This window comes from Aequorivita sp. 609 (genome assembly GCF_014212065.1).
Lineage (GTDB): Bacteria > Bacteroidota > Bacteroidia > Flavobacteriales > Flavobacteriaceae > Aequorivita > Aequorivita sinensis.
The window spans coordinates 57,672-105,879 of the sequence record NZ_JACJVM010000033.1 but is presented as its reverse complement, the minus strand read 5'-3'; the positions used below and the strand labels follow the sequence as shown (position 1 = coordinate 105,879).

Here is a 48,208-nt window from a genome sequence, read left to right as displayed (position 1 = left end):
AATCATTCAATGCAAAGATAAAAGCATTTAGGGCACAATTTAGAGGAGTGAAAAACGTAGAATTCTTTCTGTATAGATTAACAACAATTTTTGCATAAACACAACAATTGTTCTTGATCCGAATTCTTTCTGTATAGATTAACAACAATTTTTGCATAAACACAACAATTGTTCTTGATCCCTGAAGTGCCCGCACATAGAGTTGTAAACAGAAAAGGACTGTTAACAGGGAAACACCACTTTAAAGGTACTAATTTAATGCAACAACTTCTGGAAAGTGAAGGCGTTGTAGTGGTTGATAATCAAATTCAAGATTTTGATGAAATTTTCTGGGATCCAGGGAAGGAGTTGTAGTTTCTTCTTGTATAGATTAACAACGGTTTTTGCATAAACACAACAATTGTTCTTGATCCTTTTTTTTTGTTAAAAACGCATCAAAATTGTGCTAAAACAAAAAAAGCCTCTCCGTGTGGAAAAGCTTCTCATCGGTCTATTTCTAAACCACAAGCCACCTTAAAGTGACTCAACACAACTTCTTGTTGCGGTCTGGACGAGACTCGAACTCGCGACCCCCTGCGTGACAGGCAGGTATTCTAACCAACTGAACTACCAGACCAATTTTTTCAATCTTCCTTTCGGGAGACCCTAACAACAGTTAGGCATTGTGAAAAATTGTTACCAATACATTTTGGAACTTGTTCCTTGCTGTATTAAGCGGTGGCAAATATACTACTCCAATTCGTTTTCACAAACTATTTTTTGAAAAAAATTAAAAAAATATTTCTTTTAATTGCAATTCGCTAGTTTTCAGTGAGTATCAAACGGTATAAATTTCACAAAAACCATACTGCTACCGATAGTAGACGATACTTTATTATCCAAACTTCTGCCGTTCTACCAAATAAGTGGTCAAAATCTTATTAAAGCTCTCGTTGGTATCTGCTAAAACGTACTTTATACGGTATTGTGCACAACGCAATTCTAGTTCTTTAAAATAATTTTGAACAGCTTCTTCGTATTGCTCTTTTATGTTTTCGGCGTAAAGGTTTACATATTCGCTAGTCTCAACATCTACAAAACGTTTAGGGCGATTGGAAAAATCGAAATTTACTTCCCGCTTCTTATCGAAAGTATGGAATAAAATTACTTCGTGTTTGTTGTATTTTAAATGTTGAAGTGCTTCAAATAGTTTTTCTTCTTCGGTGCCATTTTGAAACATATCGGTAAATAGAAAGACTAAAGAACGTCTCTTGAGCTTTTCAGCAATTAAATGCAGATGCTCATAGGTTTTGGTCTGTGCTTTCTCTTTAGGTGAAAGCAAGGCTTCATTTAGCTTTTGAAGCAACATTTGATGATGGCGCTCGCTTCCTTTTTCCGATGCGTAAAATTCGTATTCATCACTATAAATACTTAACCCAACGGCATCACGTTGGCGTTTCATTAAATTCATAATTGCTGCTGAAGCTAAAACAGAAAATGCAATTTTGTTTAATGAGTTGATGTTAAACTGCTTGAGTTTTGGGTAGTGCATCGAGCTGCTATTGTCTACAATTAAGTGACATCGCAAATTTGTTTCCTCCTCGTAGCGTTTGGTATAGAGTTTATCCGTTTTGGCAAATAACTTCCAATCTATATGCTTAGTACTTTCACCATTATTGTAAATTTTATGCTCTGCGAATTCTGCAGAAAATCCGTGAAACGGACTCTTATGAAGTCCAGAAATAAAGCCTTCTACCACTTGTTTTGCAAGTAGCTCGAGGTTTTTAAAACCTACAATCTCATTTATTTCTTTTTCTATATCCATATTGTCAATCAGAGCAAAGTTGAATAGGTATTTAATTTACTGAATCTGCGCGTAAAAACAGTTTTATAATAATAGGTGATTTTGTAATTACTTAGTAATAGCTATTAATTAATAATCTTTATGACACAAGGTTTGCTCGTATCATAAAGATTATAAAAAAGGACTTATTTTAAAGCTTGTATTTTATTTTTTCTTCAAAATATAAAAATCAGCTAATTCACCTTCTGCCATCTCTCCGTTAGCGTTAAGCATTGTAATTTGGTTTTCGCCTACTTTATATTGTGAAGTTTCTTCACCATTTTTTAGAATTACTTTTAATCCTGCTTCATCCCAAGAGAAAGTACCGTTATTTTTAAATTCTTCGGTGTTTTCTGGGCCTTTAAGGTAGGTTTGAGAGATTGTGTAGGTATTGTCTTCTTTTAGTTCAATAACTGTTTTAATGCCTTCGCAGTCTGCACATGGAAGCGTTCCTTCGTAAACACCAGACCAGTCTAGTGAGTTTTGAGAATTGTGCTCGTCCACAACATCCGAAACTACTTCATCCATAGTTTCTGCATTTATTACTTGTTTTTTCTCTTCATTTTTACAACCAACTAATGTTATCATGGCTATACCAAAAACGAATAATGTCTTTTTCATGTTTGTTTTTTTATATGATTTATATTTCCAATCTATTTTCAAGTTTTATACCGAAAATGTATTTAAAGAATTATTTTAAAATTCCATCTACTATCCCGTAAGCTACTGATTCTTCAGCGTCCATCCAATGATCACGGTTGAAGTCTTTCATTACTTTTTCAAAATCTTGTCCGCAATTATCTGCTAGAATTCTAGCGCTTATTTCTTTTGTTTTTAAAATTTCTTGAGCAGTAATTTCAATATCGCTTGCAACTCCACGAGCTCCACCGCTGGGCTGGTGAATCATAACTCTAGCGTGTGGCTGAATAAATCGCTTGCCTTTTTCACCTGCAGATAGTAAAATACTACCCATTGAAGCTGCTAATCCTGTACAAATTGTTGAAACGGGGCTTTTAATTTCCTTCAGCATATCATAGATAGAAAAACCTGAAGTTACATAGCCTCCTGGGCTATTGATATAAAACTTAATTTCGTCGTGGTTTAAGGCGTCTAAGTACAATAACCTATCTACAACGTGTTTGGCACTTTTGTCGTCCACCATTCCCCAAAGGAATACTTTGCGTTCCTCCAATAGTTTGTTTTCAATTTTATCCTGTACTTTATCTGTTTTTTTCATATTTATTGCTCTGTCCCCTCGAGCGCAGTCGAGAGGTTTTTGATACTTGTTATTTTTTAATGAGGTCTCGACTGCGCTCGACCAGACATTCTACTAATATAAAAAAAGGCTTAGCGATATGCCAAGCCTTTTAGTGATTTATTTTTTTGCTTAATGATTACAAAAGTGAATCAATCGCTTCTGCATAAACATTTTTAGGAGCAACGCCTACTTGACGTCCTACTACTTCACCATTTTGGAATACCAAAACAGTTGGGATGTTTCTTACACCGTATTTTGCAGCAAACTCTTGGTTTGCATCTACGTCAACTTTTCCTACAACAGCTTTCCCGTCATATTCTTTGCTTATTTCCTCAATGATTGGTCCTACCATTCGGCAAGGTCCACACCAGGCTGCCCAAAAGTCAACCAATACAGGCTTATCGCTTTTTAAAACTGTTTCTTCGAATGTTGCGTCTGTTATTTCTAATGCCATAATCTTAATTTTTAATGAATTTCAAAAATAGTTATTTTTTTCGCTATAAAACACTTCTTAATATATGTTTAGGAAATGCAAGTATTGTTTATTTCTATTGTTGTTTTGTACTCAGACGTCAGCCTACGAAAAACCTAACAGATTCTTTTTCTAATTGAGCTTATAATGAACTTGCTCTCTGTCAAGTTCGTCTAACAACTCTTTAGAGATGTTGATTTTATGTGTTCTACTTGGCATTTCAAGAAGAATCTTCTCGTCTTTTTCAAAAACCACAAAATACAACTGCTTCTCGCCCTTATGGGTTTTTACTAAATCTTTAAGTTTATCAATGCGGCCATCTTTAACATCGGTTAATGGAAGGGTAAGGGTTAGTTTTTTACCTTGTGTTTCCATTATATCGTGTAACAGTTGAAAACTATTGTACTGAAGACGAGGCTCTCCTTTTTTGCCTGTTTCGCGGTTGGTCCAACCTTCTTTTACAAAAACGCGTCCATAAATAAAGCTATTGGGAACCAAAAAGTGACGCCACTTTAAGTAATCTTCTCCAAAAATCTTGAATTCGTAACTGTCGTCATAATCTTCAACAGTAAAAATAGCCCATCCTTTCCCGGCCTTAGATTCTCTGTGTTGCACATCGCTAACCACACCGCCAAAAGTCATTTCTTTATTTAAGAAATTGTCGAGATTATTGAAATCCGATACCTTGCAATTGGTAAAACTGTTCATTTCTATTTTGAAATCGTCTAATGGATGACCAGAAATGTATACCCCTACCACTTCGCGTTCTTGTTTTAATTTTTTCATAGTACCCCATTCTTCACAAGGTGGTACTTCGGGCTCTGGAATTTGAACTTCACTTGCATCTCCAAACAAGCTTACTTGCGATGAGTTCTGTGTTTCTTGGTATTTAGCGGCATATCGCAATACTTTCTCAATAAACATTGTTCCGTCACCCGAATCGTGTAAATATTGAGCTCGATGTGTATCAAAACTGTCAAAACCACCCGCTAGGGCTAAGTTTTCAAAAGCTTTTTTATTTGCAGCGCGAAGATCTATGCGCTTCGCCAAGTCGAAAACAGATTTGTATTTACCGTCTTTCCTGTTTTCTACAATTGTAGCTACTGCACTTCCCCCAACACCTTTAATGGCACCCATCCCAAAACGGATAGCGCCTTGATCGTTTACCGTAAATTTGTGAAAAGATTCGTTTACATCTGGCCCCAATACTTTCATGCCCATTCGCTTGCATTCGTCCATAAAGAAGGTGACTTGCTTTATGTCGTTCATATTGTTTGAAAGCACGGCAGCCATATATTCAGCAGGGTAGTGGGCTTTTAAGTATGCCGTTTGGTAAGCAATCCAAGCATAGCAAGTAGAGTGCGATTTGTTAAACGCATAACTCGCAAAGGCCTCCCAGTCTTTCCAGATTTTTTCAAGTTTCTCTGCATCGTGACCTTTTTCAGAAGCTTGTGCAATAAACTGCGGCTTCATTTTGTCTAGTACTGCTTTCTGCTTTTTACCCATCGCTTTACGTAAAACGTCGGCTTCACCTTTTGTAAAGCCAGCAAGTTTTTGGGACAGCAACATCACCTGCTCTTGGTAAACAGTAATTCCGTAAGTTTCCTTTAAATACTCCTCCATTGCAGGTAGATCGTATTCAATTTCCTCTTCCCCGTGTTTTCTTTTAATGAAGCTAGGAATGTAGTCCATAGGTCCTGGACGATACAAAGCGTTCATTGCAATTAAATCTGCAAAAACTGTAGGCTTTAATTCCTTCATATATTTCTGCATCCCTGCAGATTCATACTGGAATATCCCTACGGTTTCACCTCTTTGGAAAAGTTCGTAGGTTTTTTCGTCGTCGAGAGGAAAACTATCAGGGTCTAAATCTATATTGTGCCTATGCTTGACAATCTTTACGGTGTCTTTTATAAGGGTAAGTGTTTTTAATCCTAAGAAGTCCATCTTCAACAATCCAGCGCTTTCTACTACGGAGTTGTCAAATTGGGTAACGTATAAATCACTGTCTTTTGCCGTGGAAACGGGGACGAAGTTTGTAATATCACTTGGAGTAATAATTACGCCACAAGCGTGAATTCCGGTGTTTCTAACAGATCCTTCAAGAATTTTTGCTTGATTTATTGTTTGCGCTTCCAAATCACTTCCTTCGGAAAGGTTTAAAAGTTCATTCACCTTTGGAAGATCGTCACTTCTAAAGCGAGCTTTTAACTCTGCAGGACTTAAGCCGAAAATTTTGTTCAGCTTAGTCATATTAGGGATAAGTTTTGAAATCCTATCAGCATCATTTAATGGTAAATCAAGCACTCGCGCGGTATCGCGGATGGATGATTTTGCCGCCATTGTACCATAGGTGATAATTTGAGCTACTTGGTTACTTCCGTATTTATTAATTACGTAATCCATAACCTTGCTTCGGCCTTCATCATCAAAGTCAATATCGATATCGGGCATACTTACACGATCTGGATTCAAGAAGCGCTCAAAAAGTAAATCGTATTCTATTGGGCAGATATTTGTAATTCCTAAACAATAGGCAACTGCACTACCTGCAGCCGAACCACGGCCTGGACCAACCGAAACCCCCATTTTTCGGGCTTCAGCAATAAAGTCTTGAACAATCAAGAAGTAACCCGGATAGCCTGTATTGGCGATAACTTCAAGTTCGAAATCTAAACGTTGTCTAATTTCTTTTATTCGGTCTGAGGCATCCTCAGGAAGTTCCTTGTCTGTTAGTTCCTCTAGCGTTACCTCAGATAATTCTGGATAACGTCTTTTTGCGCCTAAATAGGTTAAGTGGCGGAGGTATGCATTTTCCCCTCTTTTACCACCATCAGCATCTTCAGCAGATAAAAATTCATCAGGAATTCCGAAATTAGGAAGAAGTACATCTCGGTGTAATGAGAAAGGTTCAATTTTTGAAACTACTTCCTCGATATTTAAAATTGCTTCAGGAAGATCCTTGAAAAGCGCTTTCATTTCTTCAGAATCTTTGAAGTAATATTCTTGATTCGGTAAACCGTAACGATAACCACGACCTCTACCAATTGGAGTAGCTTGTTTTTCGCCATCTTTTACACACAATAAAATATCGTGTGCATTGGCGTCTTCTTTTTTAATATAATAGGTGTTGTTGCAGGCTACAATTTTCACATTGTTTCTTCTTGCCATAGCAATCAAAACATCGTTTACGCGTCTTTCATCTTCTTGGTCGTGACGCATAACTTCAACGTAAAGATCGTCGCCAAACTGTTCTTTCCACCAAAGCAGTGCTTCTTCAGCTTGAGCTTCTCCAATATTTAAAATCTTGCCAGGGACTTCACCGTAAAGACTTCCCGTTAAAACAATAATGTCTTCTTTGTATTTTTCAATAATTTTCTTGTCGATTCTCGGTACGTAGTAAAATCCTTCAGTATAGGCTATAGAAGCCATTTTTGCTAAATTGTGATAGCCTGTTTTGTTTTTTGCAAGCATTACAATTTGATAGCCATTGTCTTTATGCGATTTGTTTAAGTGGTCTTCACAAACAAAGAATTCGCAGCCCACAATTCCTTTTAATGCCTTGTGTTTATTTTCTTCTGTTAGGTTTTTGTTGTAATTGTTAACCGATTGCACAAAATGAAACGCTCCCATCATATTCCCCGTGTCTGTAAGGGCTACTGCAGGCATGTTATTTTCTACTGCGGCATTCACTAAATCTTGAGTGCTAGAAGTAGATTGAAGAATTGAAAATTGTGAATGGTTATGAAGATGCACAAATGGCACATCTTCTAAAGTGGCAATGTTTTCTTTTATTTCTTCTGAAGAAATTTCTTCAGTTTCTGATAAAGCTTGTATTTGCTCCCGAATTTTTTGTGAAGCTTTTTGAAGATTAATATGTTTTAATCCTATAAGCTCGATTGTTTGAGGGTTTTCTTTTGAAAATTTCTCAAAATAATCTGGTTGAACATCAAGTTCTTCAGCTGTAAAAACTTGTCGACGCACCAATTCGAAAAAGCAACGTGTTGTTGCCTCCACATCGGCAGTTGCGTTGTGCGCTTCAGAAAAAGGTGTGTTAAATAAAAACTCGTGAAGCTCGGTTAATGTAGGTAGTTTAAACTTTCCACCACGTCCACCAGGAATCTGACAAAGTTGAGCTGTAGTTTCGGTACAAGTATCTAAAACTGGGAGGGTGGTCAATGGGGTGTCAATCCCTAAGCGGTAGAATTCCGCTCCCATAATATTTACATCAAACCCAACATTCTGACCAACGACAAATTTTGTTTTTGAAAGTGCAATGTTGAATTTCTCAGCTACTTCCTCTAAAGCTACACCTTCGGCTTCCGCTAATTCGGTAGAAATTCCGTGAATTTTTTCTGCGTCGAATGGAATGTTGAAACCCTCAGGTTTCACCAAAAAATCTTGGTGCTCAATTACATTTCCCATGGCATCGTGGAGCTGCCAAGCAATCTGTATACAACGTGGCCAATTATCGGTGTCGCTTATTGGAGCATTAAAGCGTTTAGGTAAGCCAGTGGTTTCTGTATCGAATATTAAATACATTGAAATTGAGTGTTTTAGATTGACGAAATTAAATTTTGAATGTATTGCCTTTTGCGAAGTCGAAGGATGGAATTCAAAAAAGTAAAAATAGAAAAATCAACCGCTATTGTGAAATAAAAGTCTAACGAATTGTTCACAAAAGAAAACCGTTCGAGGAAATTTCCTCGAACGGTTTCAATCTTTCTTTTTCAAAAATATTATTAAGCAATAATAGATTCAAAATTCTTAGCATTTTGCCATGCAGTATCGATGGTGTCACGCTGGTTGGTCAAAATTTTCTGCGTTGTAGGTGGTAACGTAGTGTCTTTAATTACTTCGTTGTACTCTTCAATGGCAGCTTTTTCACCTTTTTGAACTTCGCCTAAAATTGTTTTCTCGTTATTTGAAGAAAAGGCAGTTTCAATATCCATCCAAGTTCTGTGTAATGCTCCGGTTGTACTTCCACTTTTTTCAGGAGTTTCACCGTAGTTTTTAATTTCGCTCTTTAATTCGTGACCAAAATTATAACGTTTTTGAGCTTGTTCGTTAAAGAATTGCTTCAGTTTTGTGTTGTCCACTTTTTCTGCAGCTTTTTTATAACCCTTTTCGGCATCATAGTTCTTCTCTAACAATTCATTTAATTTATTCGACATCTTTTCAGTAAACTTCATCATCATTCATTTTAAATTATACAGTCATTTTATTTCTGAATTCCTAATAAAGACAACTGCTCAACTTCATTGGGATATACCCCAATATACCATGAATAAAGGTGATAAAAGAATTTTTAACCTAAGCTTAGTATCATTTAAGAAGGTTTAACGTAATAAGAGTCTTTAAGAGGTTTATTTGTATGTAATGTTAAATTTCCCCTCAGTAATAAGTGTGTTATCAGTGTTAAAACTAAACGTGCCCTTCATGGTTTTTTCTGAAGTATTATGTTCGCTTAAGGTTACTACACCTTCTCTTGTTGTCTTAGAGCCATCAGCATTTGTGTAAATTGCTTGTACTGTGGAATTAGGTAAGGCGTAATTTCCAGTTGATACGTCCGGTTTAAAGTTTAAAGTGATTTTTGAATTCACGTTGTTTGCTGAAATTGATATTCTATGAGTAGTTTTTCTAGCCGAAACTATAAATGGAAGGAATTCATTATCATTAATCTTAGCGGAAAAAGTTCCTGCGTTAACGGGATCAAGTTCGGTGCTATTGTTATAAGGTATATCGAACAATGTACCGTTAGAAACGTAAATTGTATCTATGCCTGGGAGAATAGCGTTAAAGTGAAATATACCCGAAATAGTTTTGTTTACTTCATTTACTTCAGATATAGTTATCATTCCCTCACCATCTGGCAAGGTAGTGTAAACACTTCCACCTGGACCTTCATACATAGCAAAGTTGGAAGAACCTTCACCAATTGTATAGCTGTTTTCTGCTAAACTTGATAGTTTAATCGTCATACCTTCATTTTGAGAAGAACCCAAAATGGTTAATGTGCCATCGTCGTTTACTGAAGCGCGAGCATCTGCAGCCATGTAAAGATTATTATCAATATTGGCTTGCAAAGCAGAATCTGTTACTTTAGTATCTTCACAAGAAATGATAAAGAAAGCTGAAAGTAGGACAAGTAGGATTTTTTTCATTGGTGATGTTGTTATGAAGTGAATTAGACAAATGTAAAAGAAAAACTTTAATTGATTGAATTTCAAAAAGAAAATATATTATCTTTGCCGTCCTTAATTATAACCGGGGTCGTGAACCCCAAAAAATAATTTTTAAAATGTCAGTAAAAATAAGACTACAAAGACGCGGAAAGAAAGGGAAACCTTATTTCTGGATTATTGCGGCAGACGGCCGTAGCAAAAGAGATGGTAAATACCTAGAAAAAATAGGTTCTTACAATCCAACAACCAACCCAGCACAGATTGACCTTAATGTGGACCTAGCTGTAAAATGGCTTCAAAACGGAGCTCAACCTACAGATACGGCTCGTGCTATTCTTTCTTACAAAGGGGCTTTAATGAAAAATCACCTTGCTGGTGGTGTTCGTAAAGGTGCTTTAACTGAAGAGCAAGCTGAAGCTAAATTCAACGAGTGGTTGGAATCTAAAAGAGAGTCTATCGACAAGAAAAAAGCAACTCTTACTGAAGCTCAAGAAAAAGCGAAAGCTGAAAAACTTGCTGCTGAAAAGGCTGTTAGTGATAAGCGTGCTGCTGAAGCTGCCGCTGCTGCTGCTCCTGAAGAAGAGGCTACTGAAGAGGCTGAAGCAACTGCTGAAACTGAAACAGAAGACAACAAAGAAGCTTAATTTTTATAACGATGCAAAAGGAGGATTGCTTCTACTTGGGCAAAATCGTTAAGAAATACAGCTTTAAAGGTGAGTTACTCGTAAAATTAGATACGGACGAACCTGAACTCTTTACCGAAATGGAATCGGTTTTTGTGGAACAACGCAAAAACCTGATTCCATTTTTTATTGAAGAAAGTTCACTGCACAAAAGCGAATTATTGCGTGTGCGTTTTGAAGATGTTACTAACGAAGAGGAAGCCAACGCTTTAATTGGTGCTCATCTATACCTGCCTTTGGAATTTTTACCAGAGTTAACAGGAAATAAATTCTACTACCACGAGATTATCGGTTTCACCGCAGAAGATGAGTCTTTTGGGAAAATCGGTGAAATTACTGGAGTAAACGATACAACTTCGCAGGCATTATTTGAAATAGACCGCGAAGGAACAGAGATATTAATTCCTATGATCGATCATTTTATAAAAAATGTAGATCGAGAAAATAAAACTATCCTGCTAGATGTTCCTGAAGGACTAATTGAAATGTATTTATAATTCTGAATTCAGAATTAAAAATTCAGAATTAAATGAACAAGCCTTTTCAATTCAAACAATTTACAATAGAGCAAGATCGATGTGCCATGCAAATAGGTACAGACGGAGTTTTGCTTGGAGCTTGGGTTTCAATTGAAAACAATCCATTTTCAATTTTAGATATTGGTGCAGGTACAGGAGTTATAGCTTTGCAGCTTGCACAGCGTTCTGATGCCGAAATGATTGATGCTCTAGAAGTAGACGACAACGCCTACGAACAATGCGTTGATAATTTTGAAAATTCACCTTGGGGCGATAGACTATTCTGCTACCACGCTTCCTTAGGAGAGTTTATAGAGGAAATAGAAGATAAATACGATCTTATTATTTCCAACCCGCCATTTTATTCTGAAGATTATAAAACATCCGACGAATCGCGTGACCTTGCACGATTCAACGATTCACTTCCATTTGATGACTTAATTTTTAGTGCTTCACAATTACTTTCAGAAGAAGGGATTTTTGCTGTTGTTATTCCCCGAAAAGAGGAAGAAGGTTTTTTAAAGATGGCAGAACAAGAGAATCTTTTCGCAAAGCGAATTTGTCGAGTAAAAGGAAATGAAACTTCTCAAGAAAAAAGGAGTTTGATAGAGTTTTCTTTTGAAAAATCGACACCGAAAATTGAAAATCTTACCATAGAAACTTCACGACACAAGTATACTGAAGAATACATTAGCTTAGTTAATGAATTTTACCTGAAAATGTAGGTCTATATGGTTCTGATTTCTAAATTTGTATTCCTTTAAATTTATAAATACATGAAACCAGATTTATTCGAAGCTCCAGATTATTACAATCTAGACGAATTACTTTCAGATGAACATAAACTAGTGCGTCAAGCTGCTCGCGAGTGGGTTAAGCGTGATGTATCTCCAATTATAGAGGAATACGCTCAAAAAGCAGAGTTTCCTAAACAAATTATCGGTGGACTTGCCGAAATTGGGGCTTTTGGGCCTTATATACCCGTAGAGTACGGTGGTGCCGGACTAGACCAAATTTCTTATGGATTAATAATGCAAGAAATAGAACGCGGCGATAGTGGTGTTCGTAGTACAGCATCTGTACAATCTTCATTAGTTATGTATCCAATATACAAATATGGTACTGAAGAACAACGTAAAAAATACTTGCCAAAACTTGCATCAGGTGAGTGGATGGGATGTTTTGGTTTAACTGAACCAGATCACGGAAGTAATCCAGGTGGAATGACTACCAACTTTAAAGATATGGGTGACCACTATCTTTTAAATGGTGCAAAAATGTGGATTAGTAACGCTCCATTTGCTCAGGTTGCAGTTGTTTGGGCTAAAAACGAAGAAGGTCGTATTCACGGTTTAATCGTTGAGCGTGGAATGGAAGGTTTTTCTACTCCAGAAACACACAATAAATGGTCGCTTCGTGCTTCAGCAACAGGTGAGCTTATTTTTGATAATGTAAAAGTTCCAAAAGAAAATTTACTTCCAAACAAATCAGGATTAGGTGCGCCACTTGGCTGTCTTGATTCTGCGCGTTACGGTATTGCTTGGGGTGCAATTGGAGCTGCAATGGATTGTTATGACACTGCATTGCGTTATTCAAAAGAAAGAATGCAATTTGGGAAGCCAATTGGGCAATTCCAACTTCAGCAGAAAAAACTTGCCGAAATGATTACCGAAATTACAAAAGCACAATTATTAGCTTGGAGAGTAGGGGTAATGCGTGATGCTGGAACAGCAACAAGTGCACAAATTTCTATGGCAAAGCGTAATAATGTGGATATGGCTATCAATATCGCTCGCGAAGCTAGACAGATGCTTGGGGGAATGGGTATTACTGGTGAATACAGTATAATGCGTCACTCAATGAACCTTGAAAGTGTAATTACTTACGAAGGAACCCACGATATTCATTTATTGATTACAGGTCTAGACATTACAGGCTTAAATGCTTTTAAATAGATGAGAAATATTGCCTTTGGAATTTTAATTTTTTTTGGAATTCAAGCATTTGCTCAAAAGAAACCCTTTGAAAATGTAAGTTTAGATGCTTTTTTAACTGAAACTCAATACTTCAGTGATAACCCTAAAATGTTGGAGTTTGTTTGGTGGCTTCCTAGAGAGTTTTGGGGTGTTTCATATGCTCAAGATTCAACGGTTAGTGAAGAAGACTATAAGGAGTTGCTTAAAATGTTTCAAAATTTTGAACTATTCGCCGTTACACAGGGTGAAATAGGACATTTTGGTGGAGTTACATACTATTCTAGGGAAGATGTTATTGATAATCTGACTATTCATTATAGAGGTGAGAATTTAATGGTTGCTTCAGAAGAAGAAATCTCGTCAGATTTTTCAAATTTTATAATGATTATGCAACCAATGATTGCCAACATGTTGGGGCAAATGGGAAGTAATATTCATTTTATACTATTTAAAAGTATACGAGGAAACGAAGTTCTACCTATAAATCCTTTAGATAGTAAAAATTTGGAAATTACACTTTCTGAGTTTAACAAAACAATTGAGTTACCATTAAGTAGCTTATTGTTAGAGAAAAGATGTCCAAATGACGATAAACTCTATTCAGGTAAATGGAATTATTGTCCGATACATGGGGAAAATTTAATTTTAAACTAATGGTAAATTTATTAAAAAGCTTTCCAAATTTTGGGAAGCTTTTTTATTTTACACACCTTTCACATACTAATTGTATCTTTAAAAAAACATTTACAGTATGTCGTCAAAATCTCGAATGTACCGTGCCTATAACACCGCCCGACGGGTTACATTCAATGATGATTCAAAATTTATAATTTTTAGTGATTGCCATCGCGGCGATAATAGTTTTGCCGATGAGTTTGCAAACAACCGAAATATCTACTTTCACGCACTTCAAAATTATTACAAAAACGGATTTACTTATTGCGAGTTAGGTGATGGGGATGAACTTTGGGAAAATATTTCTTTTAAAGATATTTTCGAAGCACATCAAAACGTGTATGAATTAATGAAGCTTTTCTATAATGAAGGGAGGCTTTATAGGCTGTTTGGAAACCACGATATGGTTTATCAAAATGAAAGTTATGTAGAGAAAAACCTCTTTACCTATTTTGATAAAATTACGGGAAAAGACGCTCCATTATTCCCTGGTATTAAATTTACAGAAGGCTTAATTCTAGAACACGAAACTACCAAACAAGAGATTTTTATGGTTCACGGGCATCAAACCGATTGGATGAACTATGTGGGTTGGAAAATCAATAGGTTTATGGTTCGAGTGCTATGGCGGCAACTTCAAGTTTTTGGAATAGGTGATCCTACTAGTCCTGCAAAAAACTATAAAGAATTAATTAAAGTAGAAAGACGCACCAAACGATGGATCGTAGAGAATAAAAACATCTTTACAATTATGGGGCATACCCATAGGCCGCGCTTTCCAGAGCCTGGAGATATAGCACTATTTAACGATGGAAGTTGTGTTCATCCTCGAAGTATAACAGGCTTAGAGATAGAAAATGGCGAAATTTCACTTATCAAATGGCAAATTTCAACCACAGCCGATGGCACCTTAAAAGTTAAGAAGTTACTGCTAGAAGGACCTCAAAAACTTATTGACTATAAAACAGAATAGCTGGTTAAGCCTCAGGAGCTAATTCTATTTCTAAACCGTCGAGCTCTTCATTGATAAATATCTGACATCCAAGACGGCTATTATCTTTCACGTTAAAGGCCTCTGCAAGCATAAGGTCTTCATCATAACTCATTTCTGGTAGTTCGTGATCGCTCATTACGTAGCACTGGCAAGACGCACACATTGCCATTCCTCCACAAACACCAATTGTCCCTTCAGGAGCTAGCTCGTACGAACGAACTACTTCCATAACATTCATATTCATATCGGTAGGAGCATCAACTACGTGAGTTGTTCCTTCGCGGTCTGTTATTTTAATTTTAATGTCTTTCATAAAGATAAATCAGACTTATCTGCTTAGAATAATAAAACTGCACAGATAAAAATTTTGAAGATTAGTCGAATGCTTTAATTACGGCTTTTGGAGCTTCTTTCTTACTGCCATCAAAACCTTGTACTCCACCAACTGTAGTGTACTTCATTACATAGCGCTTATCTGGAAAAATTCTTTGGTAAGCACTTTGACACATTAGTGTTGCTTCGTGAAAACCACAAAGTATTAATTTCAGTTTTCCAGGGTAAGTATTGATATCGCCAATAGCGTAAACGCCAGGGATATTGGTTTGATAGTCTAAAGAATTATCAACTTTAATTGCGTTCTTTTCAATTTCGAGTCCCCAATCTGAAAGCGGTCCTAATTTAGGTGCTAATCCGAAAAGAGGAATAAAATGGTCGCATTCTCTGTTGAAAACCTCATCACCGCGTTTAATTACAACTTCTTCAAGTTTGTCATTTCCAACTAAGCCTACTACTTCAGCTGGGGTGATTAATTCTATTTTTCCGATGTTTTTTAGTTCTTGAACTTTCTCAACACTGTCTAAAGCTCCTCTGAATTCATTTCTTCTATGAATTAAGGTTACGCTTTTTGCAACATTTGTTAGGAAAATACTCCAATCTAAAGCAGAGTCACCTCCTCCTGAAATAACCACATTTTTATCGCGGTATAATTCAGGGTTACGAATGATGTACTCTACACCTTTATCTTCGAAATCTGCAAGATTAGAAATAGCCGGTTTTCGTGGCTCAAAACTTCCTAACCCTCCTGCAATTGCAACTATAGGAGCGTGGTGTTTTGTGCCTTTATTAGTAGTAACTATAAAAGTGCCATCGTCTAACTTTTCAAGTTTATCAGCTCTTTCTCCAAGAGTAAAGCCGGGTTGAAAAGGTTCAATTTGTTTCATTAGATTATCCACTAAATCTCCTGCTAAGACTTCTGGAAATCCAGGAATGTCGTAGATAGGTTTTTTAGGATATATCTCAGCACACTGCCCACCTGGTTGTGGAAGTGCATCTATAAGGTGACATTTCAGTTTAAGTAATCCTGCTTCAAATACGGTAAAAAGGCCAGTAGGTCCTGCGCCAATTATAAGAATATCAGTTTTTATCATGAAAGAGGTGCTCTTAAATTTTGTTTCAAAATTAGTTCGGAAAAAATGTTTAATAAATGACTATTGTCAATCTTAAGATATGTTTATGACTTTCTCAATTTGAGGCGCATATTTTTTGATTGTCATTTCTACGCCACTTTTTAAGGTCATTTGGTTAACCGAACACCCTACGCAAGCACCCAGTAATTGGACTTTTACCACCTTATCATCTTCAATCGAAATCAGTGATATATCACCACCGTCGTTTTGCAAAAATGGTCGAATCTCGTCCAATGCCTCTTGTACTTTTGTAGTTAATTCTTGCGTTGTCATATTATTTTTTTACGGCGCTGCAACCTGCCATTGTTGTAATCTTTATAGCTTCAGTAGGAGGAAGGTTTTCGTTTCTGCGAACTGTTTCCTCTACTACATTACGAGTTATTGCTTCAAATGCTTCTTCTATTGGTGTAGCCGATTGTAGTGCTGCTGGTCTTCCAACATCTCCTGCTTCACGAATACTTTGAACCAATGGAACTTCACCTAAGAAAGGAACATTTAAATCTTCAGCAAGATGTTTAGCACCTTCTTTTCCAAATATATAGTATTTATTGTTTGGAAGTTCGGCTGGTGTAAAATATGCCATGTTTTCAACTATACCCAATACTGGTACGTCGATATTTTCTTGTCTAAACATGGCAACACCTTTACGAGCATCTGCTAATGCTACGTTTTGAGGTGTACTTACCACAACAGCACCTGTGATAGGTAGCGATTGCATAATACTTAAATGAATATCACCAGTTCCTGGAGGTAGGTCTAATAACATAAAGTCTAATTCACCCCAATCGGCATCAAAAATAAGCTGATTTAATGCTTTGGCAGCCATTGGTCCACGCCAAATTACTGCTTGATCTGGTTGCGTGAAAAAGCCAATAGAAAGAATTTTTATTCCGTAATTTTCAACGGGCTTCATTTTACTTTTACCCTCAACATTTACAGATAGTGGTTTTTCCATTGCCACGTCAAACATAATTGGAATAGAAGGCCCGTAAATATCAGCATCTAGAATACCTACTTTGAATCCCATTTTTGAAAGAGTAACAGCTAGATTTGCAGTTACAGTAGATTTACCTACTCCTCCTTTTCCGGAGGCTACAGCAACAATATTTTGGATTCCCTTAATAGGTTTCCCCTTAATAAGATTAGGGTTTTGAGGTTTCTGAGGTGCTTCAACCTTTATGTTAACTTGTACTTTAGCATTAGCATCCACTTTTTCGTGAATGGTTTTAATTACATCTGCTTCTGCACGTTTCTTTATATGTAAAGCCGGCGTAGTTAGTTTTAAATCTACTACAACTTCGTCGGCAAACGTTACTACATTCTGAACAGCTCCGCTATCCACCATATTTTTTCCTTCGCCAGAAACTGTTATTGTCTCTAAAGCTTTAAGGATGTTTTGTTTTGAAATGCTCATAATTATTTGGAGATATTTAGATTCATTCTAAAGTGCAAATATACTCTTTATGATTTGTATTTTAAAGAGATACTCTTTCATTTTCGGTTTATTGACTTTCTACGGTTTCAAGTGAAAAATTTATTTTGAATTATAGAGATATTTGAAGTCAATAGTTTTTTTATTACCCCTTTATATAACTTGTCAAATTAAAGCCGAATATGTAAATTGTAGTTCCCCAAGATTATAGAAATTCACTTACACACATTAACAAAACAAATATTCTAATGTATCGATTGTTACTTGTTTTTCTTTTGGCTTTACTGGTTTCCTGTTCAACTGATACTGATTATAAAAATAGATCGCGTGCCACAGGTTGGAAAATGATAGGTGGAAAAGGAGTCTTTTCTAAGAATTATAAGGGAAAAATAAATGTGCAAGAAACAGGTCCAGGCCTAGTTTTTATTGAAGGAGGTACTTTTACAATGGGGCGAGTACAAGACGATCCAATGGGCGATTGGAATAATACACCCACTCAACATCACGTGATGTCTTTCTACATGGACGAAACCGAAGTTACCAACTTAATGTATTTAGAATATTTGGATTGGACAAAGCGTGTTTTCCCTCCGAGTATCGAACTTTATAAAAATATCTACCCTAGCGCTGTTCCCGATACTATGGTATGGCGAAATCCACTTGGTTTTAATGAAGATATGGTTTACAACTATCTGCGTCATCCAGCTTATTCTGAATATCCAGTAGTGGGGGTGAATTGGTTGCAAGCAGTTAATTTCTGTAAATGGCGAACCAATAGAGTTAATGAACTATTACTCGAAGAAGCTGGAATGATACCTAAAGATGCGCGTTTGCATATAAAGGGAGATGAAACTTTTGATACGGAAACTTATTTTGCAGCGCCTACCTTAACCTATGGTGGAAATGACTCTATTCTTCACGGAGGTAAAAAATCTAAAGCATTATTAGAGCTTCGTAATGATAGTACCTTAGTGGGTGCAGAGCGTACTCAGTTATTTGTACAACGCAAAGATGGTTTATTGCTTCCAACGTACAGACTTCCTACAGAAGCTGAATGGGAATACGCAGCTTTAGGTTTAGTTGGCATTCGAGAATACAATTCATTTAAAGGTAGAAAAAAATATCCTTGGAATGGTAGTTATACCCGTTCAGGGAAACGAAAGAATAAAGCAGATCAACTGGCAAATTTTAAACAAGGACAAGGTGATTATGGCGGAATTGCAGGTTGGAGTGATGATAATGCAGATATTACTGCTCCCGTAAAAAGTTACCCAGCCAATGATTTTGGACTATACGATATGGCTGGAAATGTTTCGGAGTGGGTTGCTGATGTTTATAGGCCAATTATTGAAAAAGATTACAATGATTTTAATTACTACAGAGGGAATGTTTTTACAAAACCATCTAGAAATGCCGATGGGACTTACAATGTTATTCCATTAGACTCTATTGTATATGATACGCTTCCTAATGGGAATTTGGTTCCAAAGCATTTTCCAGGCGAATTAGTTCAAGTTCCTGTTGGAATTGAGGAAACTCATCTTCGCCTTAATTTTTCACAGAGTGATTACCGAGATTTTAAAGATGGTGACTCTTTGTCTAGAATTAAGAGAATTCAGGATGAATCCTCACAACGTCCAATGTATAATTCCCCAAGACACCATATTCTAATTGATAGTATTGGAACTGTGTATACAGAATATGATAAAGACAACAACAGGAGAACTTTGATAGATAATCAAACTCGTGTTTACAAGGGTGGTTCATGGAGAGATCGAGAATATTGGTTAGACCCAGCTCAACGTAGATACTTACCAGAATATATGTCTAGAGATGATATTGGGTTTAGATGTGCAATGTCTAAAGTAGGATCCAAAATGCAGGGTAAGAAAAAGCGCAAAAATTAGAAACTGAATTTATTAAATTCTAAATTTTTTTATCAACTTGGCATTAGTTATCTTCCTTCACAAAAAATAATAAATGATATCAGAAATAATTAAAAATCGGCGTGCAGTTTTTCCTGCACAGTACAATTCCCAACCTATAACAAAAGAGGAAATTCTTTCAATTTTGGAAGCTGCCAATTGGGCCCCTACGCATAGACGAACTGAACCATGGCGATTTAAAGTTTTTCACGGAGAATCTCAAGCTACTCTCGGAAAATTTATGGCAGAATATTACAAGGAAACCGCAGCCAAATATTCAGAATTCACTTATAATAAGTTTTTAAACAACCCAGTGAAAGCAGGTTGCGTTATCGCTATTTGCATGCAGCGTGACGAAAAAGAGAGTATTCCTGAATGGGAAGAAATTGCTGCAACTGCTATGGCAGTTCAAAATATGTGGCTTACTGCTCATAGCATGAAAATAGGAGCGTATTGGTCTTCTCCAGGTGTGATAAATAGTATGGATCAACATGTAGCTATGGAAGAGGGAGAACGTTGCCTAGGCTTGTTCTATTTAGGAAAATTCGACGATGAACTGCCAGAAGGAACTAGGAAAACTACTATCGAAGAAAAAACTACTTGGTTGTAATAACCTAATTAGCAAACCTGACACGTCTCGAAAACCTGTCAGGTTTTTTTATTTTTAAATTTTAACAACTAAAAACTTAGTTTAAACTAATCTTTTAGTTATATTTGATTGATAATAAAAACCTCATATTCTTTACTAATGAAACAGTTAACAAAAGCAGAAGAAGATATAATGCAAATTTTGTGGGATTTAAAAGAGGCAAATGTTGCATCAATTATCGATGAACTTCCAGAACCTAAACCTGCATATAATACTGTTTCTACCATTGTTAGAATATTGGAGAGTAAGGATTTTGTCGATTACCGAAAGGAAGGACGAGGACATATTTACTTTCCAAAAGTTAAAAAATCGGAATACAGCAATCAGTCTTTGAAAAAGTTGATGGACGGTTATTTTCAAGGCTCTTTTAAAAGCATGGTCTCTTTTTTTATGAAGAAAAATGATGTCAGTATTCAGGAAATGGAAGCTATTATGAAGGAAATAAATTCAGAAAAACCCGAAAAATGATACATACAATTCTACAAATACTCGTTTTTCAACTGCTTTTCCTCGCAGTTTATGATCTCTTTCTAAAAAAGGAAACTTTTTTTAATTTGAATAGAGCGTATCTATTACTCACCCCAACCTTGAGTATTATTTTACCCTTTGTGAGTTTGGATTTTCTTCAGGAGAATATTCCTCAGGAGTACGTTGTTCAATTACCTGCCGTAATTCTTGGAAACACTGCTTCGGAAGCTGGGAGTAACGCAACATTTTGGATGTCAACATTAAGTAGCCTTTATTTTATAGGCGTTTTATTCACCTCCTTTATTTTCAGCTTTAATCTTTTAAAAATAGCTAAGTTGCGCGTTTCAGGAAAAAAGAAGAACTTTAAAGGAACGAGATTGATACTTCTTCCCAAAACCGATCTTACTTTTTCATTTTTCAGCACAATTTATCTAGGAGAAACTGTTTCCGAAGAAAACAAAGCTAGCATCATTGCACATGAAAAAGTTCACATTCAGCAAAAACATTCTTATGATTTGCTGTATTTTGAACTACTTCGCATCGTTTTTTGGTTTAATCCACTGGTTTATATGTTCCAAAATAGAATCGCCACGCTTCACGAGTACATAGCCGATTCTGAAATAACGCGTAATAAAGACAAAAAACAATACTATCAAAACCTTCTTTCCGAAGTATTTCAAACCGAGCAAATTTCATTTGTCAATACATTTTTCAAGCAGTCATTAATCAAAAAACGAATCATTATGTTGCAAAAATCAAAATCACAAAAAGGAGCGCAGGTAAAGTATTTACTGCTGTTGCCCATAATCTTTAGCATGTTGTTTTACACATCATGTAGCAATGAACCTAAGCCAGAAGAGATACAATCTACTTCTCAATCTGATTCTGAAGTTATGACCAAAATTAATGAACTTGCCGAGGCCATTATGAAAAAAGGTGATATGACTGCCGAAGAAGAAAAAGCTCTAAAACTCCTAACAACGGAAGCGCAGCCAGGTGATAAGGTTTATACTTCGGTGAGAGAATATTTAGACGATACGAAGGGCGAGAATGGTACAGATGTCCCTTATTCCGTTATCGACCAAGTGCCGGCCTATCCGGGTTGTTCTGGTGATAATGAAACCATGAGGAAATGTATGTCCACCAAAATAGCAGAATCGATAAATTCGAATTTCAATACGAGTATTGCCAATGATTTGAATATTTCAGGAAGACAACGGATTGCTGTTCAATTTAAAATTGATAAAACTGGAAATGTAACTGATGTTCGCGCTCGAGCAAAACATCCAGAATTAGAGGCGGAAGCTATGCGTGTAGTAAATTTACTGCCACAAATGAAGCCTGGCGAGCAGAAAGGTGAAAAAGTTGGCGTTTTGTATTCCTTGCCTATTGTTTTTGATGTTGTGGAATAAAAAGCAATACCTAGGCCCCAAAGGTTTCAAAAACCTTTGGGGCCTTTTTAAAATTCAGCCAAATGGAAAACAGCCTAATTCTCATTTTTATAGTACTATTTTTTAAAGCCGAAGCGCAATCTGTTTCGACTTTAACAGTTTCAAAAAAAGGAGACAGTCTTTTTACAATTGGAGAATACAATAAGGCAATTCCATACTTTCTCAAAGCAAATCGATTTTCGGAAGTCGCTAATTGCTATGAAAAGATAGGAAGCTATAGCAGTGCAGAACGCTATTATAAAAAGGCAATTACGAAAAACAACTCCAACCTCATAACCGAATTTGAATATGCTAAAATGTTAGTAAAGATTTCAAATTTTAAACTAGCCGATAGTATCCTTCAAAACTTAAATTCTCGTTTTCCAAACAACCCAAATTTTATATATGAAAGAGGTCTCGTGAAAGAGTTTCAAAAGGATTCGACAGCAATTGATTTATTTCTGCAAGCTTATTCCATGGATGAAGGTAATGTCAACGCCAGTTATAAAATTGCGAGGAATTATGTTGAGAATAGAAAGTTCGAAGCGGCAGTTCCTTTTATTGAGAATGGATTGTTAGTAGATCAAAACAGTTCTAGGTTTCTTACGTTACGAGCCTTAAAAGAGTTTCATACCAAAGAGTACCACAAAGCAATTGACACCTATTCAATTTTGACTTCGAATGGAGATAGTTATATTTCTTTACATGAAAATCTAGCCGAGGCTTATACTAAAACAATGCAGTTTGAAAAGGCTTTAGAACAATATGGTGTTTTATTTGAGAAATATGACGACCAAAACCCAAAATGGCATCACGAAGTTGCGATTCTGTATAGAGCAATGAAAGAAATAGAAAAAGCAAAGAAACATTTAAATATTGCTATTGGTTTGTTGGAAACACCTTTATCTAATAAATATTTGGAATTGGCGACTATTTATAAACGAGAAGGGGATTACAAAAACGAGATGGCGGCACTTAAAAAAGCGTTGGCAAATAATCCGAATAATGAAATGGCTTTATATAATTTAGCTGTAGCTGCAGATAATTATTTTAAGGACAAAAAGACGGTTTTAAAGTATTATGAAAATTACCTAAATCAATTTGGCGAGAAAGGTATAATGCGTAATCTAGGAAAACAGAGAGTAAGTGACTTGAAAAAGGAAATTCATTTTAAAACAGACTGAACTTCTCAACACTAGATGCAAGTAGGCTAGCATAAGGCAACAATCCTTCTTACTATAGTTATTGAAGTTTAGAATAAATTTTACAATCATAATAAACCTGACAGGTCTCGATGACCTGTCAGTTTTTTTTACCAATTTTATACCTATTGATAGGAGCGCGAAGTTAATTTATAGACATTCCATAACTACTTTAAAAATTAATCCTTTATGTTTCAGTAAATTTGTACTTTTCAAGTTGAATTTTCTTTGAAATGGAACATCCATTATTTATTTATAAAATATAGCAATATGTCTATTTGGATGTTCCATTTGTCCTTTTAAAAAGAAATAGTAAAGACAAATGAAACACAGCTTTCTTTTAATTTTTCTTCTTCTAACGGTTGCCTCATGCCAGTTTTTTGAGACTGAAAAGGTTTCTTCAGAATCTATATTTAAAGAAGAAATTAAAACAATAGATTGGAAAGATGTAGATCGATATCCTTCTTTCTCTAACTGTGAAAATGAGTTGGAGAAGCCGGAGCAAAAAGATTGTTTTATAAACACTATAAGCTCACAATTATATAAGTCTATAAACCACGAAGGAATTATTGCTTCTCGGGATATTTATGATACGGTACGTGTTAATTTCCAAGTGAGTAGTGCTGGAGAACTTACTATTGTAAATATTAAAATGGACTCTTTACTTCAACGCGAATTTCCAAAATTAGAAACTTGGATATTAGAAAGTGTCGATTCACTACGTCCCGTTGCCCCTGCATTTAAAAGAGGTATTCCTGTAAGAACTCAATTTACCTTACCTGTAATTATTAAAACTAATTAATTACAAACTAAACTTATACCCAACAGTAAAGTCTATTGGAAAGTTTCCGTTATTTTCTACGTTTAGTCCTACTATATCGTTGTAGTTAAATGTAATATAGTTCTTCCCAACTTTGTAGTCTGCACCAATGCCAAAGGTAATAGGAGCGTTAAAATCGCTTCCAGAATTTGTTTCGTTTATAATCATCGGTGGATTAGTTTCTATTACATAAGTTATTTCTTTGGTAGAATAAGTAAATGAAGCTAGTTTACAATTCACAAAGGCGTCAAACTTTGAAGTTTTTACAAACTTAAATCGGTAATTTAATGAAAGTTGAGAAGCTGAGTATTTGTGATCGCTACTTTCAAAAGTTTGCTTGAATCGGAAGACTAATGCGTGTCTTTTTAATTTCACTTCTTCAAATATTTCAAAATCAACACCTACCACAGGATGAAGGGCGTCGTTTATGTTATTTGTAAAAACACTGTTTGAAACTCCGGCAAAACCTCCAAGTCTTAACTGTATATTGGTATTTGTCTTTTCATCTGTAAAATTTGGATCAATTTTTTGATTGTATTCCACAAAATAGTTGTGGAGGCTTGATAAGTTAAACTTTAAACTTTCGGTATCTATTCCACTTCCTTTAGTTTTTTCTGCTAAAACAACTTTGTATTCTTCTTGATAATTACCATCTTCTTTAGTGTTTTTCAGTTCAACCACTTCTACATTTTGCTTTAAAAAATACCTGTAATTTCCATCTAAAGTGTTCCAAAGTAAAGTCAAGGGACCTTCAACCTCAGTTTTTAAAGTGTAGGTTTGGCCGTCAACATTATAATTTTGTTGGGCGATTAGTGATGGTGTAGAAATGAGAAAAAATAAAATGAAAATTGTAGCAAACGATTTCATACCTGAAAGTTTTAATAATGCTAAGGTATAGAATATATTGATAATTTAAATTTTGTCTTAAATTTTTTAATTATTATAGGTTTTAGGTGAACCGCTGTTGTTTTGTCAATACTTCCTGCTTAATTATCCAAATCAAAGACCTTCTTCTGTGTCCTAATCGAGCGCAGTCTAGAGTAGTTTATATCCCTCGTAAACTAATTTTAAAACGCTCGTCCCTTCCAAGAGTAACTTCCTTTTAAACTTTTAATAACTACAATAGTCGTCACTAATGCATAAATAAATACTTGCGGAATTAACTTCCAAAATGAAAGCTTAACATTAAAAAACTGCGCTGTTTGGTGAATGACAAGAAAATCTGTAGCAATTTTCAAGAAAATTAATATTAGATAAACATCAATTTCTTCAGTGTTATAAACCATTAAAAACGGTATGGCTAAAATCAAAACATTTACACTAACAACCAACAACCCCAAAAATGTTGAGGTCAAGTTTCCTTGTTTAGAAGTCTTTGAAGCCCAGCGCACACGCTGATTTATTATACCTTCCCAAGTTTGTTGAGGTTTTGTAGTTACGATACTAGCTTTCGATTTCAAAAAGAGAACTTGTTCTGGAAATGCTCTTTTCATCTTTTCTAATAAAAATACATCATCTCCACTAGCAATATGGTCGTTTCCTGAAAATCCACTTACTTGGGCAAAAGCAGTTTTAGAATACGCAAGATTAGCTCCGTTGCTCAACAATGGATTTTTAATTCCAAAACTTCCAATTGTAACAACTTGTAAACTCAATCCATCTAATTGCTGATAAACTTGGATAAGTTGCCCATCCGATTTGTATTTTACAGGTGCGCATACCATTACTGGCTTAGTTTCTTGTATAAAAGTATCAAGAGATTTTAACCAGTTTTTCGGCAACTCACAATCTGCATCGGTAGTAACAATCCATTCAAATTTAGAAACTTCTATAGCATGCGTAATCGCGTCTTTTTTAGGGGAATTTGAAACGCATTTATTTTGAATAAGTTTAATATCAATTTTACTTTCCTGTATAGCTTTTTGAATAATCGCTTCGGAGGAATCTTCTGAAGCATCGTTTACAAATATGATTTCAAAAAGTGTTGAAGGGTAATTGAGCTTTTCTATAGAATTCAGCATGTCAACTAGGTTTTCCGCTTCATTTCTAAATGGAACAACAACACTAAAACCAGTTTTTGGAATGCCTTTCTTTTCAGAAAAAGTTTCAATTTTATTAAAACCAATTCTCAAGGCTATCATGCAAATGAAATAGCAAACAAATAAAATTATTAGGCCCCAAATCATCGGGTTGCAGGTTGATAAGTAACTATATAAAAGCTTCCTAATAGTGAAGGCAGAACAAAATTAAAAAACCACATCGCCAGTACAGTGGGAAGAACTACCAATTCTGAAATTCCAGCAAATGAAAACAACCATACTGCTACACCGCCGCGAATAACCACATCGAAAATAAAAAGTGTCGGTAGGATAGAAACTAGTAAATACATAGAAAATATTAGCAATATTGCTTCTATAAACGCAATGTCAGCGCCAAAAAAAAGCAGTAAACAATAAAACATCCCACTGAAAATAACATATCGAAAAATTGAAAAAACTATAGTTTTCAGTTTGATATGAAACGGGATTTTTTTGAAAAACCGGATTGCCTTAGAATTGGTTAAGTCCTTATTTTTCTGTTTCTTTTTATTAAAATAATAGGCAATGGATAAAAATGTAATGAGTCCTATTCCAAAATACAGAAATGAGACAATAGAATAGTCGATCTTAAAATTCCGAAGGAAATAAAATAAACCAATCACCCCAAAAATCACCGTTGCCAACATTTGTGCGGTTCCTGACAAGAAGTTTAAAAAGAGTATTTTTTTTCTTTTTGACCTTTCAAAAAACAAAGCTTTAGCACCGTATTCCCCAACTCTATTAGGTGTTGCCAATGAAACTGTAAGTGAAGCTAGACTTTGTTTCATTGCTGTTTTAAAATTCATCTCTTCTAGTGTTGAAACTAAAGTTTGCCATTTTAAGATTTCAAAAAACCAGTTTGCAGCTGTCAAACTTAGAAATAAGCTTAAAAAATATATCGAGCTGCTTCCTTTCTGCTGAATTAAAGAAATAAAATCAACGAGATCTACTGTAGGGTTGTTCTTTAGTTTGTAAAAAATATATCCAAAGGTAATAACCAAGATCAAAGCTTTTGCTGAAGCAAACAGATATTGTTTAGCTTTGTAGGATGCAGTAGTCATTAGGCTAAAATACAAAATGAATTTATTTGTCTCGTTTTGGGAGAGAGCTTATTCGTTTCTAAATATATATAAATATAGAAAGTCCTCCTTATAAAGGTTAGGATTAAGATTTTCGGAATCTAACAAATGCAAACAGAAAAAATAATTTTAGGAATTGATCCAGGAACTACCATTATGGGGTTTGGACTTATAAAGGTTGTGGGTAAAAAAATGGAATTTATTCAACTTAATGAACTCCAATTAAAGAAATACGACGACCACTATGTAAAACTAAGATTGATTTTTGAACGCACTATCGAACTTATAGAAACGCATCACCCAGACGAGATTGCTATTGAAGCGCCCTTCTTTGGAAAGAACGTACAGTCTATGTTGAAATTAGGTAGAGCTCAAGGTGTAGCAATGGCTGCAGGACTTTCAAGACAAATTCCCATTACCGAGTATTCCCCTAAAAAGATAAAAATGGCAATTACCGGAAACGGAAATGCTAGTAAAGAGCAAGTAGCTAAAATGCTTCAAAGTCTTTTAGGTTTAAAGGAACTTCCAAAAAATCTAGATAGTACCGACGGACTCGCAGCTGCAGTTTGTCATTTTTACAACTCTGGGAGAGTTGAAGTAGGAAAAAGTTACTCAGGTTGGGCTGCTTTTGTAAAACAGAATGAAGACAGAGTAAAGTAGCAGTGAAGTAACTTTTACTATGCTTTTATTAGTGCTTAAGTATTTCAGCTCAATTTAAAATTCCCGTTTTCCTATAAGATTCGAAGGTTACTCTTCAGTAATATCAATTTCTAGAAATCCAATCCTGAACAATATTTTCAATTTCTTTATTCTCTTGAAGTTTGATGATTTCGAGATCTACAATTCTTTTTAAATCGCTTTCAATAGGGAATATAAAACCATAATATTGAGGTTCAATTTTCTTCATACTTAAGATGTACTCATCCTTATCTTTCAGTTGAAAGATATATTCTAGAGGAATTTGGTCATAAATTAACGCATCAACCTTTTTGTTTAGCAACATTTCATATCCTTCAGAAACGGAATGCACCGCTATAGGAGTACCATCTACATTACTAACTCTGTCCATTATTTTTTTATAATTCGGTACGGCTACCTTTTTGCCTTCTAAATGCTGTATGCTAGTTATGGTTTTATCTTGCTGAACAGTTGTAAGGGATAGGGTAGTTGCAATTCCCGCAACAAATGAAGTAGCTAAAATCAATGAAATAATCATCCAAGCTCCCATTACAAATCGTCCTGCAGGAGTTCGAGGTGCATAATCGCCATACCCAACAGTTGTCATAGTTACAATCGCTAACCATACCCCAGAACCAATACCTTTATAAAACTTATCCCCGTAGTCTTCCTTGTACTTTCTGCCTTCTACTATCCAAAATAAAAATCCAACTACGCTAAGTACCAATAATAAACCTAGAACACCGTAAAGAAAAGTTTTGGAAAAAATAGGCCTTACCTTATCCCAAAATGTTTGTTCAATAATGGGTGCTAGAATTGCCATTTCGGTATTGTAATACGGTTGAGAAAATGATACTTCTTCAGCTCGTTCTTTATTAATGGTTGTTGGCCCAATTAAAATATCAACTTCATTGTTTTTAGTCGCTGCAATACCCTCTTCGGTTGAGGGAAACTCCTTAAATGTGTATTTCAGCTGAAGATCATAGGCTATCTCTTTCCAAATATCAAATACAATTCCCTCTTCTTTTTGGTCGTGCATTACAAAAGGAGTGGAACCAGTATAGCCTACTCGAATAATTTTTTCATCTGTTTGTCCAAAAGAAACTATAGAACATAAAAGAAAAATGAATAAAATAATTCGAGACATATTTTAGGTTTTTTAATGAGTTGAGGTTCTGAAATTAAAGTTATGAATGCTTATTGCGGTAAAAATAATAACTAATTTTGAGGACTTATGAAGTTTTGAGCTTTTTAATGTCGCAATCCCCTTTAAAATATGGAGAATATTTCAGAAAATGATGTAATAAGTAATAAAGGTTTTGGCATATATATACATATTCCATTTTGTAAACAAGCCTGCCATTACTGCGACTTTCACTTTTCCACTTCTTTGAAGAAAAAAGGAGAGCTAATTGCTGCGCTCTGTCAAGAATTAATACTTCGAAAAGATGAAGTGCAGGGGATAGTAGAAACTATTTATTTTGGTGGTGGAACTCCAAGTTTACTTTCTTCGGAGGAATTGGAGCAGATTTTTGAAACGATTTCTAAAAACTACAAAGTTTCTGAAAGCCCAGAAATCACCCTAGAAGCAAACCCTGATGATATGCTGTCTGTTCATGCGCAGTCGAGAACTATTTTTGAGAATTATAAAACTCTCGGAATTAACCGTCTCAGCATAGGGATTCAATCCTTTTTTGAAGAGGACCTTAAACTAATGAACCGTGCCCATAACGCTACCGAAGCGTTAGATTGCATTAAGGAAGCTCAAAAGTATTTTGAGAATATCAGTATCGATTTAATTTATGGAATTCCAGGAATGTCTAATGAGCGTTGGATTGAAAATTTAAATATTGCTCTAAACCTCAATGTGCCACATTTGTCGTGTTATGCTCTTACGGTAGAACCGCGAACTGCCCTAAAAAAGTTTATCGATAAGGGAATAATCCCAGCTGTAGATGAAGAAGTGGCAAAGCAGCATTACGAAATTTTAGTAGATGAAACAGAAAAGGCAGGATTTGATAATTACGAGTTTTCAAATTTTGGAAGAGAAGGATTTCACTCTAAAAACAATACTGCCTACTGGGAAGGAAAGCCCTATTTAGGAATTGGTCCTTCAGCACATAGCTATAACGGAAAATCTCGTAGCTGGAATGTGGCCAACAATACGAAATACATAAAAAGCATAGCCGAAGAAATTCTCCCTTCTGAAATGGAAAATCTTTCAAAAGAAGATAGGTATAATGAATATATAATGACCGGCTTGCGTACCAAAAAAGGAGTTTATTTACCTAAGGTTGAAAGTGAATATGGAAAAGAATTTGCTGAATATCTATTAAAACAAGCCGAAGATCATTTACACAACCAACTACTTATTTTAGAGAACCAAAGCTTAAAAGTTTCAAGAAAAGGGAAGTTTTTGAGCGATGGAATTGCAAGTGATTTGTTTTGGATATAAACTCTTAATCCAAACAGATTGTCAATACCAATTAGGTTTTAAAAATTGTATCTTTAGTTGATTAAATTCTGTGAGATTTCTTTTTTTGGCTTTGTGTAATTTCAAAGCTTAAGAAAACCTTGACCGAATTGAGTTTTGCAAACTTGAAATTTAAATAATGAAAACTACTATTGAAATAAATAATCAAACTATAAATGTTGATCTCTCCAAGCCATTGGATATTTCACTGCCTATACAAGCCAATGAAGAAAATCCACTAGCTTGGTACTTAACCGAACCTACTATAGAACCTGTGCAAATGGAAGACTGGGTAGGAAAAGTTTCTGAAGGAGCTTCGGTGAATTTTAATAATATTTATTTCAATCCCCATGGTCATGGAACACATACTGAAAGTTTTGGCCATATTTCAGAAGAATTCTATTCTGTAAACGATGCCTTAAAAACATTCTTTTTTATAGCTGAAGTGATTTCTGTAAATACAACTGAAGTTGGAGAAGATGAAATAATTTTTGAAGAAACAATTCGGCAGGCCTTAAATAGGAAAACACCTGAGGCTATAGTAATAAGAACCTTACCAAACACTTCAGAAAAAAAAACGAAGCATTGGTCTAATACCAATTGGCCGTTTCTTCACGAGAAGGCAGCGCATTATCTTAGAGAAATCGGGGTAAAGCACCTGTTAATAGATCTTCCTTCTATAGATCAGGAAATGGACGAAGGGAAACTTTTGGCGCATAAAGCATTTTGGAATTATCCAGAAAACCCACGTAAAGATTGTACGATTACAGAATTAATATATGTTCCAGATTCAATTGTAGACGGTGAGTATTTGCTCAATTTACAGATGGCTTCATTTCACAACGATGCCTCCCCAAGCAAGCCCGTTTTGTACAAAATCTATTAATTGAAAAAGTCATGCTATGACGCTAAGCGATTTAAATAATGGGTTATAATTATTGCTAATAATCGCTATTAACTTTAATAACTGTAATTTTGTTTTTAAACTATGTACTAGTTAAAACTTTAGATAAGTAAATAATCTTATGGAATATCTTTTTATAGGTTTGGCGGCTGGCGCCATTTTAGCTTACTTCCTTTTTGCGCGTTTTATTGGTGTACGAAAACAAGAAAAAGTAAACACGCAATCTATAATCTTAATGGAGAAAATTCGCAGTGTTTGTAAATTCATCACAATTGAAGGCGATTTCTCTGAAATATTCTACTATGAGAATGTAAAAGACAAGTGGGTGAACCTTTTATTGGGTAAAAAGAAAGCTTTGGTCCTAATAGAAGCAAAAGCACATATTGGATTCGATCTTACCAAAGTGAAAATGAGAGCCGATACAGATAAAAAGACCATTATCTTAACAAATTTCCCACAGCCTGAACTGCTTACTATTGAAACCGATTTTAAATATTACGATAAACGCGAAGGGTGGGCAAATCCTTTTACAGCTAGCGATTTAACCGAAATTAATCAAGAAGCTAAAAAGCATATAGTAGATAAAATCCCTGAAACCGATTTGTTTAACGAAGCTTCTAAACAGGCTTTAGAAACTATTCAACTTATGGAAACACTAGTTGAAACAATTAACTGGAAATTGGATTACTCCGCGCTTTATGCTTTGGAAGATAAGCCTAAGCTTGAAAAATAAGTATTTAAAATTCCAAGCCTGCTAGGTTTAAAATTCCCCCTATGAATATAGAAGAGTTTAGAGACTACTGTCTCTCTAAAAAAGGAGTAACCGAATCCTTTCCTTTCGACGATAAAGCCCTTGTTTTTAAAGTTATGGGGAAGATGTTTGCTCTTACAGGTATCGATTCAATTCCCACTACAGCAAATTTAAAATGCGACCCAGAACGTGCTCTTGAATTACGGGAGGAATACGACGGATTAATTGTTCCTGGATATCATATGAGCAAAAAACATTGGAATACTGTGGAAATAGAAGGAAATTTGCCGCAGGATTTAATTATCGAGTTAATTGATCATTCATATAATTTAGTAGTAAAAGGACTTACCAAAAAACTTCAAGTAGAATTACAAAACCTAAATAGTCATTCAGACTTGTAAGGTTTAAAATACTTATAATGAACAAACCATCAGAATTTTATAAGCAACAGATTAAGATCTACACCGAGGAGTTGCAAAACTTAAAACGCAAACTCGCTATTTCCAGCAGTATTCGATTGCTGGTTTTTTTATTAGCGTGTTTTGGAGTTTATTTTTTCTTCGGAAATGTAAAAGTGATAATTGCTATAATATTTATTGCTATTATCACTTTCATCTATTTAGTTACTAAGCATAGCGCGCTGCAATATGAAAGAGACTTAAGAAAAGCATTGATAGCTCAAAATGAAACGGAATTAGAAGTTTTAAATAGAGCTTTTCATCATTTGCCTTCAGGAGAAAGGTATTTAAATCCTAACCATTTTTACAGTCAGGATATCGATCTTTTTGGACGTGGCTCTTTCTTCCAATATTTAAACAGAACAGCCCTTGAAAGCGGCTCAGACTATCTAGCTGAAATTTTCACCGAAAACAAGGTTGATGCTATTCCTGAAAAGCAAAAAGCTATTCAAGAAATAGCCGAGAAAGCTGAGTGGCGTCAACGTTTCTCAAGTATTGCTTCCCTAGTAAAAACTGAAGCCTCAGTAACCGATGTTACAAGTTGGTTGAAAGATTATAAAGCATTTGCGCCAAAGTGGATTAAACCATTTTCATTTGTTTTCACTGTTGTTTCTGTTGGGTTGTTTGTTTTAAATTACCTCGATTTACTTTCAGGTTATGTTACTGCTGGATGGTTTTTATTAGGTTTTGTCCTTACTGGTATTTATGGGAAAAAAATAAATGAACTATCATCTCGTACCTCCAAGCTACAAAGCATTTTCGACCAATTTCATAAACTGATTTTAGAGATAGAAGATGAAGAATTTACTTCAGAAATACTCTCTAAAAAACGTAATTCTGTAATTGAGGCCGACACTAAAGCTTCAACCACCTTGAAAAAATTCTCTAGGTATTTGGATGTTTTAGAACAAGGGAATATCATGCTTTTTGGTCCGATAATCAATGGATTTACACTTCGCAACCTTCGCCAATGTTATCATATTGAAGAGTGGATTAATGCACATAAAGCGAGTGTTCCACATTGGTTTGAGGTTATAACCTTCTTCGATGCTTATAACAGTTTAGGAAACTTCGCGTTTAATCATCCTCATTATGTTTTCCCTGAAATTAACGATAGGGTTCCCGTTTTAAAAGTAAAGGGTGCTGGACATCCATTACTTGATGAATCGGTTATGGTTCGAAATGACATTTTAATAAATTCAGAAGAATTTTTTATTGTGACAGGAGCAAATATGGCTGGGAAAAGTACGTTTTTAAGAACGGTTTCGCTACAAATAGTAATGGGAAATATGGGATTGCCTGTTTCTGCTGAAAAAGCTGAATACAATCCAATAAAACTCATCACAAGTATGCGAACTACTGATAGTTTAACAGATGATGAATCGTATTTCTTTAGTGAGTTAAAGCGTTTAAAATTTATAGTCGACGAAATTAAAACCGACCGTTATTTTATCATTTTAGACGAGATTTTAAAAGGGACAAACAGTACAGATAAAGCTATTGGCTCTCGAAAGTTTGTTGAAAAACTTGTAGCGAGTAATTCTACAGGAATTATAGCAACCCACGATTTAAGTTTGTGTGCTGCAGCAGATGAATTGTCGGAAGTAAAAAATTACTTCTTCGATGCTCGCATAGAAAACGACGAACTCTTTTTCGATTATACTTTTAAACCTGGAATTTGTCAAAATATGAATGCTTCATTTTTGTTGAAGAAAATGGAGATAGTAGATTAGTTTTTTTATAATGGATTCAGTTACACAGATAGTTTTAGGAGCCGCAGTAGGTGAAGCAGTTTTAGGAAAAAAGATTGGAAACAAAGCTATGGCTTTGGGTGCAATTGCAGGTACAATTCCCGATTTAGACGTGCTTTCAAGTCATTTTACCGATACAGTTAATGCTTTAGAAATCCACCGAGGGTTTACACACTCAATTATTTTTTCCATTGCTTTTGGATTGTTTTTCGCCTGGATGTGTACAAAATGGGACAAACGAGCCAGATTAAAAGAATGGTTTTTATTCTGGTTTATGTGTTTTGTTACTCATCCCTTGTTAGATGCACATACTACTTGGGGAACCCAACTTTTTTGGCCATTTGATATCCGATTGGCATTTAAAAACATATTTGTAATAGACCCACTCTATACCTTGCCATTTCTAATATTTTTGATTTTGGCAATGCTTCAGAAAAGAGGAAGTATTAAAAGACAAAAGTTTAATAATCTAGGATTAATTGTGAGTAGTAGTTATATGGTAATTACCATAATCCTAAAAGGAATTACATACCTGAAGTTTGAAAACGCATTACAAGATCAAAATATTGATTACGTAGAATTGCAAACGAAGCCTAGCCCATTTAATACAATTCTATGGACCGCAAATGTGGAAACTGAAGATGCTTTTCTAATTGGCGATTACTCTTTTTTTGATACCAAACCAATTCAATTTTTTTCGCACCCTAAAAACCACGAGGCCCTTGGCGATTTAGCCAATGAAGACAAGGTAAAACAACTTATCAAAATCACCCAGGGTTGGTATACTGTTTCTGAAAAAGAAGGCGGAATTTACCTTAACGATCTTCGTTTTGGGATGATGAGTGTAGATCAGAGTGTTGGAAAATTCGCCTTTAGTTTTCGTTTAGATAAGGTAGGTGATAAGGTTGTTGTTACTGAAGAGCCAAAGGATAGGAGTGAGGCCAAAAGACTTCTTTCAGATCTTTGGGAGCGAATAAAGGGAAGTTAACAACTCATATCGGCTACAATTCTCCACTCGCCATCAATCTTTTTGAAGATAATTAAGAAAACACCATTTGCATTGCCCATTTTTCGAACTAAATGGTATTGCCCCATCACGTGATAGGAGTTTTCTTCAATTTTGGTGATTGCATCGATTGTGAAATCTAAGGTTCCCGTATGATTTTTCGTAGGATAGGACTTTTTGTAGTTGCTTAATGTTTTTTGCCACCCGTTTGTAAGACCGCTACTCCCGTAAAACTTCAAAGAATCACTCTTCCAATAGCCTTGCATATATCCTTCTAAGTCGAATTGATTCCAAGCTTTTTCTTGTGATTTTAATACCGAAAGAATTGCTTCTTTATCAGAAACTTCTGTTTGGGAAACAGCAGTTAGCGTTGTAATTAAGCAGAAAAGTAGAAGTATTTTTTTCATAATCGAGGGTTTTGACAAAGAGTTCCTTTATTAAAATTTCAATGGTTTCTGAGCGTAGCCGAAGGACATATAATCTTCACCAAAAACAGTATTCAGTCTAAGAATAAGCTCTTCTGCATTCTGTTTACTAAAAACGATTGGCGGTTTTATTTTTAAAACATTGTGGTCTGGGCCATCAATACTCATTAAAATCCCAAATTGTTTCATTCTATTTGCCAAATAAGAAGCATGGTTAGGCAATGGGTTTTTATGTGAATCATTTAATTCGAAGCCTAAAAACAGTCCTTCCCCGCGCACATCGCTAATTATTGGAAATTGTTTCTGTAAACTTTTTAATTCAGTTTTTAAAAACCCACCAACTTCCAAAGCATTTTGTCGAAGGTTTTCTTCATCGATAATTTCTAAAACAGTGCGACCAATGGCGCAAGAAACAGGATTACCACCAAAGGTGTTGAAGTATTCCATACCTGTATTAAATTTTTCTGCAACTTCTTTTGTACAAGCCACAACTGCTAATGGATGCCCATTTCCTGCAGGTTTTCCCATGGTAACGATATCTGGTTTAACATCGTAAAGCTCAAATGCCCAAAAGGTTTTTCCCATTCGTCCGAAACCTGTTTGTACTTCATCGGCTATGCAAATACCACCAGCTTCGTGAACGTGTTTGTAAACTTCTTTGAAATAATCTTTAGGAGGAACAACTTGTCCGCCACAACTTATAAGTGTTTCCCCAATAAACCCTGCAATTTCTTTCCCTTCAGCTTTTAAGGTTTCAATAATTTCCTTGGCGTGTTGGGCATAATCTACACCGCAGTTATCTCCAGAATATTTCCCGCGGTATGAATCGGGCAGTGGTAAAATATGCGTCGTCTCAGGTTTTGGGAAACCACCTTCACCTTCAAACTTATAAGAACTCACATCCATCACAGCGTTAGTATTTCCGTGGTATCCAACTTCAATAGCTAAAATATCTTTATTGCCAGTTACCGTTTTCGCCATTCGCAGAGCAAGTTCATTAGCTTCGCTACCAGAATTTACAATGTGAATCACCGATAGATGTTCTGGAAGCTTTTTCAGCAGTGCTTCAGCATAAGCTATAATTTCTCTGTGTAGATAGCGGGTGTTTGTGTTTAAAACGGCCATTTGTCTTTGCCCCGCCGAAACTACTTTTGGATGCTGATGTCCAACGTGGTTTACATTGTTTACAGTGTCTAGATATTTTCTTCCTTCAATATCTATCAAATAAACGCCTTCACCGCGTACAATATGCAAAGGTTTGTCATACGAAAGACTCAAACTTTTCCCAAGGTGATCTTTTCTGAATTCAATCATACTTTCTTCTGAAAGCTCTTGCTCTAAATTCTCAAGTTCTTCTTTAAATATCAGATTCGGATTAGGGCAAATGCTTTTCCAAACATCAACTTTTGCTGGTAACGCAACGCCGTTGAAGTTTTCGTTATTCCCTAAAAGATCCAAAATAATTTGAAAATGTAAGTGTGGCGCCCAGTTTCCATTTTCACTTGGAGATCCGATATAGGCTATAAGATCACCTTGTTTTACAGCTTGTCCAGGTTTTAAAATATTGAGAGAACTCAGCGTTAAATGTCCATAAAGTGTGTAAAATGAATCCCCTTCAAAACTGTGTTCTAAGATTATCATTGGGCCATAATCCTTATCGTAATTATTGTGGTGGATTACTTTTACAATAGCGTCAAACGGTGCGTGAACTGGTGTTTCTGCCGGCACCCAGAAATCAGTTCCCAAATGTACGGTGCGATACTCAGGGCCGTTATTACCTTCACTTTTAAAAGCGTCGGTTGTGTAAAAAGGTCGAGTTTCTAAATAGCCATTTAAGAGTATGGTTTTTGGGTGGTGTTTCTGAAATTGTTTTAGTTTAAATTCTGAAATTTCAGGATCTTCGTATTCTGAAATATTTCCTAATAAAGTACTGCCAACACTCATATCTAAGTTCACGATTTTTTCTGAAGTGACAGCGGGAAATATAGTTTTCAAGGAAATTTGATTGCTTTTCGCCCAAATTTCAAACTTTTCTTCTAATGGATGTGCTGAGTATCCACAAGCATTTCGGAAAGAATGATATGCAAAACTCTCATTTACTTTAAACCATTTCTGTAGTAAATTCTGAGCAGGTTTTTCGCTTATAACATAGTATTCATCGTCTGGAAATTCTTCTTTTTTAATGGAGGCATTGGTAAGTGTTGTAGCCAAACGCATTCCAACCAAAGTGTAAAGACATTTTAATTCGTCTTCAGAAAAGCTATAGTTTTTGTTATAAGCTTTCACTATGTCTAAAGCTGCAGAAAGCGGGTCGGGAATTTCTGTAATCGCATAGGCTAAAGTTATGGCGAGATCATTTACGGTTTGAGTAAAAACTGAATCTCCAAAATCTATTAACCCTGAAATTTTTGGTTCTACTAAATCAGAAGTTACCAAGATGTTGTAATCGTTTATATCATTGTGTATAATGCTCTTCGGGAGATTTTTATAAATAGGCTGAATCTCTAAAAACCTAGTTTGAAAGTGTTGAATCGCATCTTTTTCTTCTCCATTGAAACGATTAATATGGTTGTTTGTCCAATCTGAATTCGCTAAATCCCATTCTAATCTTCTATTAGCTGAGGTGTTTTTGAAGTCCTGTAAAGCGTTGGTTAAACTTCCTGCTGCTTCACCTAAATTAGTTCTTAAGCGTTCAGTTTTAGGCTTTACATCCGCCCAAATACGGCCAGGAACCCAAGAGAGTAATCGTGCGGTTTTGCCATTGGAAAGTGTTACAAGGGAATTGCCATCTTCAGAATTAAGAACTTTTGAAGTTTTAAAAGTCAGGTTTTTGGTTGAAAGATGGCTTAATATTTTATTCTGAAAATTTAGTAACGCATTGTTTTCTTCAGAAGAAATTTTTAGAAGATATTTCTCTTCTGTATTTGTTTCTAAAAGAAAATTTTCATCCTCATAACCGTCTAGCTCGATAGCTTCGGCAGTTATTTTAAAATGTTTTTGAGCGATTTTGGAAGCTTCTTGAGCAGTGATTTTAGACATAGCTTTATTGGAGTGTTACAGTAACAAATTTACTTAAAAATGTAGTCTCTTAAAGCTCAACGATTAGGTATAATTTTAGAATTATTTGTAAATCGAATTAATTTATGGTATAATGTCAGCTTTAAATTTTATAAAAGCTTTCTAAGGAAATTGTTTATAGACAGCTTTTCAGAAGTACTTAAAAGATTTAAGTGAAACGAATCTTCATAAATTTAAATCTCTAATTATTTAATAAACCATTTATATATGTCGATTAAAGTTACTCGTAAGGACAGCACTTCAACATTTCTTGGTCTAGTAGTTAATAAAACAGTATTTTTTTCTGCCATTGCGGTTGTGATTTTTAGTGTTGGGTTTACTCTTATTTTTGAAGATGAAGCCGAACACTATTTTGGAATTGCCCAAACTGCAGTATCTGCACATGGTGGGTGGATTTACACTTTAGCGGTAAACTTATTTATAGTTTTTTGCTTGTACATGGCTTTTAGTAAATTCGGGAAAATCCGAATTGGAGGTAAGAAGGCGAAGCCAGAATTTAGTTTATGGGCTTGGTTCGCGATGTTGTTTAGTGCAGGAATAGGAAATGGATTAGTGCTTTTTAGTATTGCCGACCCTGTTCGAGATTATCTTTCTCCGCCGCGTTTAGCGGGAGAAGAGCCATCTCTTATTGCACAAGAGGCGATCAACTTTTCATTTTTACATCACGGAATTCACGGGTGGGCAATTTATTCGGTTGTAGGACTTTCCTTAGCGTATTTCACTTTTAACAGAAAGATGCCGCTAACATTGCGCTCGGCATTCTACCCACTATTAGGGAATAGAATTCACGGATGGATGGGAGATGTAATTGATATAATGGCGGTGATAACTACGCTTTTTGGTCTAGCAACAACCATCGGGTTTGGTGTAGGGCAAATTAACTCGGGGTTAACTCACGTATTTGGGGTTCCGAGTTCGTTGTTCTATCAAATAATTATAATTGTAGGAGTGACATTAGCCGCTACAATCTCTGCTTTTAGTGGTGTAAACAAAGGGGTGCAAATACTTAGTAAGCTTAACGTAAGAGTAGCATCGGCTATATTTTTATTGGTATTAATTTTAGGGCCAACTACGTTTATCTTTAAATCATATATTCAAAACCTTGGAAGTTACTTAGTTCACTTTATCGATATGTCCACTTGGACGGAAGCACTTCGCGGAACCGATTGGCAAAAAATGCGAACTATAATGTATTGGGGTTGGTGGATATCTTGGTCGCCATTCGTAGGAACTTTTATCGCTCGTATTTCTAAAGGAAGAACCATTAAAGAATTTATTCTATGTGTTTTAATACTACCAGCACTGGTTACATTCTTGTGGTTTAGTGCATTTGGAGGAATTACAATGCGTGATATCTTGCTAGGAGACACAGCTATGATTGCCGCTGTAAACGATAATATATCGACTGCACTTTATGTGTTTTTCGATAAGTTTCCAATTGCAATTGTATTGAAGTCGCTTGGTGTAGTTCTAATTTGTAGCTTTATTATTACTTCAGCCGATTCAGGAGCAATTGTGGTAAATAGTATTACTTCAGGAGGTAAATTAAATACGCCATCTTTTCAAAGAGTAATTTGGGCGGTAGCTACTGGAGTAATTGCTGGTGTATTGATGTATGGAGGAGGTTTGGATGCGCTGCAAACGGTGGTTACAATTTCAGGATTACCCTTTGCAATTCTTCTTGTTATGATGTGTTTTTCATTATATAGAGGAGTAAATGAAGATTATGATAAAGCCGAGCGAAAAGAAAAACTTTTAGAAAGAGAAAGTTATCGCAAAAACATACTCAACTTGGTAAATGAGGAGCGAGAAGAGAAAAATTTGGATAAGATTGACCCGGATACTCCACCTAAGAAAAAACCAACAACAACTGATTTATAAAATAAATTTCACATAATAGTTATTTAATATGACACAGAAAATAAATTTAGAGAACAACTTGAGGTTGATGGTTGCTTTGGATCTTACTGAAATGGATCCTATTTTGTTGCAATACGTGAATTTCCTTTGTGAAGTGTGGAATATTGAACATTTGTATTTTACACATAATATAAAGCAGTATAAATTATACGATTTATATGACGAATTTCTTGAAGAAGGAATAACCTTAGAAGATATTGTAGATCGAGGTTTACAAAAAACTATCGATAAGTATTATACGGCATCTGTACCCAATACCGTTTTAATAACTACTGATGATTATACTGAAAGTATCTTAAGTCACCTGGCTAAAGAATACAGAATCGATATAATGGTACTAGGTAATAAGGATGAACTTCAAGGTACTGGAGCTTTAAATCAGAAGCTAGTAAGAATGCTTGATGCCAATGTATTACTAGTTCCCGAAGAAGCTAAACACGAAATGAATAATGTGTTGGTGCCTACCGACTTTAGTTCGGCATCTGCCCGATGTTTTGCTGTTGCAGGTAGTTTGGTAGAGCGCTCAGAGGGAAAAATTGAAGGACTACACGTTTATAATATTCCTTCATTTTTCTTTCCTTACATCAATTCGGAAAAGGCTATTGATAAAACTAAGAATCACCTTAAGGATAAAGTGAAGCAATTCAGAAAAAAATATAAACTCTCAGAAAATATTCCTTTTAAATATATTGATAGAGAAGGGTATTCGGTTGTTGAAGCTATTGAACTTCACGCAGAAAAAACGGATGCAGATATCGTTGTGGTTTCTGCAAGAGGTGGAAGTAATATCACGTCATTATTTGTTGGAAGTGTCACAAATGACCTGTTAATTAGAAATAGGAAAATGCCTTTATTGGTTATAAGATAATAGTGTTAACTTCAGCAGAAGTTGTTAAAGAAAAGCCTCTCTAAGGAATTCCTTGAGAGGCTTTTTTGTTTGTGATATTTTATGTTTCCTGTCTATTCAGTTATTTGTTTTCCTTTCTTTCTATGAAGACGAATCTTCAGTTGAAGTAGAATAACCATGGCTATAAAGGAAACGGCCATAATGATAAACAACATACCTAATTCTGGTTTTATTGAAGCCAAATCTCCGTCATAAAATGCAATTTTTCTAAAGCCGCTTAAAAACTGTGTCAGCGGAATGAATTGGGCAATATTGGTAATTGCGTCTGGAATAGCCATAGTTGGCCAAGTAAAACCACTTAAAATAAATGCAGGTGTAGAAATTACCATTAAAAGTTCGGTGGCTTTTAACTGACTAGGTATTGCAATTGAAAATAACATTCCAATAAAGATGGATGCAAATGTTAATAGTACAACTAATACAAACATCGGAAAGTTAAATATGTTGATGTCCACATTAAAATATGGGAAAAACAAAGCAACAACCAACCAGATTAAAGGAAGCATTATTAAAAATGGAGTGGTTTTTAGGGCTATAAGGTATAGAGAAGATTTACTTTCTTTTACCAAAGTTCCAAAGTAACCATCTTCAAAATCTCTTGAGAAAACCAAAGCCATTGCTAAGAAAATAATCTGCTGCATAATACCACCCAATAAACCAGGTAGCATAAAAGTTACATAGTTACCAGTGGAGTTATACAGTTTATTGATGTTAATCTTGAAGCTTTCATAAGAGGCTTTAGCTTGCGCTGGGTGCATCCCTTGTTTTTTCAAACCTTCTATTTCCATTCCGGCATTTAGTGTCAGTAAAACTGCTTGAATGTGATTACTAGCGGTGTTGGCGTTTAAGATGTTCGCCATATTTAAATCTACGCGTATTTCTGGATGTTTTTTCTGGAATACATCTGCTTCAAAATTACTTGGTAGCGTAATGACAGCTGCATATTGCTGCGTCGGCATTTCATCGATTAGATTTCCTGCGGTATAACGCACATCGCTCACCAATAAACCTTCGTTATCTCCAAATGCATCTATAATCTTGTCTGAAGTAGGGCTGCGATCTTGATCTATAATCACTATTGGTAAATCTACAACTTTGGCTTGTTGATATACATAGCCAAATAAAATACCGTATAGAACAGGGGCTCCAAAAAAGATAGCAAGCAGTACATCGTTTGCGAAAATACGCTTGAATTCAATTCGAAGAAGTCTTATAAATTTATTCATAATTTAGTTTTTCATTAGACAAAGACGATAGGACTTAAAACTTTCGATTAGTTCGAGTTTATCAATCTTGTATTTGATTTATGACCTATCCTTTGAATCTAAGTCACTCCTTAAAAGGCTTGTTATTTAATAAGCATTGTTGCATTTAAATAAAACGTCTTGTCTTCAATATTTCCAGTTGGAACTACTTTCAATTCATAAATAGACTCGTCCAATCCATATAAAGGTGCTGTACTAGTAATGTTTGCATATTGAGCAAGTTGATTAATAGCAGTAATTTCAGCTTGAATAACTTCTTCAGTGTAAGGGTTTTCAATAGTTAGTTTTTGGCCTAGTCTATAATCGTATATTTTAGATTCTGGAATAGTAAATCTGAAATAAACACTATTCTTTTTATAGCCATTAAACAAAGAATATCCTGGCGTTAACAATTCACCTTCTTCTAGGCTAATGGTTTCAACAGACATATCTACAGGAGCGATTAAATATTTTTCGTTAACTGCGGAAGCTACTTCTTCTTTAGCACCTAAAGCTCTATCTAATTGTCCTTGGGCTTGTTCTATTTGTTCGGCGCGAGCTCCTTTTCGCACCTCAGTACGTTTAGCTTCTAATGCTTCTACTTGTGCCTGTGCCATTGAAAGTTTCATTTTTACTTCATCAAACTGCTGTTGACTCACTAGTGAATCTTTGTACATGTTTTCTAATCGGTTGTACGATTCTTGAGCAAATTTTAATTGTGCTTTCCCAGAGTTTAATTGTTGCTCTATCTGACTTAATTGTTCTGTAGTAGCTCCATTAAAGGCCATATTTAATTGTCCTTGAGCTGCTGTAATTGCACCTTCAGCTTGCATCATTTTAGCACCCACTTCTGGGATATCAATAAATGCTAGGGTGTCACCCTTTTTTACTTCTTGGCCTTCGCTAACATATATTTTTGAAATTCTTCCACCTAGTTTACTGCTTAGGGAGATAGTTTCAAATTTTACTTTTCCTCTTTCTGTGGTTATTTTATCATCACCACAAGAGCTTAAAGCTAATAAGGAAACAAGTGCGACTAATATGGTTTTAGTTGATTTCATCTTTATAATTTCTTTTAATCTATAATTTTAATGTAGGTTAGTTTTGTCTTAAATCCATCGATTTAATTCTATAGAAATCCATTTCTCGACAACTTTAATATTTTAAAACTCCCTTGGCGTGAAGCAATTCTGTTACGGCTCTTCGCTGATCAAAAAGTGATTCTTGTAGTTTAAAGTTTGCCTTTTCTAAATCGGTTAAAGCATCCAAAACATCATTTATAGAAGCTAAGTCGTTTTTGTATTGTTTATTTACCATTTCATAAGTATCGGTAGCTAATTCAATTTCCTTTTCTACAATTTTTGAATTCTGTAACGTTGATTGATAAGCTTGTTCAGCTTTTACAATACTCAAGTCGATTAACTCTTCGGCTTCTTCAATTCGTTCTCTATAAATTTCACTCTCTATTTTTGATTTCTTAGCTTTTATACTTGATTGAGTTCCGTCAAAAACATTCCATTGTATTCCAACACCTACATACCATTTAGGGTCTAAAAGCGATAGGTATTCTTCAATAAATTCGTAATGACCTTTTAAAGCAACTTTCGGAATAAAATGGCTTTTTTCCATTTTGGATTTATAAAGTGTTGCCTGCTCAGCTTCCTCTAATGCTTTAACTTCATTTCGCTTTTCAGTATTAGAAGTTACACTCAAGCTAAAAGACTCCAGCTTTGGTCTTAATAATTTTAAATTATCTCTGCTTTCGCCTGTAAGTTGGTGTAGGGCTTCAATTAAAAGCGTTTTGTTGTGTTTGAATTCTAATTTTTTACCTTCTAACTGCTGTTGTGCTAATTCAATTTTTTTTCTGCCGATAGGGGTGGCAAGGCCATTTTCAATTGCTTTTCGCACATAATGCTCTTGTTCGTTTAGGTAGTTTTCGGAAGTGTTTAAAACTTTCTCCGAAGCATAAACCAAAGCAAGCTTATCATAGGTTTCAATAATTTTAAGTGCCAGCTTGTCTTTTTCTGCCATTCCCAAATAGTTTAGCGAAGACTCTTTGTGTTTACTCGCTTTAATTGCGTTGCTAGCTTCAAAGCCGCTAAATAGAACCCAATCAACGTCAACAGAAGTCTTTAAAATATTTTTATCCTGAAGATTTGGGGTTTCTTTTAAAGGAATTCCATCAGGAAATGGCGCGTTAAAAGGCACTCCCGCTCCTTCTTTAATAAGAAGTTTTTGCGTTGCAATTAAGAGGTTTTGAGTGTCCTCGTCAAAAGTGATATCGTCATTCAAGCGAGTGTAGCTACCATTCAATGTAACTTTTGGAATGAATACCGATTTCGCTAGTTGCTGATCTAATTTTGCTTGCTGTGCCTCAAGGGATTTTATATTCACCGTCTGGCTTTTATCTAAACCTTTTTTAATGAGGTCTTGCAAAACTGGATCTAATTCCTGTGAAAAACTTAAATTAGAAAACAATCCAATAATACTGATACATAAGAAATTGAATATGCCTTTTTTGATTCGCATTTATTACAGTTTTATAATTTTATTGCAAATTTACAGTAACTTATGGAGGTTTCCTTTGACCTAAATCAAAAAAGTATTTTTAAAATATTTTAATAATCAGACAATTAGAGCAAAATGTTATTCTGAATTCAACGAATTATAAGCTAGAATAAAATATTTAGATTGTAATGATGTGTTGTCTAGTATTTAAAAAAAGTAAGATTTTTTATCCTCTACGAATGCGGCTTAGTGTTTCTGAAGTCATTCCAAGATAAGAGGCTATATACCCTAAAGGTACGCGGTGGGAAATATCTGGAAATTCTGCCAACATATATTCATAGCGTTCACGAGCGGACTGAAACTGAATAGCGTTAAGCTTGTTGACTACTTTTGTAAGCATTTCAATTGAAGCTAATCTTCCCAGCTGTTCCATTTTATGGTATTTTGAAAACAACAGATCCATTTTATCTTTGGAAATTGAATAAACAACAGAATCTTCTAGAGTTTCTAAATAATACAAACTTGGGCGTTGTTGGAAAAAACTATCTACACTACTCATAAACTTTCCTACACTAAAAAACCATTGCGTTATTTCCTTGCCATCTTCTTTTAGATAGTAACTTCTTACCATCCCTTTTTTTATGTAATAAAGTTTTTTACAAACCTGGCCTTGCTCAATCAAAAGTGTGTTTTTAGGAATGAATTCTTGTTCAAAATGTGATGTAATATCTTTGAGCTCGTGTGAATCGAAAGGAGTAAGTGAAAGTAGAAAATCTGATAATTCCATTTAGGGAGATAAAAGTTATTCCCAAATATATCGAAAATTGATGGAGAAATGGAGGATAAATTATGTAGTTAATAGGGTGTATACGGGTACCTTAATTTTTTATAAAAATCTATGTGTTGTGATTTCTGTCTTTATGATGTTTATAGAAAAAAATGAGGAGTGCAAATATTAATAAAATGCCAGCTACCCACCACCAAATATGATTTGTATTTCCTTGTAATTCAATTGGTGTTGTATCTCCAATTAACACTAATCCAGCCCAATATTGCGGTGCGGCACCTCGGCCTTCCACGCTAGAGAGGTATTGTATTTTTGCCTTTTTTAGTGCTTCATCCTTTGGAAGTCCTTGGGCGAGATATTCATAAAAATATTCTACAATTTGGGTGCTAGATACCTCATCGATATTCCATAAACTTGTTAGGATACTTTCACTGCCTGCATAATTAAATGCGTGTGCAAGCGAAATTGCACCTTCACCAGATTGATAGATAGATTTTCCTGTTTCACACGCTGTTAATATGGCAAGATTCGATGAAAGATTAGTGTTGTAAATTTCATAAGCATAAAGTGAATTCTCATCTAAGGCTAGATTTTCTCCTTTTCGCTTGGCAAACACTAATCTACTGAGTTCAGGGCTGATATTGTCGGATTCAGCATGTGTTCCGATGTGTATTATTTTATGTTCTTTAGCATTATTGATAAATAAGGTTTTGCTAGCGTTCTCATTCATGAAATAATTTCCTTTGAAAACTTTGGCGTATTGCTTTACTAAATTTTCACTAAAAGGTTGAGGTAGAAGTGTTAAGTATGATTTATCTAGTTTCATCGAATCTTGTAAACCAAGTACATATTCTTGTTTCATATTCTTATTGAATCCTGGCGCAAAACCGACATAATTCTCGTTATAATCCATAACTTTTCTGTTGTCCTTATAGAGCAAAAGACTGAAGTTGTATGAAATATCATACTTTGCTAAAAGACTATTTGTGGTGAATTCTTTAAAGCTTTTTATAGGTTCGGGCGTCAACATTTCGAAGCTAATATTAAACAGCTCCCTATCTGGAATTACAACCACTTTTTTAGTTTTAATGCTTTCTTCCAAAGGCTGCCAAAGCATTTTGTATAGGTCGTGAAGCAACGCACTTTTTTTCTCCACTGAAAAATCTTCAACTGTCAATTCTTTTATTTTCTTCTCAAGAGTTGAATTGTTTAAAAGGAAAATATTTTTTTTAGATCGTGAAACCACAAATGCATTTAGTTTGTCTTCAATGAAAAGGTAGCGAATTACGGTAGTATTTTCAGGTATCTTTTCTTGTAAATCTTTTATTGGTTCTTCCAGTGTTTCATATCTCATTTTATAATATGCAGGATAGTCCTTTTGTAGTTTTTTCATAAAAAGCTCCCATTTTTCAGACGCTGAAATATAAGCGTTTACCTCTCCATTATTTTTCTCTAAGGTCTTTGAAATATCACTTTTAAGAAGCTTTTCCTTTTCAATAATTTCATTCGGAACATTTTGAAAAGCAATGTTATCGCGTATGTTTAATCGTGAACGTATGCGATTGTAAATTGCAGATTCATGAAGTGAAATAGCTTGATCTAGATAAGAATCATCCTTAGTGTCTTGGTAAAGCTCTAGTAGAATCTTCTTTGCGAAATTGAAGAGTTCGTTGTTTTCTTTATTCAGAATAGTTAAATCGTCATAATTATTAACTACTTTTTTACGTTGGTCTAAAATTGAAATTGCTTTGTTGAGTTCAGTTGCATACTGTTTTAGGTCTGCCGTTGTTCTATTTTCTGATAGATGGTATTTAGAGGCTACGTTGGTAAGAATTGCAGTAGGTTTTCGATACTGTATAACAATAGAGTCGGCCGTGCTCATTTCTTCTGCCTTATTGAGAAGGTTAAACGCTATGGCTTTGTCGCTATACTCTAAGGATTTTGTATAATTTTTTAATTTGAAATGTACTATAGCCAAGTTTTGAATCTGGAAAAACTCTTGCAATGTGTTTTTCAAACTATTATTTTGGGAATACTCATAAGCTTCTTCTGCTGCCGAAATAGCCTTGTCCTTTTCTCCTGTTTTCACATAAAACTTAGACAAGTGAATAAACCGATCCAAATTATCCACAGAGTAGCGTCCTTCTGATATTTTCTTGTAAATTCTATCCCCTTCTTCGTAGTAA

Annotated in this window: 43 protein-coding genes, 1 tRNA gene and 1 pseudogene (1 of these 45 running past the window's edge); 22 read left to right on the top strand and 23 right to left on the bottom strand. The window is 35.1% G+C overall.

Features of this window, described 5'->3' with window-relative positions; all coding sequences use genetic code 11:
• Nucleotides 1-183: 183 nt before the first annotated feature.
• Nucleotides 184-354 (top strand): annotated as a pseudogene (locus H4O20_RS09440) (MGMT family protein); the annotation flags it as partial.
• Nucleotides 355-542: 188 nt separating this feature from the next.
• On the opposite strand, the gene H4O20_RS09435 reads toward H4O20_RS09440, so the two are convergent.
• The 8 genes from H4O20_RS09435 to H4O20_RS09400 all read right to left on the bottom strand — a co-directional run bounded on the left by H4O20_RS09435 (nt 543) and on the right by H4O20_RS09400 (nt 9,716).
• Nucleotides 543-616, bottom strand: a tRNA-Asp gene (locus tag H4O20_RS09435).
• A 258-nt stretch (nt 617-874) separates the two neighbouring features.
• Complete coding sequence (locus H4O20_RS09430) at nt 875-1,804, bottom strand: DUF58 domain-containing protein (RefSeq protein ID WP_185099087.1); 930 nt, start codon at nt 1,802-1,804, stop codon at nt 875-877.
• A gap of 183 nt (nt 1,805-1,987) precedes the next feature.
• Nucleotides 1,988-2,443, bottom strand: a complete 456-nt coding sequence (locus H4O20_RS09425) for a copper resistance protein NlpE (protein ID WP_185099086.1) — start codon at nt 2,441-2,443, stop codon at nt 1,988-1,990.
• A 70-nt stretch (nt 2,444-2,513) separates the two neighbouring features.
• Complete coding sequence (locus tag H4O20_RS09420; RefSeq protein WP_139853870.1) at nt 2,514-3,059, bottom strand: ClpP family protease; 546 nt, start codon at nt 3,057-3,059, stop codon at nt 2,514-2,516.
• Nucleotides 3,060-3,216: 157 nt separating this feature from the next.
• The gene (gene trxA / locus H4O20_RS09415) at nt 3,217-3,534 is read right to left on the bottom strand and encodes a thioredoxin (RefSeq protein WP_068761863.1); all 318 of its coding nucleotides are present in this window, start codon (nt 3,532-3,534) and stop codon (nt 3,217-3,219) included.
• A gap of 150 nt (nt 3,535-3,684) precedes the next feature.
• Nucleotides 3,685-8,094, bottom strand: coding sequence for a DNA polymerase III subunit alpha (dnaE, locus tag H4O20_RS09410; protein WP_185099085.1), 4,410 nt, complete (start codon nt 8,092-8,094; stop codon nt 3,685-3,687).
• Between the two features lie 200 nt (nt 8,095-8,294).
• Complete coding sequence (locus H4O20_RS09405; RefSeq protein WP_139854404.1) at nt 8,295-8,744, bottom strand: PA2169 family four-helix-bundle protein; 450 nt, start codon at nt 8,742-8,744, stop codon at nt 8,295-8,297.
• 174 nt (nt 8,745-8,918) lie between these two features.
• On the bottom strand, nt 8,919-9,716 hold the full coding sequence (locus H4O20_RS09400) for a DUF6252 family protein (protein ID WP_185099084.1): 798 nt from the start codon (nt 9,714-9,716) through the stop codon (nt 8,919-8,921).
• Between the two features lie 137 nt (nt 9,717-9,853).
• On the opposite strand from H4O20_RS09400, the gene H4O20_RS09395 reads away from it, so the two are divergent.
• The 6 genes from H4O20_RS09395 to H4O20_RS09370 all read left to right on the top strand — a co-directional run bounded on the left by H4O20_RS09395 (nt 9,854) and on the right by H4O20_RS09370 (nt 14,562).
• Nucleotides 9,854-10,381 carry a 30S ribosomal protein S16 gene (locus H4O20_RS09395; RefSeq protein ID WP_185099083.1) on the top strand — a complete coding sequence of 176 codons (528 nt, stop codon included), beginning with the start codon at nt 9,854-9,856 and terminating at the stop codon, nt 10,379-10,381.
• Between the two features lie 11 nt (nt 10,382-10,392).
• Nucleotides 10,393-10,917, top strand: coding sequence for a ribosome maturation factor RimM (rimM, locus tag H4O20_RS09390; protein WP_165149007.1), 525 nt, complete (start codon nt 10,393-10,395; stop codon nt 10,915-10,917).
• Between the two features lie 32 nt (nt 10,918-10,949).
• Entirely contained in the window at nt 10,950-11,663 is a 714-nt protein-coding gene (locus H4O20_RS09385) for a tRNA1(Val) (adenine(37)-N6)-methyltransferase (protein WP_185099082.1), read from the top strand.
• A 51-nt stretch (nt 11,664-11,714) separates the two neighbouring features.
• A complete protein-coding gene (locus H4O20_RS09380; RefSeq protein WP_139853864.1) occupies nt 11,715-12,893 on the top strand; it encodes an acyl-CoA dehydrogenase family protein in 1,179 nt (392 codons plus the stop codon).
• Complete coding sequence (locus H4O20_RS09375; RefSeq protein ID WP_139853863.1) at nt 12,894-13,568, top strand: hypothetical protein; 675 nt, start codon at nt 12,894-12,896, stop codon at nt 13,566-13,568.
• A gap of 97 nt (nt 13,569-13,665) precedes the next feature.
• The gene (locus H4O20_RS09370) at nt 13,666-14,562 is read left to right on the top strand and encodes a metallophosphoesterase (RefSeq protein ID WP_185099081.1); all 897 of its coding nucleotides are present in this window, start codon (nt 13,666-13,668) and stop codon (nt 14,560-14,562) included.
• A 4-nt stretch (nt 14,563-14,566) separates the two neighbouring features.
• Here H4O20_RS09370 and H4O20_RS09365 read toward each other — a convergent pair whose 3' ends face one another.
• The 4 genes from H4O20_RS09365 to H4O20_RS09350 form a co-directional block, all read right to left on the bottom strand.
• Nucleotides 14,567-14,896 carry a 2Fe-2S iron-sulfur cluster-binding protein gene (locus H4O20_RS09365; protein ID WP_139853861.1) on the bottom strand — a complete coding sequence of 110 codons (330 nt, stop codon included), beginning with the start codon at nt 14,894-14,896 and terminating at the stop codon, nt 14,567-14,569.
• A 61-nt stretch (nt 14,897-14,957) separates the two neighbouring features.
• Nucleotides 14,958-16,010 (bottom strand): NAD(P)/FAD-dependent oxidoreductase, encoded by a 1,053-nt coding sequence (locus H4O20_RS09360; RefSeq protein ID WP_185099080.1) that lies wholly within the window; start codon nt 16,008-16,010, stop codon nt 14,958-14,960.
• Nucleotides 16,011-16,082: 72 nt separating this feature from the next.
• A complete protein-coding gene (locus H4O20_RS09355; protein WP_139853859.1) occupies nt 16,083-16,322 on the bottom strand; it encodes a NifU family protein in 240 nt (79 codons plus the stop codon).
• A 1-nt stretch (nt 16,323) separates the two neighbouring features.
• On the bottom strand, nt 16,324-17,463 hold the full coding sequence (locus H4O20_RS09350; RefSeq protein ID WP_185099079.1) for an Mrp/NBP35 family ATP-binding protein: 1,140 nt from the start codon (nt 17,461-17,463) through the stop codon (nt 16,324-16,326).
• A 245-nt stretch (nt 17,464-17,708) separates the two neighbouring features.
• Between H4O20_RS09350 and gldJ the strand changes: the two genes are divergently transcribed.
• The 6 genes from gldJ (at nt 17,709) to H4O20_RS09320 (ending at nt 23,957) form a co-directional block, all read left to right on the top strand.
• Nucleotides 17,709-19,388 carry a gliding motility lipoprotein GldJ gene (gene gldJ, locus H4O20_RS09345; protein ID WP_139853857.1) on the top strand — a complete coding sequence of 560 codons (1,680 nt, stop codon included), beginning with the start codon at nt 17,709-17,711 and terminating at the stop codon, nt 19,386-19,388.
• A 73-nt stretch (nt 19,389-19,461) separates the two neighbouring features.
• Entirely contained in the window at nt 19,462-20,016 is a 555-nt protein-coding gene (locus H4O20_RS09340) for a nitroreductase (protein WP_139853856.1), read from the top strand.
• Between the two features lie 138 nt (nt 20,017-20,154).
• Nucleotides 20,155-20,523, top strand: a complete 369-nt coding sequence (locus H4O20_RS09335) for a BlaI/MecI/CopY family transcriptional regulator (protein WP_139853855.1) — start codon at nt 20,155-20,157, stop codon at nt 20,521-20,523.
• On the top strand, nt 20,520-21,935 hold the full coding sequence (locus H4O20_RS09330; RefSeq protein ID WP_185099078.1) for a M56 family metallopeptidase: 1,416 nt from the start codon (nt 20,520-20,522) through the stop codon (nt 21,933-21,935). Before H4O20_RS09335 ends, H4O20_RS09330 begins: the two co-directional genes overlap by 4 nt.
• Before the next feature lie 62 nt (nt 21,936-21,997).
• The gene (locus H4O20_RS09325) at nt 21,998-23,137 is read left to right on the top strand and encodes a hypothetical protein (RefSeq protein ID WP_185099077.1); all 1,140 of its coding nucleotides are present in this window, start codon (nt 21,998-22,000) and stop codon (nt 23,135-23,137) included.
• A 340-nt stretch (nt 23,138-23,477) separates the two neighbouring features.
• Nucleotides 23,478-23,957 carry a hypothetical protein gene (locus tag H4O20_RS09320; RefSeq protein WP_139853852.1) on the top strand — a complete coding sequence of 160 codons (480 nt, stop codon included), beginning with the start codon at nt 23,478-23,480 and terminating at the stop codon, nt 23,955-23,957.
• On the opposite strand, the gene H4O20_RS09315 is transcribed toward H4O20_RS09320, so the two are convergent.
• The 3 genes from H4O20_RS09315 to H4O20_RS09305 all read right to left on the bottom strand — a co-directional run bounded on the left by H4O20_RS09315 (nt 23,958) and on the right by H4O20_RS09305 (nt 27,129).
• A complete protein-coding gene (locus H4O20_RS09315; protein WP_139853851.1) occupies nt 23,958-24,842 on the bottom strand; it encodes a hypothetical protein in 885 nt (294 codons plus the stop codon).
• Nucleotides 24,843-25,042: 200 nt separating this feature from the next.
• Entirely contained in the window at nt 25,043-26,116 is a 1,074-nt protein-coding gene (locus H4O20_RS09310; RefSeq protein ID WP_185099076.1) for a glycosyltransferase, read from the bottom strand.
• A 41-nt stretch (nt 26,117-26,157) separates the two neighbouring features.
• Nucleotides 26,158-27,129, bottom strand: a complete 972-nt coding sequence (locus H4O20_RS09305) for a lysylphosphatidylglycerol synthase domain-containing protein (protein WP_185099075.1) — start codon at nt 27,127-27,129, stop codon at nt 26,158-26,160.
• A 111-nt stretch (nt 27,130-27,240) separates the two neighbouring features.
• Between H4O20_RS09305 and ruvC the strand changes: the two genes are divergently transcribed.
• Nucleotides 27,241-27,792, top strand: a complete 552-nt coding sequence (ruvC, locus tag H4O20_RS09300) for a crossover junction endodeoxyribonuclease RuvC (RefSeq protein WP_139853848.1) — start codon at nt 27,241-27,243, stop codon at nt 27,790-27,792.
• A gap of 103 nt (nt 27,793-27,895) precedes the next feature.
• Here ruvC and H4O20_RS09295 read toward each other — a convergent pair whose 3' ends face one another.
• Nucleotides 27,896-28,957, bottom strand: a complete 1,062-nt coding sequence (locus tag H4O20_RS09295; protein ID WP_185099074.1) for a transporter substrate-binding domain-containing protein — start codon at nt 28,955-28,957, stop codon at nt 27,896-27,898.
• A gap of 129 nt (nt 28,958-29,086) precedes the next feature.
• On the opposite strand from H4O20_RS09295, the gene hemW reads away from it, so the two are divergent.
• The 6 genes from hemW to H4O20_RS09265 all read left to right on the top strand — a co-directional run bounded on the left by hemW (nt 29,087) and on the right by H4O20_RS09265 (nt 35,135).
• A complete protein-coding gene (gene hemW, locus H4O20_RS09290) occupies nt 29,087-30,265 on the top strand; it encodes a radical SAM family heme chaperone HemW (RefSeq protein ID WP_185099073.1) in 1,179 nt (392 codons plus the stop codon).
• Nucleotides 30,266-30,422: 157 nt separating this feature from the next.
• Complete coding sequence (locus H4O20_RS09285) at nt 30,423-31,169, top strand: cyclase family protein (protein WP_185099072.1); 747 nt, start codon at nt 30,423-30,425, stop codon at nt 31,167-31,169.
• 139 nt (nt 31,170-31,308) lie between these two features.
• Nucleotides 31,309-31,920: a DUF4230 domain-containing protein gene (locus H4O20_RS09280; protein ID WP_185099071.1), complete on the top strand. Its 612-nt coding sequence runs from the start codon at nt 31,309-31,311 to the stop codon at nt 31,918-31,920.
• Between the two features lie 41 nt (nt 31,921-31,961).
• On the top strand, nt 31,962-32,339 hold the full coding sequence (locus H4O20_RS09275) for an MmcQ/YjbR family DNA-binding protein (RefSeq protein ID WP_185099070.1): 378 nt from the start codon (nt 31,962-31,964) through the stop codon (nt 32,337-32,339).
• 17 nt (nt 32,340-32,356) lie between these two features.
• Nucleotides 32,357-34,129 carry a DNA mismatch repair protein MutS gene (locus tag H4O20_RS09270; RefSeq protein WP_185099069.1) on the top strand — a complete coding sequence of 591 codons (1,773 nt, stop codon included), beginning with the start codon at nt 32,357-32,359 and terminating at the stop codon, nt 34,127-34,129.
• A gap of 10 nt (nt 34,130-34,139) precedes the next feature.
• Nucleotides 34,140-35,135 carry a metal-dependent hydrolase gene (locus tag H4O20_RS09265; RefSeq protein ID WP_185099068.1) on the top strand — a complete coding sequence of 332 codons (996 nt, stop codon included), beginning with the start codon at nt 34,140-34,142 and terminating at the stop codon, nt 35,133-35,135.
• Here the strand turns inward: H4O20_RS09265 and H4O20_RS09260 are convergent.
• Nucleotides 35,132-35,560, bottom strand: coding sequence for a nuclear transport factor 2 family protein (locus H4O20_RS09260; protein WP_185099067.1), 429 nt, complete (start codon nt 35,558-35,560; stop codon nt 35,132-35,134). The two genes, H4O20_RS09265 and H4O20_RS09260, sit on opposite strands and share 4 nt — an antisense overlap.
• Nucleotides 35,561-35,590: 30 nt before the next feature.
• Entirely contained in the window at nt 35,591-38,617 is a 3,027-nt protein-coding gene (locus tag H4O20_RS09255; RefSeq protein WP_185099066.1) for an aminotransferase class III-fold pyridoxal phosphate-dependent enzyme, read from the bottom strand.
• Nucleotides 38,618-38,863: 246 nt separating this feature from the next.
• On the opposite strand from H4O20_RS09255, the gene H4O20_RS09250 reads away from it, so the two are divergent.
• Both H4O20_RS09250 and H4O20_RS09245 read left to right on the top strand, forming a co-directional pair.
• Nucleotides 38,864-40,537 (top strand): BCCT family transporter, encoded by a 1,674-nt coding sequence (locus H4O20_RS09250; RefSeq protein WP_139853838.1) that lies wholly within the window; start codon nt 38,864-38,866, stop codon nt 40,535-40,537.
• A gap of 28 nt (nt 40,538-40,565) precedes the next feature.
• Nucleotides 40,566-41,444, top strand: coding sequence for a universal stress protein (locus H4O20_RS09245; protein ID WP_139853837.1), 879 nt, complete (start codon nt 40,566-40,568; stop codon nt 41,442-41,444).
• A 92-nt stretch (nt 41,445-41,536) separates the two neighbouring features.
• Here H4O20_RS09245 and H4O20_RS09240 read toward each other — a convergent pair whose 3' ends face one another.
• The 5 genes from H4O20_RS09240 to H4O20_RS09220 form a co-directional block, all read right to left on the bottom strand.
• Nucleotides 41,537-42,709 carry an ABC transporter permease gene (locus tag H4O20_RS09240; protein WP_185099065.1) on the bottom strand — a complete coding sequence of 391 codons (1,173 nt, stop codon included), beginning with the start codon at nt 42,707-42,709 and terminating at the stop codon, nt 41,537-41,539.
• A 122-nt stretch (nt 42,710-42,831) separates the two neighbouring features.
• Nucleotides 42,832-43,788, bottom strand: coding sequence for an HlyD family secretion protein (locus H4O20_RS09235; RefSeq protein WP_185099064.1), 957 nt, complete (start codon nt 43,786-43,788; stop codon nt 42,832-42,834).
• Nucleotides 43,789-43,882: 94 nt separating this feature from the next.
• A complete protein-coding gene (locus H4O20_RS09230; RefSeq protein WP_185099063.1) occupies nt 43,883-45,256 on the bottom strand; it encodes a TolC family protein in 1,374 nt (457 codons plus the stop codon).
• Nucleotides 45,257-45,461: 205 nt separating this feature from the next.
• Nucleotides 45,462-46,022, bottom strand: coding sequence for a Crp/Fnr family transcriptional regulator (locus tag H4O20_RS09225; RefSeq protein WP_185099062.1), 561 nt, complete (start codon nt 46,020-46,022; stop codon nt 45,462-45,464).
• Between the two features lie 109 nt (nt 46,023-46,131).
• On the bottom strand, nt 46,132-48,208 hold the 3' portion of the coding sequence (locus H4O20_RS09220; RefSeq protein ID WP_185099061.1) for a CHAT domain-containing tetratricopeptide repeat protein. 1,178 nt of this gene lie beyond the right edge of the window; 2,077 of the gene's 3,255 nt are visible here — the last part of the coding sequence; its start codon lies off the right edge, out of view — the gene reads right to left on this strand; its stop codon occupies nt 46,132-46,134.

Bases quoted from the DNA above. Each gene is read 5' to 3' on its own strand.
- H4O20_RS09295 (WP_185099074.1), bottom strand. From the start codon at position 28,957: ATGTCTCGAATTATTTTATTCATTTTTCTTTTATGTTCTATAGTTTCT.
- H4O20_RS09325 (WP_185099077.1), top strand. From the start codon at position 21,998: ATGGAAAACAGCCTAATTCTCATTTTTATAGTACTATTTTTTAAAGCC.
- H4O20_RS09270 (WP_185099069.1), top strand. From the start codon at position 32,357: ATGAACAAACCATCAGAATTTTATAAGCAACAGATTAAGATCTACACC.
- H4O20_RS09315 (WP_139853851.1), bottom strand. From the start codon at position 24,842: ATGAAATCGTTTGCTACAATTTTCATTTTATTTTTTCTCATTTCTACA.
- ruvC (WP_139853848.1), top strand. From the start codon at position 27,241: ATGCAAACAGAAAAAATAATTTTAGGAATTGATCCAGGAACTACCATT.
- H4O20_RS09335 (WP_139853855.1), top strand. From the start codon at position 20,155: ATGAAACAGTTAACAAAAGCAGAAGAAGATATAATGCAAATTTTGTGG.
- H4O20_RS09420 (WP_139853870.1), bottom strand. From the start codon at position 3,059: ATGAAAAAAACAGATAAAGTACAGGATAAAATTGAAAACAAACTATTG.
- H4O20_RS09370 (WP_185099081.1), top strand. From the start codon at position 13,666: ATGTCGTCAAAATCTCGAATGTACCGTGCCTATAACACCGCCCGACGG.
- H4O20_RS09240 (WP_185099065.1), bottom strand. From the start codon at position 42,709: ATGAATAAATTTATAAGACTTCTTCGAATTGAATTCAAGCGTATTTTC.
- H4O20_RS09265 (WP_185099068.1), top strand. From the start codon at position 34,140: ATGGATTCAGTTACACAGATAGTTTTAGGAGCCGCAGTAGGTGAAGCA.
- H4O20_RS09385 (WP_185099082.1), top strand. From the start codon at position 10,950: ATGAACAAGCCTTTTCAATTCAAACAATTTACAATAGAGCAAGATCGA.
- hemW (WP_185099073.1), top strand. From the start codon at position 29,087: ATGGAGAATATTTCAGAAAATGATGTAATAAGTAATAAAGGTTTTGGC.
- H4O20_RS09320 (WP_139853852.1), top strand. From the start codon at position 23,478: ATGAAACACAGCTTTCTTTTAATTTTTCTTCTTCTAACGGTTGCCTCA.
- H4O20_RS09350 (WP_185099079.1), bottom strand. From the start codon at position 17,463: ATGAGCATTTCAAAACAAAACATCCTTAAAGCTTTAGAGACAATAACA.
- H4O20_RS09255 (WP_185099066.1), bottom strand. From the start codon at position 38,617: ATGTCTAAAATCACTGCTCAAGAAGCTTCCAAAATCGCTCAAAAACAT.
- H4O20_RS09330 (WP_185099078.1), top strand. From the start codon at position 20,520: ATGATACATACAATTCTACAAATACTCGTTTTTCAACTGCTTTTCCTC.
- H4O20_RS09340 (WP_139853856.1), top strand. From the start codon at position 19,462: ATGATATCAGAAATAATTAAAAATCGGCGTGCAGTTTTTCCTGCACAG.
- H4O20_RS09355 (WP_139853859.1), bottom strand. From the start codon at position 16,322: ATGACAACGCAAGAATTAACTACAAAAGTACAAGAGGCATTGGACGAG.
- H4O20_RS09285 (WP_185099072.1), top strand. From the start codon at position 30,423: ATGAAAACTACTATTGAAATAAATAATCAAACTATAAATGTTGATCTC.
- H4O20_RS09250 (WP_139853838.1), top strand. From the start codon at position 38,864: ATGTCGATTAAAGTTACTCGTAAGGACAGCACTTCAACATTTCTTGGT.
- H4O20_RS09365 (WP_139853861.1), bottom strand. From the start codon at position 14,896: ATGAAAGACATTAAAATTAAAATAACAGACCGCGAAGGAACAACTCAC.
- H4O20_RS09375 (WP_139853863.1), top strand. From the start codon at position 12,894: ATGAGAAATATTGCCTTTGGAATTTTAATTTTTTTTGGAATTCAAGCA.
- H4O20_RS09275 (WP_185099070.1), top strand. From the start codon at position 31,962: ATGAATATAGAAGAGTTTAGAGACTACTGTCTCTCTAAAAAAGGAGTA.
- H4O20_RS09405 (WP_139854404.1), bottom strand. From the start codon at position 8,744: ATGAAGTTTACTGAAAAGATGTCGAATAAATTAAATGAATTGTTAGAG.
- H4O20_RS09225 (WP_185099062.1), bottom strand. From the start codon at position 46,022: ATGGAATTATCAGATTTTCTACTTTCACTTACTCCTTTCGATTCACAC.
- H4O20_RS09260 (WP_185099067.1), bottom strand. From the start codon at position 35,560: ATGAAAAAAATACTTCTACTTTTCTGCTTAATTACAACGCTAACTGCT.
- H4O20_RS09245 (WP_139853837.1), top strand. From the start codon at position 40,566: ATGACACAGAAAATAAATTTAGAGAACAACTTGAGGTTGATGGTTGCT.
- H4O20_RS09380 (WP_139853864.1), top strand. From the start codon at position 11,715: ATGAAACCAGATTTATTCGAAGCTCCAGATTATTACAATCTAGACGAA.
- H4O20_RS09280 (WP_185099071.1), top strand. From the start codon at position 31,309: ATGGAATATCTTTTTATAGGTTTGGCGGCTGGCGCCATTTTAGCTTAC.
- H4O20_RS09230 (WP_185099063.1), bottom strand. From the start codon at position 45,256: ATGCGAATCAAAAAAGGCATATTCAATTTCTTATGTATCAGTATTATT.
- H4O20_RS09425 (WP_185099086.1), bottom strand. From the start codon at position 2,443: ATGAAAAAGACATTATTCGTTTTTGGTATAGCCATGATAACATTAGTT.
- H4O20_RS09395 (WP_185099083.1), top strand. From the start codon at position 9,854: ATGTCAGTAAAAATAAGACTACAAAGACGCGGAAAGAAAGGGAAACCT.
- H4O20_RS09400 (WP_185099084.1), bottom strand. From the start codon at position 9,716: ATGAAAAAAATCCTACTTGTCCTACTTTCAGCTTTCTTTATCATTTCT.
- H4O20_RS09235 (WP_185099064.1), bottom strand. From the start codon at position 43,788: ATGAAATCAACTAAAACCATATTAGTCGCACTTGTTTCCTTATTAGCT.
- rimM (WP_165149007.1), top strand. From the start codon at position 10,393: ATGCAAAAGGAGGATTGCTTCTACTTGGGCAAAATCGTTAAGAAATAC.
- H4O20_RS09310 (WP_185099076.1), bottom strand. From the start codon at position 26,116: ATGATAGCCTTGAGAATTGGTTTTAATAAAATTGAAACTTTTTCTGAA.
- dnaE (WP_185099085.1), bottom strand. From the start codon at position 8,094: ATGTATTTAATATTCGATACAGAAACCACTGGCTTACCTAAACGCTTT.
- trxA (WP_068761863.1), bottom strand. From the start codon at position 3,534: ATGGCATTAGAAATAACAGACGCAACATTCGAAGAAACAGTTTTAAAA.
- H4O20_RS09430 (WP_185099087.1), bottom strand. From the start codon at position 1,804: ATGGATATAGAAAAAGAAATAAATGAGATTGTAGGTTTTAAAAACCTC.
- H4O20_RS09360 (WP_185099080.1), bottom strand. From the start codon at position 16,010: ATGATAAAAACTGATATTCTTATAATTGGCGCAGGACCTACTGGCCTT.